This window comes from Rhodococcus sp. IEGM 1406 (assembly GCF_030056745.1).
Taxonomy (GTDB): Bacteria; Actinomycetota; Actinomycetes; order Mycobacteriales; family Mycobacteriaceae; genus Rhodococcus_F; species Rhodococcus_F erythropolis.
This window is the reverse complement of the sequence record NZ_JASHKO010000006.1, coordinates 115,653-172,527: the sequence shown is the minus strand read 5'-3', so window position 1 is coordinate 172,527 and position 56,875 is coordinate 115,653. Positions and strand designations below refer to the sequence as shown.

61 protein-coding genes, 4 tRNA genes and 1 other RNA gene (2 of these 66 only partly in view) are annotated in these 56,875 nt (G+C 61.7%); 25 read left to right on the top strand and 41 right to left on the bottom strand.

The features are described 5' to 3' along the window. A protein-coding gene (locus QM596_RS26005) for an ammonium transporter (protein WP_283310255.1) crosses the window boundary here: on the top strand, positions 1–326 show its 3' portion. It extends 988 nt beyond the left edge of the window; only the last 326 of its 1,314 coding nucleotides appear in the window; its start codon lies beyond the left edge, outside the window; it ends in the stop codon at positions 324–326. A 6-nt stretch (positions 327–332) separates the two neighbouring features. Here QM596_RS26005 and QM596_RS26000 read toward each other — a convergent pair whose 3' ends face one another. The 7 genes from QM596_RS26000 to QM596_RS25970 form a co-directional block, all read right to left on the bottom strand. Continuing rightward, complete coding sequence (locus QM596_RS26000; protein WP_020905896.1) at positions 333–704, bottom strand: carboxymuconolactone decarboxylase family protein; 372 nt, start codon at positions 702–704, stop codon at positions 333–335. A gap of 8 nt (positions 705–712) precedes the next feature. After that, positions 713–2,302 carry a long-chain-fatty-acid--CoA ligase gene (locus QM596_RS25995; RefSeq protein ID WP_283310253.1) on the bottom strand — a complete coding sequence of 530 codons (1,590 nt, stop codon included), beginning with the start codon at positions 2,300–2,302 and terminating at the stop codon, positions 713–715. Further along, positions 2,295–2,918 carry an RBBP9/YdeN family alpha/beta hydrolase gene (locus QM596_RS25990; protein WP_283310252.1) on the bottom strand — a complete coding sequence of 208 codons (624 nt, stop codon included), beginning with the start codon at positions 2,916–2,918 and terminating at the stop codon, positions 2,295–2,297. Before QM596_RS25990 ends, QM596_RS25995 begins: the two co-directional genes overlap by 8 nt. Further along, complete coding sequence (locus tag QM596_RS25985) at positions 2,918–4,279, bottom strand: MFS transporter (protein WP_021332896.1); 1,362 nt, start codon at positions 4,277–4,279, stop codon at positions 2,918–2,920. Before QM596_RS25985 ends, QM596_RS25990 begins: the two co-directional genes overlap by 1 nt. A 96-nt stretch (positions 4,280–4,375) precedes the next feature. Further along, a complete protein-coding gene (locus QM596_RS25980) occupies positions 4,376–5,428 on the bottom strand; it encodes a beta-keto acid cleavage family enzyme (protein WP_003943988.1) in 1,053 nt (350 codons plus the stop codon). 51 nt (positions 5,429–5,479) lie between these two features. Further along, positions 5,480–6,379, bottom strand: a complete 900-nt coding sequence (locus QM596_RS25975) for a TauD/TfdA dioxygenase family protein (RefSeq protein WP_021342614.1) — start codon at positions 6,377–6,379, stop codon at positions 5,480–5,482. 30 nt (positions 6,380–6,409) lie between these two features. Beyond that, on the bottom strand, positions 6,410–7,384 hold the full coding sequence (locus QM596_RS25970; protein ID WP_283310251.1) for a quinone oxidoreductase family protein: 975 nt from the start codon (positions 7,382–7,384) through the stop codon (positions 6,410–6,412). Positions 7,385–7,584: 200 nt separating this feature from the next. Here QM596_RS25970 and QM596_RS25965 point away from each other — a divergent pair, with 200 nt between their 5' ends. Beyond that, positions 7,585–8,589, top strand: a complete 1,005-nt coding sequence (locus QM596_RS25965) for an AraC family transcriptional regulator (protein WP_021342611.1) — start codon at positions 7,585–7,587, stop codon at positions 8,587–8,589. Here QM596_RS25965 and QM596_RS25960 read toward each other — a convergent pair. After that, positions 8,582–9,628, bottom strand: a complete 1,047-nt coding sequence (locus QM596_RS25960; protein ID WP_283310250.1) for a YeiH family protein — start codon at positions 9,626–9,628, stop codon at positions 8,582–8,584. The genes QM596_RS25965 and QM596_RS25960 overlap by 8 nt on opposite strands. Before the next feature lie 101 nt (positions 9,629–9,729). Here QM596_RS25960 and QM596_RS25955 point away from each other — a divergent pair, with 101 nt between their 5' ends. Beyond that, positions 9,730–10,638 (top strand): LysR family transcriptional regulator, encoded by a 909-nt coding sequence (locus QM596_RS25955; protein ID WP_020905889.1) that lies wholly within the window; start codon positions 9,730–9,732, stop codon positions 10,636–10,638. Between the two features lie 6 nt (positions 10,639–10,644). Here the strand turns inward: QM596_RS25955 and QM596_RS25950 are convergent, their stop codons facing one another. The 4 genes from QM596_RS25950 to ffs all read right to left on the bottom strand — a co-directional run bounded on the left by QM596_RS25950 (position 10,645) and on the right by ffs (position 14,132). After that, positions 10,645–11,226, bottom strand: a complete 582-nt coding sequence (locus QM596_RS25950) for an HhH-GPD-type base excision DNA repair protein (protein WP_019746526.1) — start codon at positions 11,224–11,226, stop codon at positions 10,645–10,647. Positions 11,227–11,244: 18 nt separating this feature from the next. Next, positions 11,245–12,600, bottom strand: coding sequence for a glycosyltransferase 87 family protein (locus QM596_RS25945; RefSeq protein WP_283310249.1), 1,356 nt, complete (start codon positions 12,598–12,600; stop codon positions 11,245–11,247). Between the two features lie 98 nt (positions 12,601–12,698). After that, complete coding sequence (locus tag QM596_RS25940) at positions 12,699–13,991, bottom strand: aspartate aminotransferase type Ic (protein ID WP_019746524.1); 1,293 nt, start codon at positions 13,989–13,991, stop codon at positions 12,699–12,701. Between the two features lie 41 nt (positions 13,992–14,032). Beyond that, positions 14,033–14,132: signal recognition particle sRNA small type (gene ffs, locus QM596_RS25935), an RNA gene on the bottom strand. Positions 14,133–14,268: 136 nt separating this feature from the next. Between ffs and QM596_RS25930 the strand changes: the two genes are divergently transcribed. The 3 genes from QM596_RS25930 to QM596_RS25920 all read left to right on the top strand — a co-directional run bounded on the left by QM596_RS25930 (position 14,269) and on the right by QM596_RS25920 (position 15,749). Further along, positions 14,269–14,356, top strand: a tRNA-Ser gene (locus tag QM596_RS25930). Positions 14,357–14,433: 77 nt separating this feature from the next. Next, on the top strand, positions 14,434–14,874 hold the full coding sequence (locus QM596_RS25925) for a hypothetical protein (protein ID WP_019746523.1): 441 nt from the start codon (positions 14,434–14,436) through the stop codon (positions 14,872–14,874). 56 nt (positions 14,875–14,930) lie between these two features. Then, positions 14,931–15,749 (top strand): pentapeptide repeat-containing protein, encoded by an 819-nt coding sequence (locus tag QM596_RS25920; protein ID WP_283310248.1) that lies wholly within the window; start codon positions 14,931–14,933, stop codon positions 15,747–15,749. 35 nt (positions 15,750–15,784) lie between these two features. Here QM596_RS25920 and QM596_RS25915 read toward each other — a convergent pair whose 3' ends face one another. Next, positions 15,785–16,093: a DUF6191 domain-containing protein gene (locus tag QM596_RS25915; protein ID WP_007731580.1), complete on the bottom strand. Its 309-nt coding sequence runs from the start codon at positions 16,091–16,093 to the stop codon at positions 15,785–15,787. 134 nt (positions 16,094–16,227) lie between these two features. Between QM596_RS25915 and QM596_RS25910 the strand changes: the two genes are divergently transcribed. Beyond that, positions 16,228–16,899 (top strand): response regulator transcription factor, encoded by a 672-nt coding sequence (locus QM596_RS25910; RefSeq protein ID WP_279217774.1) that lies wholly within the window; start codon positions 16,228–16,230, stop codon positions 16,897–16,899. Between the two features lie 39 nt (positions 16,900–16,938). Beyond that, positions 16,939–17,718, top strand: a complete 780-nt coding sequence (locus QM596_RS25905) for a helix-turn-helix domain-containing protein (protein WP_019746520.1) — start codon at positions 16,939–16,941, stop codon at positions 17,716–17,718. Positions 17,719–17,740: 22 nt separating this feature from the next. On the opposite strand, the gene QM596_RS25900 is transcribed toward QM596_RS25905, so the two are convergent. Together QM596_RS25900 and argE are read right to left on the bottom strand one after the other, a co-directional pair. After that, positions 17,741–19,030, bottom strand: a complete 1,290-nt coding sequence (locus tag QM596_RS25900) for an MFS transporter (protein ID WP_020905883.1) — start codon at positions 19,028–19,030, stop codon at positions 17,741–17,743. 26 nt (positions 19,031–19,056) lie between these two features. Continuing rightward, complete coding sequence (gene argE / locus QM596_RS25895; protein WP_283310247.1) at positions 19,057–20,244, bottom strand: acetylornithine deacetylase; 1,188 nt, start codon at positions 20,242–20,244, stop codon at positions 19,057–19,059. 111 nt (positions 20,245–20,355) lie between these two features. Between argE and QM596_RS25890 the strand changes: the two genes are divergently transcribed. The 5 genes from QM596_RS25890 to QM596_RS25870 all read left to right on the top strand — a co-directional run bounded on the left by QM596_RS25890 (position 20,356) and on the right by QM596_RS25870 (position 24,589). Next, positions 20,356–21,423, top strand: a complete 1,068-nt coding sequence (locus tag QM596_RS25890; protein ID WP_283310246.1) for an Lrp/AsnC family transcriptional regulator — start codon at positions 20,356–20,358, stop codon at positions 21,421–21,423. A gap of 51 nt (positions 21,424–21,474) precedes the next feature. After that, positions 21,475–22,035 (top strand): TIGR03086 family metal-binding protein, encoded by a 561-nt coding sequence (locus QM596_RS25885; RefSeq protein ID WP_020968193.1) that lies wholly within the window; start codon positions 21,475–21,477, stop codon positions 22,033–22,035. Between the two features lie 51 nt (positions 22,036–22,086). After that, the gene (locus QM596_RS25880; RefSeq protein ID WP_019746515.1) at positions 22,087–22,695 is read left to right on the top strand and encodes a TetR/AcrR family transcriptional regulator; all 609 of its coding nucleotides are present in this window, start codon (positions 22,087–22,089) and stop codon (positions 22,693–22,695) included. A gap of 1 nt (position 22,696) precedes the next feature. Further along, complete coding sequence (gene gluQRS, locus QM596_RS25875) at positions 22,697–23,593, top strand: tRNA glutamyl-Q(34) synthetase GluQRS (protein ID WP_172932478.1); 897 nt, start codon at positions 22,697–22,699, stop codon at positions 23,591–23,593. 255 nt (positions 23,594–23,848) lie between these two features. Further along, positions 23,849–24,589: an EAL domain-containing protein gene (locus QM596_RS25870; protein WP_019746513.1), complete on the top strand. Its 741-nt coding sequence runs from the start codon at positions 23,849–23,851 to the stop codon at positions 24,587–24,589. 28 nt (positions 24,590–24,617) lie between these two features. Here the strand turns inward: QM596_RS25870 and QM596_RS25865 are convergent, their stop codons facing one another. After that, a complete protein-coding gene (locus tag QM596_RS25865; protein ID WP_047888056.1) occupies positions 24,618–25,271 on the bottom strand; it encodes a DUF4190 domain-containing protein in 654 nt (217 codons plus the stop codon). Positions 25,272–25,401: 130 nt separating this feature from the next. On the opposite strand from QM596_RS25865, the gene QM596_RS29745 reads away from it, so the two are divergent. From QM596_RS29745 to QM596_RS25850, 3 genes are all read left to right on the top strand, one after another. After that, positions 25,402–26,124, top strand: a complete 723-nt coding sequence (locus QM596_RS29745; RefSeq protein WP_020968189.1) for an RDD family protein — start codon at positions 25,402–25,404, stop codon at positions 26,122–26,124. A gap of 340 nt (positions 26,125–26,464) precedes the next feature. Continuing rightward, positions 26,465–27,079 (top strand): hypothetical protein, encoded by a 615-nt coding sequence (locus QM596_RS25855; RefSeq protein ID WP_019746510.1) that lies wholly within the window; start codon positions 26,465–26,467, stop codon positions 27,077–27,079. 117 nt (positions 27,080–27,196) lie between these two features. Next, the gene (locus QM596_RS25850; protein WP_019746509.1) at positions 27,197–27,931 is read left to right on the top strand and encodes a queuosine precursor transporter; all 735 of its coding nucleotides are present in this window, start codon (positions 27,197–27,199) and stop codon (positions 27,929–27,931) included. Here QM596_RS25850 and tgt read toward each other — a convergent pair. The 6 genes from tgt to QM596_RS25820 all read right to left on the bottom strand — a co-directional run bounded on the left by tgt (position 27,922) and on the right by QM596_RS25820 (position 36,788). Further along, entirely contained in the window at positions 27,922–29,211 is a 1,290-nt protein-coding gene (gene tgt / locus QM596_RS25845; RefSeq protein WP_069146636.1) for a tRNA guanosine(34) transglycosylase Tgt, read from the bottom strand. The genes QM596_RS25850 and tgt overlap by 10 nt on opposite strands. Before the next feature lie 54 nt (positions 29,212–29,265). Beyond that, positions 29,266–29,934 (bottom strand): GOLPH3/VPS74 family protein, encoded by a 669-nt coding sequence (locus QM596_RS25840; protein ID WP_157902088.1) that lies wholly within the window; start codon positions 29,932–29,934, stop codon positions 29,266–29,268. Between the two features lie 22 nt (positions 29,935–29,956). Next, positions 29,957–31,888 (bottom strand): ABC transporter ATP-binding protein, encoded by a 1,932-nt coding sequence (locus QM596_RS25835; protein WP_080910547.1) that lies wholly within the window; start codon positions 31,886–31,888, stop codon positions 29,957–29,959. Further along, positions 31,885–33,618, bottom strand: coding sequence for an ABC transporter ATP-binding protein (locus QM596_RS25830; RefSeq protein ID WP_021332868.1), 1,734 nt, complete (start codon positions 33,616–33,618; stop codon positions 31,885–31,887). Before QM596_RS25830 ends, QM596_RS25835 begins: the two co-directional genes overlap by 4 nt. 114 nt (positions 33,619–33,732) lie before the next feature. Next, the gene (locus QM596_RS25825) at positions 33,733–36,087 is read right to left on the bottom strand and encodes an MMPL family transporter (protein ID WP_141487946.1); all 2,355 of its coding nucleotides are present in this window, start codon (positions 36,085–36,087) and stop codon (positions 33,733–33,735) included. 71 nt (positions 36,088–36,158) lie between these two features. Further along, complete coding sequence (locus QM596_RS25820) at positions 36,159–36,788, bottom strand: TetR/AcrR family transcriptional regulator (RefSeq protein WP_007731646.1); 630 nt, start codon at positions 36,786–36,788, stop codon at positions 36,159–36,161. Between the two features lie 250 nt (positions 36,789–37,038). Between QM596_RS25820 and QM596_RS25815 the strand changes: the two genes are divergently transcribed. Continuing rightward, entirely contained in the window at positions 37,039–38,148 is a 1,110-nt protein-coding gene (locus tag QM596_RS25815; protein ID WP_141487947.1) for a GGDEF domain-containing protein, read from the top strand. 12 nt (positions 38,149–38,160) lie between these two features. On the opposite strand, the gene QM596_RS25810 is transcribed toward QM596_RS25815, so the two are convergent. Further along, positions 38,161–38,616 carry an RrF2 family transcriptional regulator gene (locus tag QM596_RS25810; protein ID WP_003943908.1) on the bottom strand — a complete coding sequence of 152 codons (456 nt, stop codon included), beginning with the start codon at positions 38,614–38,616 and terminating at the stop codon, positions 38,161–38,163. Between the two features lie 128 nt (positions 38,617–38,744). Between QM596_RS25810 and QM596_RS25805 the strand changes: the two genes are divergently transcribed. Next, positions 38,745–39,686, top strand: a complete 942-nt coding sequence (locus QM596_RS25805; RefSeq protein WP_080910545.1) for a sterol desaturase family protein — start codon at positions 38,745–38,747, stop codon at positions 39,684–39,686. Here the strand turns inward: QM596_RS25805 and QM596_RS25800 are convergent. The 3 genes from QM596_RS25800 to QM596_RS25790 all read right to left on the bottom strand — a co-directional run bounded on the left by QM596_RS25800 (position 39,652) and on the right by QM596_RS25790 (position 41,148). Further along, complete coding sequence (locus QM596_RS25800; protein ID WP_029254269.1) at positions 39,652–39,990, bottom strand: DUF202 domain-containing protein; 339 nt, start codon at positions 39,988–39,990, stop codon at positions 39,652–39,654. The genes QM596_RS25805 and QM596_RS25800 overlap by 35 nt on opposite strands. Next, positions 39,991–40,341: a YidH family protein gene (locus tag QM596_RS25795; RefSeq protein WP_256064761.1), complete on the bottom strand. Its 351-nt coding sequence runs from the start codon at positions 40,339–40,341 to the stop codon at positions 39,991–39,993. A 123-nt stretch (positions 40,342–40,464) separates the two neighbouring features. Next, positions 40,465–41,148, bottom strand: coding sequence for a YceI family protein (locus QM596_RS25790; protein ID WP_019746487.1), 684 nt, complete (start codon positions 41,146–41,148; stop codon positions 40,465–40,467). Positions 41,149–41,392: 244 nt separating this feature from the next. On the opposite strand from QM596_RS25790, the gene QM596_RS25785 reads away from it, so the two are divergent. Continuing rightward, a complete protein-coding gene (locus tag QM596_RS25785) occupies positions 41,393–41,566 on the top strand; it encodes a hypothetical protein (protein WP_003943953.1) in 174 nt (57 codons plus the stop codon). 226 nt (positions 41,567–41,792) lie between these two features. On the opposite strand, the gene QM596_RS25780 is transcribed toward QM596_RS25785, so the two are convergent. The 4 genes from QM596_RS25780 to QM596_RS25765 form a co-directional block, all read right to left on the bottom strand. Next, positions 41,793–41,883 (bottom strand) — tRNA-Ser (locus QM596_RS25780). A 56-nt stretch (positions 41,884–41,939) separates the two neighbouring features. Next, positions 41,940–42,131 (bottom strand): CsbD family protein, encoded by a 192-nt coding sequence (locus QM596_RS25775; RefSeq protein ID WP_003943869.1) that lies wholly within the window; start codon positions 42,129–42,131, stop codon positions 41,940–41,942. Between the two features lie 139 nt (positions 42,132–42,270). After that, complete coding sequence (locus QM596_RS25770) at positions 42,271–42,732, bottom strand: nucleoside deaminase (RefSeq protein WP_047271540.1); 462 nt, start codon at positions 42,730–42,732, stop codon at positions 42,271–42,273. After that, positions 42,733–43,272: a tRNA adenosine deaminase-associated protein gene (locus tag QM596_RS25765; RefSeq protein ID WP_047888780.1), complete on the bottom strand. Its 540-nt coding sequence runs from the start codon at positions 43,270–43,272 to the stop codon at positions 42,733–42,735. A 48-nt stretch (positions 43,273–43,320) separates the two neighbouring features. On the opposite strand from QM596_RS25765, the gene QM596_RS25760 reads away from it, so the two are divergent. Beyond that, complete coding sequence (locus QM596_RS25760; protein WP_256064856.1) at positions 43,321–44,295, top strand: prephenate dehydrogenase; 975 nt, start codon at positions 43,321–43,323, stop codon at positions 44,293–44,295. 11 nt (positions 44,296–44,306) lie between these two features. Here QM596_RS25760 and QM596_RS25755 read toward each other — a convergent pair whose 3' ends face one another. Further along, positions 44,307–44,894: a putative glycolipid-binding domain-containing protein gene (locus tag QM596_RS25755; protein WP_019746484.1), complete on the bottom strand. Its 588-nt coding sequence runs from the start codon at positions 44,892–44,894 to the stop codon at positions 44,307–44,309. 238 nt (positions 44,895–45,132) lie between these two features. Here QM596_RS25755 and QM596_RS25750 point away from each other — a divergent pair, with 238 nt between their 5' ends. The 5 genes from QM596_RS25750 to QM596_RS25730 all read left to right on the top strand — a co-directional run bounded on the left by QM596_RS25750 (position 45,133) and on the right by QM596_RS25730 (position 49,583). Then, on the top strand, positions 45,133–46,278 hold the full coding sequence (locus tag QM596_RS25750; protein WP_153211133.1) for a DNA cytosine methyltransferase: 1,146 nt from the start codon (positions 45,133–45,135) through the stop codon (positions 46,276–46,278). Continuing rightward, the gene (locus tag QM596_RS25745) at positions 46,275–47,150 is read left to right on the top strand and encodes a hypothetical protein (protein ID WP_019746482.1); all 876 of its coding nucleotides are present in this window, start codon (positions 46,275–46,277) and stop codon (positions 47,148–47,150) included. Before QM596_RS25750 ends, QM596_RS25745 begins: the two co-directional genes overlap by 4 nt. Positions 47,151–47,160: 10 nt before the next feature. Then, complete coding sequence (locus tag QM596_RS25740; RefSeq protein ID WP_019746481.1) at positions 47,161–47,565, top strand: very short patch repair endonuclease; 405 nt, start codon at positions 47,161–47,163, stop codon at positions 47,563–47,565. A 10-nt stretch (positions 47,566–47,575) separates the two neighbouring features. Next, complete coding sequence (locus QM596_RS25735) at positions 47,576–48,265, top strand: DUF998 domain-containing protein (RefSeq protein ID WP_007731663.1); 690 nt, start codon at positions 47,576–47,578, stop codon at positions 48,263–48,265. Positions 48,266–48,344: 79 nt separating this feature from the next. Beyond that, positions 48,345–49,583, top strand: a complete 1,239-nt coding sequence (locus QM596_RS25730) for an alpha/beta hydrolase family protein (protein WP_069146644.1) — start codon at positions 48,345–48,347, stop codon at positions 49,581–49,583. A 1-nt stretch (position 49,584) separates the two neighbouring features. Here the strand turns inward: QM596_RS25730 and QM596_RS25725 are convergent, their stop codons facing one another. The 10 genes from QM596_RS25725 to QM596_RS25680 all read right to left on the bottom strand — a co-directional run. Continuing rightward, a complete protein-coding gene (locus tag QM596_RS25725; RefSeq protein WP_019746478.1) occupies positions 49,585–50,763 on the bottom strand; it encodes a cation:proton antiporter in 1,179 nt (392 codons plus the stop codon). A 34-nt stretch (positions 50,764–50,797) separates the two neighbouring features. Further along, positions 50,798–51,427: a pyridoxamine 5'-phosphate oxidase family protein gene (locus QM596_RS25720; RefSeq protein ID WP_283310238.1), complete on the bottom strand. Its 630-nt coding sequence runs from the start codon at positions 51,425–51,427 to the stop codon at positions 50,798–50,800. Continuing rightward, the gene (locus QM596_RS25715) at positions 51,424–52,239 is read right to left on the bottom strand and encodes an ABC transporter ATP-binding protein (RefSeq protein WP_283310237.1); all 816 of its coding nucleotides are present in this window, start codon (positions 52,237–52,239) and stop codon (positions 51,424–51,426) included. Before QM596_RS25715 ends, QM596_RS25720 begins: the two co-directional genes overlap by 4 nt. Further along, a complete protein-coding gene (locus QM596_RS25710) occupies positions 52,236–53,288 on the bottom strand; it encodes a FecCD family ABC transporter permease (RefSeq protein WP_283310236.1) in 1,053 nt (350 codons plus the stop codon). The genes QM596_RS25715 and QM596_RS25710 overlap by 4 nt, the downstream gene beginning before the upstream one ends. Next, positions 53,285–54,328 (bottom strand): FecCD family ABC transporter permease, encoded by a 1,044-nt coding sequence (locus QM596_RS25705; protein WP_283310235.1) that lies wholly within the window; start codon positions 54,326–54,328, stop codon positions 53,285–53,287. The genes QM596_RS25710 and QM596_RS25705 overlap by 4 nt, the downstream gene beginning before the upstream one ends. Next, positions 54,325–55,359: an iron-siderophore ABC transporter substrate-binding protein gene (locus tag QM596_RS25700; protein WP_134998571.1), complete on the bottom strand. Its 1,035-nt coding sequence runs from the start codon at positions 55,357–55,359 to the stop codon at positions 54,325–54,327. The genes QM596_RS25705 and QM596_RS25700 overlap by 4 nt, the downstream gene beginning before the upstream one ends. Positions 55,360–55,515: 156 nt before the next feature. Then, a complete protein-coding gene (locus tag QM596_RS25695) occupies positions 55,516–56,262 on the bottom strand; it encodes a helix-turn-helix transcriptional regulator (protein ID WP_283310234.1) in 747 nt (248 codons plus the stop codon). Between the two features lie 187 nt (positions 56,263–56,449). Beyond that, positions 56,450–56,522: transfer RNA gene (locus tag QM596_RS25690), tRNA-Arg, on the bottom strand. A gap of 82 nt (positions 56,523–56,604) precedes the next feature. Further along, positions 56,605–56,696 (bottom strand) — tRNA-Ser (locus QM596_RS25685). A 96-nt stretch (positions 56,697–56,792) separates the two neighbouring features. Further along, on the bottom strand, positions 56,793–56,875 hold the end of the coding sequence (locus tag QM596_RS25680; protein ID WP_113683463.1) for a dienelactone hydrolase family protein. 637 nt of this gene lie beyond the right edge of the window; only the last 83 of its 720 coding nucleotides appear in the window; the start codon falls outside the window, past its right edge — the gene reads right to left on this strand; the stop codon is at positions 56,793–56,795.

Below are 56,875 nucleotides of genomic sequence, written 5' to 3'. Positions count from 1 at the left end.
GACTCCTCGCGACGGTCGTGATGACGGGCGGTCCGGAAGGTTTGTTCTTCGGCGGTGGATTCGCGCAGCTGGGCAAGCAGTTCGTCGGTGTCGTCGTGGTCGCGCTCTATGCCTTCGGTGTGACCTACGGTCTCGGAAAGCTCATCGACAAGACCTTCGGCTTCCGTATTTCGCGTGAAGACGAGGCCCGCGGAATCGACGTTGCCCTGCACGCGGAGTCCGCCTACGAGCACGGAGTCCTCGGCCACGGCCCGATCGGCGGACAGAACCCGAGCCCGTTCCTCCAGCGTCAGCGTGAGGAACGGGAGAACCGCGAACGGGACTGACCGCCATCACCGGTTCGCGATTTCCTCCATCAGGATCGGAACGCCGACATTGCAGGAGTGAATCCCGACGACGGTGGTCAGTTTCAGCACCTCGAGAATCTCCTTCGGGGTCACTCCCATGTCGAGCGCGGCGCGAATATGGCGTCGTACGCCGGGCGCGTACATGTGCGTGCTCGCCGCATCGACGGCTATGCACAGCAACTGGATCACCTGAGGTGACAGCACCCCACTGTTCCAGGGCTGCATTGCTGTCTTCATGTACAGCTCGGTCCACTCGGGATCCAGCTCCGAAAGTCCGTCCCACAACGGATTCCAGCCACCCGAATCCTTCATAGCCTGGGTCACGGGAAAAGCTTCACTTGCTCGAACGTCAGTCATCGATCTCCTCAGACAATCGAAAATGCTTGATTCAGTTCACGTTTGAGAATCTTTCCGGTTGCCGTCATCGGTAGCGACGGCACGAACTCGATGCGGCGCGGATATTTGTAGGCGGCCATCTGTTCCCGCGACCATTCCACGAGATCCGATTCGGAGATCTCTTCACTCGGCTCTCGGATCACGAACGCGACAACTTCTTCGCCGAGGCTCGTGTCCGGCACCCCGACGACGGCGACGAGTGAGACGGCTGGGTGGGTGAGCAGAACCTCTTCGATTTCGCGCGGGTAGACGTTGAATCCTCCCCGCACGATCATGTCCTTCGCGCGGTCGACGATGTAGTAATTTCCGTCGGTATCGACCCGTGCCAGATCCCCGGTGCGAAACCATCCGTCGCACATTACTTCCGCCGTCGCCTCGGGTCGGTTGAAATAGCCCTTCATGACGTTGTGCCCGCGAATGGCCAACTCTCCCACTTCATCGGGGCCGGTGATCGTACGCCAAGAGTCATCGACAAGCCGCGCTTCGACGCCCCAGATCGGCACGCCGATCGAACCGGGCCGGGGGTCGCTCTCCGGGTCACTGAACAAGGCCAACGGAGAGGTCTCGGACAACCCGTACCCTTCGAGGATCTGAACACCGAAGCGTTCCCTGAACTGTGTCAAGATTTCGACGGGAAGCGCTGCACCACCGGAGATCGCGCACCGCATGTTCTGTGCAACGGTCTCGACATCTACCCCGGATTTCACTACCTCCTCCAGCACGCCGAGCAGTCCCCAATACATGGTCGGGACGCCCGCGAAGACCGAGATCTTTTCGCGTCCCATGATCTCGAGTGCCGCGGTCGCATCGAAGCGCGGCATCAACACCAAAGTGGCACCGACGCAGATTCCCGCATTCATGGTCACTGTCTGGCCGAACGAGTGGAACAACGGCAAAGTCAGGAGATAACGCTCATGCATGGACGGAGCGCTCTCGAACAACCGGTTGGTCGACAGTGCATTCAAGACCATGTTGCAGTGAGTGAGTTCGGCGCCCTTGGGCTTTCCGGTCGTGCCGCTGGTGTAGAGAATGACCGCGGTGTCCGTCGGTTCACGAACAACCGCGGCTGCAGGCGTTTCCGTGCCGGACACGGATGCCAGTGCTTCGCCTAGAGTCTCGACTCCGAGGATCGACGACGGTGCACCCGGCTCGGCGCTGATCACGATCAGGGCCGAACAGGTCTCGCTCTGCTCGAACCCGGCGATGGCGTACTCGGCGATCGGTAATTCGGGACTTCCCTCGAAACAGAAGTACAGCTTCGCTTCCGAATCAGCCAGGTGATAGGCAATTTCGCGCCCCTTGAGCAGGATGTTCAGAGGAACGACGACGCCACCGGCCTTGAGAATGCCGTAGTAGACGATCGGGAACTCGAGAACGTTCGGGCAGGACAACGCCACCTTGTCACCTGGCTCGACACCCCGCGAGACGAGCAGATGGGCGATGCGATTCGCGTACGCGTCGAACTGCGCATACGTCAGCCTCGCTTCCCCGAGAACCAGCGCATCCCGTTCCGGGTACCGCCGGGCCGAATCTTCCAGCAGAGCAGCAAGATCAAGCATGACTGTGTTCCTCCTGCGCATCGGAATCCGTGGTACGAGACGAGGCGGCGTGCGACACCGACTCGAGCAGTTCCCGCACCAATGATTCCGCCCGCGGCCAATACCCGTATCCGGACGCCGGATTGAGATGTCCGACCTCACCCAGATCCAGCAACCGACTCCCCCATCCTTCAGCCAAACCCACAACTCGGCGATACCCGGCGAGCGGATCGTTCCGACTCGCCGCGACCGTGCTCGGAAACGGCAGACGCTGACGCGGTATCGGTAGCCACCCGTTCCGATCGAGCTCCTCGAGAGACGGATAGGACTCGGGTAGAGGAAGTTCGAGATCCGCCGGCGTGACCAGAAGTGCGCCGGCAACATCTCGATGATGCACCCTCGCCCAGTGGGCAACTGTCATAACTCCGGCGCTGTGCGCGACCAGGACCACCGGGCTGGAAACACTTGTCAACACCTCGTCCAATACCGCAACCCTGGCATCGCGACTGAGCTTGTCGGTCTCGAGGGGAGGAACCGTCAGAACGTTGTCGAGCCTGCGCGCGAGGTGAGTCTGCCAATGATCCTCGACATGATCGCGCAGACCGGGAACTATTACTACCGTGGGTGATTCATCCATCAGGAACTCCGAACTTCTGCTACTTCAGTGGCGCCGGGAATCTCGGGCCGATTCTGCAACGTCGCCAGCCGCCTCATCCCGGCGGGATAGGCACGCTTGCCGGCTACCAACGCGAGGGCCGCGACGACATAGACGAAGGGCGAAAGCTGTAGAGCGCCGAGAAGACCCAGGTGATCGGCGAGGATGCCGACCACGAAGGGACCGAGCGCCAGCCCAAGAAGGTTGTTGGCAACGGTGAGCGTTCCCATGGCCGACGCTCGAATCGAGTGATGGGTAAGGTTCGCGACCATAGCTGCCGTCGGCCCCGACGAACCGGCGGAGAAGAATGCACCGATACCGAGCAATACGAGTTGCGCTGTCCCCGTATCCAACCGGAGCCCGATACTCAGCGTCACCAACGAGATGGCGCAGTAGACGATGGCGGTGGTCCATTTCCGCGCCGAATCGTCGCGGCTGAATCTATCTGTGATGAACCCGCACACCACCATCCCACTTCCGACCAGGAGGACGAACACGGAAGCCGTGACGCCGGCCTTGTCCGGGGCCAAATCGTAGTAGCGATTGAAGAAGCTCGGCAACCACGCCAGAAGTACAGCGGCGGTGAACATCTGGAGACCACCACCGATGTAGGCGAACAACACGGCGGGATTGGTGAACAGCGAGGACACCGGCGCACGAAAACCGTCGTGTCTCACCGCTTCCCCGGCGGCATCCGGCGCGGCCTCGACGGCGTAAGCGGTGAGCTTCTTCTCGGTGACGAGGGCACGGAACAGCGCAACCAGAATCAGACCGAAGATCGCCATGGCGGCAAAAGACCACCGCCAACTGAACTGGACTGCGATGAACCCACCGATTGCCACACCGATGACCGAACCGAACGATCCACCGGCCATGAAGGCACCGGCAAGAGCTGCGTGCACGCGGGGCGCAAACACACTGAGGACCACGGCGATACCCACGCTGCCGTACGCCGCTTCACCGACACCGACCAAGAATCGGGCGCCCAACATCTGTTCGTAGGTCTGAGCGATTGCGCACAGCAACGTCGCGACACTCCACAACACCGCCATCAAGATCAAGCTCTTGACGCGGCCCCAGCGGTCCGCGAGCAGCGACAACGGGAACGTCAACAGCCCGACCATCAATGCCACCACGCTGCTCAGGGAGGCGAGGTGCGAATCGGAGAGATCCCAGTCCGCTTTCAGGATCGGGAAGACTGCACTGAGCACCTGCCTCGACATGTAGTCCGAGAGCAGAAGACCGAAAGCCAGGGCGAAAACGATCCACGGGTATAACTTTCGTCGTCCGCCGATTCCGAGCGCGGTGTCCACACGTGGCGTGGCGGGAGCTTGCAGTCCCATGACTCTCCTAGAAGTACTCGAGGTAGACGGGGGGATTCGGGGGTACGAACCGTCGCGGTTCGTACCCCCGGAACTGTTGTACGAGAGGGTGCGAACTCAGGCGTGCTGCGTGAATCCCAGCTGGCCGATCCGGCGGTTGGGCGCGTAACCCAGCTTCGCCAACGTCTCGTCGGTGTCGGCATACGTCTCACCGATCCGGTAGATGTCCCGAGCTTCCTTCGCGGTAGCCACCTCGCGGCCCAATTCGCCTGCAATGCGCACCAACTGCTCGATCTGCTGCACCGACGTCATCTTCTCGCCCTTGCGGCCCCAGATGGTGTCCTCGTTGCCGCAACGAGCGTGCAAGCCCATCGCGATGGCCATCGTGTTCACCGGCAGGACGCTACGCATCAGCGTTTCCAGCGTCAGGCACGCACCGTCGGGAACACGCTGGACGAAGTTCATCATGTTGTACGGGTTGGGGCCGTCGAAGCCGCCGCCGATTGCGACCCACGTGAGGTTGACCGGACCCGTGTAGATGCCGCGTCGGATCAACCGCTCCACCGTTTCGAGCTGCGGAATACTGGACAACTGGAAATGCGGCTGGATTCCGGCGGCCTGCAACCGGCGCAGGTGCTCTGCCACCCACTCCGGACCGGCGGGCACGGTCATTTCCCGATACGTATCGGCCAATTCCGGACGTTGCATCGACGTACCCGCGATGTCGTCGTCGGTCATCAGTTCCATGATGTTCATCTGGCTGGTGTTGATCGCGATCGTCACCTGGTCGGGTGCCGGCTCCAATTCCGCCAGCATGTGACGCACGTCGTCGGACAACCACTTCGCATCGGCGCCTTCCCCCTCCGGGGCAAACGAAATCGAGCCGCCGACCTGCAGAATCATCTCGGGAACGGCCTCACGCAAGCGGCCGAGAAGCTCGTTGAACTTCGACAGTCGCTTCGAGCCCTTGCCGTCGAGTTCACGCACGTGGATGTGGAGAACGGTGGCACCGGCGTTGAAGCAGTCGACGGCTTGCTGGACGTGCTCGTCCATCGACAACGGGAGGTCTTCTGCAAAATCGTCCGGCTCCCACTCCGGTCCGTAGGGAGCAACGGTGATGACAAGCTTGTCCTGGGTTTCGGGGAACAGTGAATCGTCGTGGAAATGCATAGTGTGACTCCGATCGAGTGAATGAATTTTCTTCGGGGCTGGGAAGAGAGATCAGAACGGTGCGTCGCCGATGATTCCGGCGCGCTCCATCTTTCGAACCGCGGGCCAGTAGTCCTGCACCGCGTAATGCTGTGTCGACCGGTTGTCCCAGATCGCGACGCTGTTCTCGGTCCAGCGCCACCGAACCTGATACTCGGGAATCTGGGCCTGACTGGCCAGGTAGGTGAGCAGGTTTCCGGCACCGGGGGCGTAATCGATTCCGTAGCGGACGTTCTCGGGCGTGTGATAGTTCACGAGGTGTGTGGCGAACGAATTGACGAAGAGAATCTTCTCGCCGGTCTCCGGATGTGTTCGTACCACGGGATGTTCGGCGTCGGGAAAGCGTTCCTTCAGCTGGTGCCGCTGATCGATCGGCATCCGAGCGCCGAAGGTCGACTCGATACTGTGCCTGGCACGCAGATCCTTGATCTGCTCCTTGACCCGCGCCGGCAGATTCTCGTAGGCGAGTGCCATGTTCACCCAAATCGTGTCGCCGCCGACCGGAGGTGTTTCCACACAACGCAATACACATCCCATGGGCGGGTTCACGCGCCAGGTGGCGTCGCAGTGATACGCATTCTCGAAATGCTCCGGTGGGCTGTCCAGGTCTTTGTAGATGCGGACCAGGCCCGGGTGGTCAGGGTCGCTGCCCAGGGCCGGATGATCCTCGAGCTCACCGAATCGCTGGGCAAGCTCTACGTGCTCGGCTTTGGAGAAGTTCTGGTCGCGAAAGAACAGAACCTTGTGTTCGAGCAGCAATCCCTTGATCTGGGCAAAGAGTGCAGCATCTCGCGCGACCTCGCCGAGATCCACCCCGGACAACTCTGCCCCGATCGAACAGGTCAATTTCTCGACGTGGATCGTGCTGGTCGACGAGGGAAGGTTTTCTGTCAACGTTGCGGTGTTGGTCATGACAATTCCTCTGGGAAGTGCTGTTTCGGTTCAGACGGAGAAGACGGAGGAACCGATACTGCGACCGGACTCCATGTCGTGGTGCGCACGCACCGCATCTTCGAGGGGGTATCGCTGGTTGATCTCGATCTTGATTCGCCCGGATTCGACGTATGAGAACAGTTCGCCCGCCAATTCGGCACGTTCCTCGGGATCCGCGATGTAATCGGCAAGTGCCGGACGTGTGAGGAAGAGAGATCCCTTGACGGCCAACTGCATTGCCTGAATCGGCGGAGTCGGCCCGGACGCCGTTCCGAAGCACACCAGCAGCCCGCGCCTGGCAAGGCAATCGAGAGAGATGTCGAACGTGGATTGCCCGATACTGTCGTAGACAACCGGCACGCCGACGCCCCCGGTGATCTCCTTGACACGCGCTACGACGTCCTCGCGGGTGTAGATGACGACTTCATCGCACCCGTGAGCTCGGGCAACGCTCGCCTTCTCGTCGCTCGACACCGTTCCGATCACTTTGATTCCCAACAGTTTTGCCCACTGGGTGAAGATCAGTCCAACCCCGCCCGCCGCAGCATGCAGCAACACGGTGTCTCCCGCTTTCAACGGGTAGATGCGACGCAAAAGGTAGGCGGCGGTCAGTCCTCGCATGGTCATGGCGGCCGCGGTGTCGAAGGCGATGCCGTCGGGTAGCGCGATCAGGTCGGACGACGCCATGATCCGCTCGGTGGCGTACGCACCCAGCGGACTGCCGGTGTAGGTCACACGGTCCCCCACTGCAAAATCGACTACTCCCTCGCCGATCTCTTCGACCACACCGGCGCCCTCAACGCCCATCCCGGCAGGCAATTGCGCAGGATAGAGGCCACTTCGAAAGTAGGTGTCGGCGAAGTTCAACCCCACCGCTTCATGACGAACCCGAACCTCTCCGGCACCCGGTCGTCCTACCTCGATCTCTTCCCAACGCATGACGGACGGTGTGCCGATCTCATGGAACCGAATGGCGTTTGCCATCAATGCTCTCCAATTCTGTGGGCGGGCTCGACTCGATTACGGTCGAGCTGTATTCGTACGCAACAACTTCCAGAAGTCGGTGCTCGACTTCGCGGTCGTGCCGAACTGATGTGAACAAAACTATGTGAGATCCGGCTCACATGCTTAACTTGACGAGACACACAACACAACATTTCGGGACATCGAGTAAAGGGGGCCCTATGAAGCCACTCGCCCGCTACGCGTCACTGAACCGATACGTCGACCTGTGCCGAACAGTGGACGTGGACGCTGTGGCCCTCATGAGAAGTGTCGGCCTGAGCCCGGCAAGCCTGGCGAACCCCGACCAATGGGTACCGGCCGCCTCCATCGCATCGCTCCTGGAGCGATCGGCAGCGGAGTCCGGACACGAAGACTTCGGGCTTCTACTCGCCGGCCTGCGTCGACTGTCCAATCTCGGTCCCCTCAGCTTGGTCATCAGGGAAGAACCAGACGTCAGGAGCGCGCTCGACGTATTGATGCGATACGAGCACACGTACAACGAGTCATTGCGCATCCGATTGAACGAGGTCAACGGACTCGCCACCCTGCGAATCTCGCTCGAGGTCGGCGAACCGGTCGACACCAGACAGAGCGTCGAACTCGCAGTCGGCGCGACGCTGCAGATCCTGCGAAGTTTCCTGGGTTCTCGATGGCATCCGGTCAGCGTGGGATTCACGCACAATGCCCCGAAAGATACGAGCACGCATCGACGAATCCTCGGCGACACCGTGGAATTCGATCACGAATTCACCGGAATCGTTTTCTTCGCCGCCGACCTGGATGCGGCAAACCAACTGTCCGACGAGTTGCTCCGGCCGTACGCTCGCCAGTTCCTCGACTCACTTCCCGCATCGGAAACCTCCGACACCCTCAGCCGCACCAAGGAATTGATCGAAGTTCTGCTTCCGACCGGCCGCTGCTCTGTCGAGCAGGTGGCACGAAGCCTCGGGTTCGACCGGCGGACACTGCACCGTCATCTCGCCGAATCCGGAGATACGTTCACGGCCGTTCTCAATTCGGTCCGAAGCACCCTCGCGGAACGATTTGTCGCCAACCCTCGCTATTCATTGACCGAAGTGGCGGTGCACCTGGGGTTTTCGACGCAGGGTAGTTTCTCGCGCTGGTTTCGCACTCAGTTCTCGACGAGCCCGAGCGCATGGCGGACTCAACGCTCGATCAGCTGACCAGCACGACTCCGACGTAGGCGATCGTCGCCACCCACACGGTGGAAATCGCGGCCAGAACGAATGGTCGGGCGCCCACTCCACGAATGACGCTCAGCCGCACCCCCAGCCCGAGAGCGAACATCGCAGCAGCCAACAGCGCCGTCTGCACGGTCTTCGCCAATCCGAGAAGCTCATTCGGCAACATTCCGGTGGAGCGCAAACCCATGCAGCCGATGAATGCCACGACGAACAACGGAATCAGCGGGGGCCGCTTGGTGGCGGTGTTGGCGACCATCGTGCGTTGCCGAATGCTCAGAAACGCCATGACCGGCGCCAACATCAATACGCGCGCAAGTTTCACCACGGTCGCGACACCCAACGCGGTAGCGCCGAGAGCGCTGCCGGCAGCCACTACTTGTGCCACTTCGTGGATCGACCCACCGGCCCACATGCCCGCCTCGATCTCGTTCATACCGAAAGCATCGGCCAGCAAGGGGATCGTCGGAATCATCAGAGTTCCGAAGATCACCACCAGCGCAACAGCGGTCAGCAACTCTTCCTCTCGCGCATTCACCACACCGTCCGCAGCAGCCACAGCCGCTGCGCCACAGATCGAGAAGCCGCAGGCAATCAGAATCCTCTGCGACCAACTCAATCCCAGAAGCTTTCCGGCATACATGGTCCCGGCGATACCGAGGAACACTATCGCCACCACAACGGCGATCACTCCCCAACCCAAACCGACGATGTCGGAGAACATCAATTGCAGCCCGAGCAGAGCGATACCCACCCGAAGTAGCCGTTTCGCCGAGAATGCCAGGCCAGGTTGGAATTTCGCCGGCAAAGAGACGGTATTCGCCAACACCGCACCCGCCACTATCGCAATCAGCAACGGACTCACGGCGGAGGTGAACTGACCGGCAACCAGCGCGACCGTGGCCCCCAAGGCGCACAACGCAACTCCGGGCACCAATGCAGCGACACTCGACCACCGTCGTACTTCTGACGAAGGGGCGACTGCGGGTTTCTCGGCCACGGACTTCACATCACGGTTCACTCATCCAGCGTCCTTGAGCCACCATCGCTCCGGTAGGGCGATTTCTACCATCACGACATATCAGATCGATATGGAATAGATGCTGGGTATAGCCTGTCTGCATGACCAGAAGGTGGCCCGACCTCACCACACTCGAGCTACTCGTCGGCATCGATGATCACGGAAGCCTCAGTGCTGCAAGCCGTCTGGCTCACATCGCACAACCGAATGCCAGCCGCGCCGTCAAAGCCCTCGAGCGGCAGCTCGGGATGCCACTCATACACCGAAGGTCGACGGGGGCGACTTTGACTCCGCAGGGGACCGTCATCGTCCACTGGGCGCGCCGCGTCCTCGCCAACTCGAGGCAGCTTCTCGACGTCGCCGAAGGGATGCGGACCGAACGATCCGCGGAATTGACCGTGTGTGCCAGCATGACCGTCGCCGAACATCTGATCCCGGCCTGGCTCGGCGTCTTTCGATCACTGCATCCTGGTGTCACCGTCCACCTTCAGGTCTACAACTCGACACGCGTACTCGAAGCCGTCGAAGTAGGAATGTGTGACCTAGGATTCGTCGAGTCACCGACCGTTCCGAAGAGCCTGCCCAGCGTCACCGTCGCGCGTGACTCGCTGGTCGTGGTCGTTCATCCGGATCATCCATGGGCGCGTCGACGAAAGCCGCTGACCGTCGCCGAACTGGCAGCGACACCGCTGCTGGTGCGTGAGCCCGGATCGGGAACCAGAACGACTCTCGACCTGGCGTTACACGAATACGAGCGCGGTGCACCGTTGTTGGAACTGGGTAGTTCGGCCGCGATTCGAACCAGCGTGCTCGGTGGCGTCGGCCCGGCGGTACTGAGCACGCTGGCCGTCGAGGACCAGGTGAAGCAGGGAGAACTTCGGGTCGTAGCCGTCGAAGGCTTGGAACTCGACCGATCCCTGCGTGCAGTGTGGCGCCCGCCGCGTCAGCTCGAGGGCCCCGCAGGCGACCTGATGAAAGTAGTGCGTGCCAGCGGGTCCCGGAAATCCTGAAAGCGGCTACTTCTTGTCGGCCTTCGCTGCCGCCTTTGCGGCCTTCTTGAACTCGCGGACCTCGAGCAAAGACTGTTCGTCGACCACGTCTGCAATCGAGCGCCTCGACCCCTCGAGCCCGTAGTCGCCGGCCGCTTGGCGCCAACCTTTCGGCTCGACGCCGATCTGTTTTCCGAGCAACGCCAGGAAGATCCGGGCTTTCTGATCCCCGTAACCGGGTAGGGCTTTGAGCCGCTTCAGCACTTCCTTGCCGTCGGGATTTCCCGAAGTCCAGATCGCCGCGGTGTCGCCGTCGTAGTTCTCGACGATGAACTGGCACATGAGCTGGATACGCTCGCCCATCGACTTGGGGAATCGGTGCACAGCCGGAGGCTCGGCACAGATGGCGATGAACTCGTCGGTGTCCATGTCGGCGATACGCCTGACGTCGATACCGCTGAGCCGATCCGCCAGCTTCTTCGGACCGAGGAAGGCCGTTTCCATCGGAACCTGTTGATCGAGAAGCATTCCGATCAACAACGCCAACGGGTCCTCGGCCAGGAGGGCATCAGCTTCGGGGTCACCGACAAGGTTCAGTTGAAGTGCCATGAGTCCGATACTGCCACGTCAGGCGGCAGTTGTGACCGGCGCCGACGCATCCGGAGCCGGAATCTTCCACTTCTTCCAGCCGAACAGAACCAACGTCGAGACCGCGGCAAGCGTGAAGACCCAGAGGTAGACGCCGACGGTCGGAATCCGCAGATACTCGGGTGGCACGAACATGAACAGGCCCATTCCGACAAAGCGATCCGTACCCGGAATGACCGACGGGTCCCACCAAGTGTGAGACCAGTTCAAGACTGGGAGCAGGAAAACGAACGGCGCCACCCACGCCCAGCGCTTCTTCGACACCATCGCGTAGTGCGCGGCGAGGACGACCAGCGGGACGAACCACACCCAGTGATGACCCCACGAGAACGGCGAGACAGTGGTCGCAGTCAACCCCGTCATGGTGAGGCCGAGCAATTTCTGGCCGTGCCGGTGAGCAATCCACGCGGCACCGAGTCCGAGGCATACCGCCAGCGCACTGAAGACGAGGACCAGGACCCGCGACGGCGTCGGAGTGTGAGTGAGCTGAGCAATCAGACCGGACACGGACTGGTTGCTCGGAGCATCCGTCGGTCCGACGCGTTCGCTGTCGACAAGAGTGCCGGTCCAGTACTTGTACGCATCGTTGTAGATCACGACGAAACCAATCGCGACGGTCGCCGCGAACGTCACGACGGCCGTCACCAACGCACGCCATTGACGAGTGATGAAGAGGTACGCCCAGAAGAAGGCCGGAGTGAGCTTCACACCGGCGGCGATGCCTGCCCCGATTCCTCGGAGCCGACTCTTCTCGTCCCGACCGAGGTCCCACACGATCAAGAGCAGCAGGAAGATGTTGATCTGCCCGAGCCAGAGCGTCGTACGTATCGGTTCCATGAACAGAAAGATCGTGGTGGCCAACGCACTGACGGCGTAAGCCTTCACGTCGAGCCGATAACCGAGGTACTTCCAGCACAACACGATCACTGCGAACAACGCAGCGATGTTCAAACCCGTCCACACGACAATCGCCTGTTTGAACGAGAGCACCGCCCACACCGTGAACAGCAAAGCCGCAAACGGGGTGTACGTGAACATCATCCCTTCCAGGACTGGCCCGTCGTACAACGGAAGGCCCTGAACCACAACGCTGCCGCCGTGGCGGTAGACGTCGAGATCGAGGAAATTTTCGAAGATCCCCCAGTACCGCGTATTCATCGGCACGGCGAAAAGAACCATCAGCACGGACGCGACTGCCAGAACACCGAGCACAGAGAATCCGAGAACACCGACACGGAGACTGCGTCGCGTTATGTCAGCTTCGATGACCGACTCTGATTTCGCGGTGTGCGCCTCGAAAGAGGGTCCATCCGAAGCGTTGATCGCGCCCGTCACTACAACCTCCGGGATTTACACCCTATGTCGGGAATTGATGCTCCGAACGGTACAAGACGAGACCGAAAAGTACCGACCGGGCACGCCGCTTAGAGAACTCAGATCTCGGAGAGACGCGATTCGGTGGCTGCGAGCAGGACACACGTCGCCACGCCGTCCATGGCAACTTCGAGTTCAGCCGTGGACGGGAAGCTCGGGGCCAACCGGATGTTCCGGTCGTCCGGATCCGTGCTGTACGGGAAAGCCGATCCGGCAGCGGTGAGCGCGATACCCGCGTTCTTCGCCAGTTCGATGACGCGCTTGGCCGTGCCGTCGACCACGTCGAGGCTGATGAAGTATCCGCCCTTCGGCTCGGTCCAGGACGCGACCTTCGAAGCACCGAGACGATCCTCGAGGATCCGCAGTACGAGCTCGAACTTGGGTGCGAGGAACGCGCGATGCTTCTCCATGTGCGCACGAACGCCGTCGGCATTGCCGAAGAAACGCAGGTGGCGAAGCTGATTGACCTTGTCAGGTCCGATGCTCTTCTTACCCAGGAACTTCTGGTACCAGGCAAGGTTTTCCGCCGAGCTACCGAAGAAGCTCACACCAGCGCCGGCGAAAGTGATCTTGGACGTCGACGCGAACACGAGAGGACGGTTGGGGTGTCCGGCCTCCGCTGCCATCGAGAGAATGTCGTAGGAAGGTGCGGTCTCGCCGACGAGAGGATGCACGGCATATGCGTTGTCCCAGTACAGGCGGAAGTCCGGCGCGGCCGTCGGCATCGACGCGAGCGTCCGGACAATTTCTTCGGAGTACACGGCGCCGGTGGGGTTCGCGTAAACCGGAACCGCCCACATGCCCTTGATCTGCGGATCTGACGCAACAAGTTCGGCGATCTTGACGACATCCGGGCCGTCGTGGTTCATCGGCACCGCAATCATCTCGATGCCGAGGGACTCGGTGATCGCGAAGTGGCGGTCGTAGCCCGGTGCGGGGCAGAGAAACTTGATCTTCTCTTCCTGTGCCCACGGCCGGGCCGAATCCGGAGTGCCGTGCAGCAGTGAGAACACGACGTTGTCGTGCATGATCTCGAGGCTCGCGTTGTTGCCGGCGAGAAGGTTCGCAACGGGGATACCCAGCAGCTCACCGAAGATGGCGCGCAGTTCCGGCAGACCGGTGAGTCCGCCGTAGTTGCGGCAGTCGGTGCCGCTGCCGTCACGGAAGTCACCGTCGCCGGGCAGCGTCAGCAGCTCTGCGGAAAGGTCGAGTTGTTCCGGGGAAGGCTTACCGCGGGTCAGATCGAGTGCGAGCTTCTGCGCCTGGAGCTGCGTGTACTTCGCGCTCTGGCTCTCATGCTCGGAGGTGAGTTCTTCATGGCTCATCAACCCGATCTGGGTTTGGATAGGCATCCGGAGCGGCCTTTCACCGACGAGGCGGGGTCGGGTATGTGAAAAAATAGAGGACCCCGCGCACCCGGCAGAGCCCGTTGACCCTTGCTGCCTTCCGGCCCTGGGGGAGTTCACAGGATGCGCGCCGCGCGGGATCCAATGAACAGTGTAGACGGCTTTCGTCGGCCGCTGCACACCACCTACCGGGGTGGAGATGCAAACCCTGAGATCCACCGGTTCTTCGCAGGTCAGGTACCCGTTTAACGCTTCACGCCTGCAATTGGGTATGCTGCTCCACGGAGGATTCGCCTAGTGGCCTATGGCGCTCGCCTGGAACGCGGGTTGGGTTAACGCCCTCAGGGGTTCAAATCCCCTATCCTCCGCCAGGGAAGTCCCCGACCAGTCTTGGTCGGGGACTTTTTCTTTGCCACGAAGCATCGCCGAGCAGCGATACTGTCGACGAATGCGTCCCTCGACAACTGGCCGGGTCATCGCAGCAGGTACCGGCCTGATACTGAGTGCACTTGTCGACGCCCCCGTGAAAAAGTGGATGTCTCACCGCCGAACACCTGCCTACGCCGCCGGCCTCGTGGTCGCCGCGGCCGTTTATCCCGTGGCTCGGCAGGGACAAGCTCGGCAGGGACGCCTGGTCGACGTCTCCATTCCCGTTCGCGAATGGAGTGCAGTGTCCGCAACATTTGTGGTCTTCGTCGGCGCACTGGTTCTGCAGCCGAGTACCGCACGGCGACTGGTTGCAGCGAGCTGGGCCGTCCACCCGATTTTCGACCTACTTCACGAGCGTGGTCCGGAATCACGTCTGCCGGATTGGTACCCCGCAATTTGCGCGGGATACGACCTCGGAGTCGCTGGACTTCTTGCTGCCGAACCACGCAATTTCGTTTGACAGACTCACGAACTCGAAGCCAGACTTTCCGTCCAACCCAACAATCGGGAGTACGCGTGATTGCCGGCCAGACCAATCTGCTCGCGGATTGCAGCAGTTGCTTCGGCCTGTGCTGCGTCGCACTCCCCTTTTCCAAGTCCTCCGACTTCGCGACCAACAAGAATGCCGGCGACCCCTGCAAGAACCTGCAGCAGGATTTCCGCTGCGGCATTCACACCGGATTGCGAAAGAAGGGCTTCACCGGTTGCACCGTGTACGACTGTTTCGGTGCGGGACAGAAGGTTTCACAGCAGACCTACGACGGCATCAGCTGGCATGATGCCCCGGAGACCGCGTCAGACATGTTCGAAACGTTCCCTGTCGTACGCCAGTTGCACGAACTGCTCTGGTATCTCGCCGAAGCCCGCTCGCTGAAGCAAACCCACTCGATACGAAAGGAACTCGACGCTGCACTCGCAGAGACGGAAAGCCTGACCAACGGCACGCCTTCGCAGATTCAAGCCGTCGACGTCTCAGCACACCGAGCGACAGTCAACACACTGCTCTTGCAGACGAGTAACCTTGTGCGCTCGCCGATCTCAGGCAAGAAGGGTCGCAAACTCGACCACCGCGGCGCAGACCTCATCGGCGCCAGATTTCGTGGTTCCGATCTACGTGGAGCCAACTTTCGCGGGAGTTACCTGATCGGTGCAGACCTCCGCGACTGCGAACTCGATCGAGCTGATCTGATCGGTGCAGACTTGCGCGGCACCGACATTCGCGGCGCAAAACTCCGCGGCAGTATCTTTCTCACTCAGTTCCAGATCAACGCGGCGGTTGGCGATTCGGCTACCACACTCCCCGATTCACTGACCCGCCCCAGCCACTGGGCCTGAGCCCGACTGTCAACTCCGTCGACTGTTGGCGACTGTCAACTCCGTCGACGGAGAACGACCTTGTTAGCTTCCGGATCGACGGACACCCACGGCGGGTCACCGTCGGTTCCGTCCTCACGATGCATCAACGCGCTCTGCCGCTGTTCGAATTCATGATGCTTGGACCCCTGAAACAGGGCAGCAACCTCTTCGAAGCCCGCAGCCGAGACCGGACGAGTCGTGCGCCCCCTGGTCCACGGCAGGGCCCGGCCACCGGTGAGCCGGTTCCAGAGAGTCTCGGCGAACGCGAACAGGACCAGCAGCACGAGCAAGCCTGGCAGCGTCAACGCGAACAGAGTGCCCATGAAAGAAGTCTAGCGACGAACGCCCCCAGGTTCCCTCAACTTTTGATCAGCCACCTTGTTGTGGCCATGCGGTGGATGATCTGCCAGAATGCAAGCTGTTACGACTAGTAACACCTTCGGGGGGAGGATTTCACGTGAGCTTGATACTTGCAGCTACCGACCGTTCGGAGCTTGCCCAGACACTCGGGACAGAATTAGTACATTTCGGTCATCAAACACAACTCGTCCGCACCGGGCGGCGCCTACTCGACGACCTGGACACCGACAGTTTCGATATCGCCGTGATCGATCTCTTGTTGCCGGACATCGACGGCTACGAGATTGCACGACAGATCCGCTTGCGCAGTTCGATGCCGATCATGATGTTGGTGGATACCCACGAGGACATCGACGAAGCACCACATGGCGCTGTCTCGGACTTCGTACTGAACCCGATCGATTCTCACGCGCTCGATCTTCGGGTCACCGCGATCCTTCGTGAAACCGCGCATCCCGCCGCCGGAAAACACCAACGTCACGGTGACCTTCTCCTCGATCGACGTGCGATGACGGCGACGATGGGCGGAAAGCTGCTCGTCCTCAGCCGGACCGAATGGCGGGTACTCCTGGAACTGTCGACCGAGCCTGGGCGCGTGTACTCGCGTGATCATCTGATCCGAAACGTCTGGGGTTCCGACCACGAAAAGACACGTGTGGTCGACGCGACCATTCTCAGCTTGCGGTCCAAACTCGAATCCAATCCCGCGAAACCGAAGTACATCAAAACCATCCGGGGGTTCGGATATCGCTTCGGCCCGGTCGAATGAACTCGCCTTCGTGTCGGTGGCGCTCGATAGACTCTTGTCATGGGTTGGTACACACCACAATCGGTCGCCCCGGATCTCTCCGACATCCTGGTGTGTGGCTGGACGGCGTGCGCAGAAGGTGAACACCTGCTCGTGCCCGATGCTTGCATGGACGTGCTGTGGATACGTGGCGTCGGCATACGCGTCTGTGGCCCCGAAACCGCTGCATGGTCATTCACTCTTCCGCCCGGAACACGCTCCGTGGGTGTTCGATTCCGCCCTGGATCGGCATCGCCAATGTTGCGAACCTCGGCGTCCGAGCTTCGAGATTCTCGCGCTGACCTCAGCGCTGTAACCGACGCACGCACGGAACGAATACTGTTGAACCGCTTGGAAAATTCCGAAGACCACGAACAAGTCTCGATCCTCGAAAGCGCTGTCCGGAGTTGGGCAAGTTCGAGTTTCCGTCACGATCCGGTGATCAACCACGTCCGCACCGCACTGTCCGAACATTCGTGGAATGTCAGCACTCTCGCCGACGCGGCGGCACTGACTTCGCGCCAACTCCAGCGTCGATGCAACGACGCCTTCGGATACGGCCCTGCAACGCTGCGCTCGATCCTGCGCCTCCAGCGTTTCATGGCGCTCGCTCGCAGTCGACCCGCACTGGGCCTCGCTGAATCCGCAGCCCACTGCGGATTCAGCGATCAGGCCCACTTGACGCGTGAATGCCGCCGAATCTCTTCGCTGACCCCGGCAGCTCTACTGCGAACCCAAGCCCCCGACTGGCACGGGTCGGAAACCGTTGTCGCGCTGGCAGAGGGAGACGCGGTCGCATGATCGCTACCGCGCTCCCCCGCCGTCACTTCTGACTGAAAAGCGTCCTGGCAGACCACAGCCCGCCGAGGGAGAGCACTGCGACCGTCATGTAGTAGTAGCTCGGAGCGTCGAGCGAGCCTGTTGTACTGATCAACCAGGTCAAGACCAACGGCGCGATTCCGCCGAGCAAGGTCACGCCGAGGTTGTACGACAAAGACATCCCGGTAGCCCGGATCTCCGCCGGGAACAGCGAACTCATCAAGGCAGGCAAGGGGCCGAAGGCAAACGCCATGATGACGCCCAGGGCCGAAACAACCAGGACGAGCGTCAGAGTCGAGGGGTGATCGACCATCAGTTTGAAGAGCGGCCAGGCCAGGACGATTGCCGCAACGGCGGCCCAGGTCATAACTCTCGCAGGTCCGACCCGGTCTGCAAGATGACCGATCAACGGCACGGTGATCAAGGTGACCAGTCCGGCGACGATTCCGCCGAGGTAGCCGGCAGAGGCGGATACTCCGAGGTTCTTCACGGCAAACGTCGGCATGTACAAGATGAGGTAGATCGAGATCGTCGCGACGCCGACTACTGCGGCGCCGGTCAGCACCCGGCCGAGATGCCTGGTCAGCGTCGTCTTCAGCGGGGCCTTTTCCGGGACGCTCGTCTTGAAATCGTCCGTTTCATCGAGCTTGGCGCGGATGTAGAGACCGACCGGCCCGACGATGATGCCGAAGAAGAACGGAACGCGCCAGCCCCACGAGTAAAGCGCTTCATGCGAGAGATGGGTATTGAGCACGTATCCGAACAACGATGCCAGGAAAACCGAAGCACCCTGGCTGGCAACCTGCCAGGAAGAGTAGAACGCCTTCTTGTGCGGTGCAGTTTCCACGAGGAAGGTTGTAGCAGTACCAAATTCACCGCCAGCGGAGAATCCTTGAATGAGTCGCGAAACCAGGATGACGACGCCGGCCCACGGCCCGATCATCGAGGTCGTCGGCGCCACGGCCATGATGAGCGTGCCGATCATCATCAGCATCATCGTCAACGTCAAGGCGTTCTTGCGCCCGCGACGGTCGGCATAGCTTCCGAGAACCATCCCGCCAAGCGGCCGGATGACGTATGAGATCGCGAACGTCGCGAACGTCAGTATCAAGCCGAGAGTGTTGTCGCCGCCGGGAAAGAAGTTATGGGCGATGACCACTGCAAATGATGCGTAGACGATGACGTCGAACCATTCGAGCGCAGCGCCGAGCGAACTGCTGATCACCGCCTTGCGAGCAGCGGCCAGGCGTTCCGGGGTGACTGCTCCGGAGGTTGGCGTAGTTGCCGTGGACATGGTTTTCCTTAGGGGGTGAGGGTGGGTCAGGCGCGGGCGTGAGCGATGACGTTCCGAACGAACTGCTCGCACTGTGCCAATTGGTCAAGTGTCACGTACTCGTCAGGTGCATGCGCCTGAGTGATGCTTCCCGGCCCACACACAACAGTGGGGACACCGATACTCGCGAACATCCCGGCCTCGGTGGCGTACGCGACCTTTTCGTCCGAGGGTCGACCACCCCATTGTTCGACCAGTGCGGCCGCCGAAGCATTCGCATCCGTCTCCAGGGGAGGAACCGAGGCCGACACGTGCATCGTCACGGAGGCTGACGGGTTTTCTTCCTGCATCAGGTTTTCGATCCGATTCGCCTCGGCGGCAAAGCGTTCGAGCAAATCTGCGGCGCCAGCTGAGCTGATGCTCCTGAATTCGAAAGTGATGGAGCAATCCTCGGGGACAGTGTTCACTGCGATCCCACCGGATACGAGATTGACCGAGCACGTCGTCCAGGCCACGTCGAATGCGTCGTCGTACGGGCCGGACGCACGGAGCTCGTCGGCCGCGCTTCTGACGAATCGAATCAACTCCGCGCCGTATTCGATCGCGTTGACTCCTTGCGGAGTAAGCGACGAGTGCGCCGAAACACCATGCAGATCAACACGTATGACGTTCATCGACTTGTGTGCGCGAATGACCCGCATCTCCGACGGCTCTCCGACGACGCACACATCAGGGCGCAGGTTCCGGGAAACAACCTCCTCGACCAACCCGGCCGCACCGATGCAGCCGACTTCCTCGTCGTAGGAGAATGCAAAGTGAATCGGCTTCGCCAGCGGCCGAGCAACGATGTCGGGGATCGCCGCGACAACGATCCCGATGAACGACTTCATGTCGCACGTGCCGCGTCCGTACAGACTTCCGTCGCGAATTTCGGGAGTGAAAGGGTGGCTGCTCCAGTCTTGATCGTCGACCGGCACTACATCTGTATGGCCGGAAAACATCACTCCACCGGCAGTGCTTCCGTCAGGAGGCGTGAATGTTGCCAACAGGTTCAGCTTGGAACCCTCGTCGTCGGAAACGAGTATCGACTCGACCCCGTGGCGACGTAGTTCCGCGGCGATGAGATCGATCAACGGTCGATTGCTCACGGCACTCGTTGTATCGATTCCGATGAGGCGCTGCACCCAGTCGAGACTTCTCTCGGTTGGAACAGCGGACAACGTGGTGGACGACATCTGGGTTCTCCTTTCACAGCACGAACGTGGTGGGCACTTGCCACCGCGTTCTGCCCTTCGAGCATGAATGAAGTGATCCCAGACACAATGAAGATGCACGATACTTGCAACATGATCAAAGAAACGCAGGATTCCGCCGTGCTCGACGACGTCGACCTCGCCCTGATCAATTGCCTGCAACTCGACCCGCGAGCGTCGTGGCGCACGGTTGGTGACGCGCTCAAAGTTGATCCGGTTACCGTCGCGCGCCGCTGGCAACGGCTACAGGACTCCGGCACCGCCTGGGTCTCCGCGAGGGCAACCGGCCACGGCCGTCCGGAATCGTGTCTGGCTTTCGTGGAAGTCGACTGTACGACTTCGAACGCCTTGGCGATTGCGGAACGTCTTGCCCGCTGGCCGCAGGTTCTGAGCGTCGAACACACAAGCGGCCCAGGCGACTTGACCCTTCTCGTCGAGGTCAGAGACATGGCTTTCCTGTCGCGTTTCCTGCTTCGCTCACTCGCGTCGGTGCCCGGGATCGTCAGTTCGCGTGCGCACCTCGTCACCGAGGTCTTCGCGATCGGAGACGACTGGAAATTGCAAGTACTCGATGCCACGCAGCGGGCGGTGATGACAGACCGGCCTGTGCGCTACAAATATGCTCCGACGGATCAGCGCCATCACGGGAAGACTTTCGACGCGGTCGACCGCCAATTGATATTGAAGCTGGGCGAGGACGGTCGATCCTCGATTGCAGAGCTCACGGTCGGTACCGGCCTGAGCGAAAGTACGGTCAGGCGGCGACTTGCCGAACTGACGTCGCGCAACCAAATCGTGTTCCGCTGCGACGTGTCTCTACCGCTGTCCGGCTGGCCCCTCGTGACCTGGGTGTGGGGATATGTCGAACCCACGGACCGGTCGACGATTCGTGCTCTGGTGGAGCGAGTGCCTGGAACACGAGTGTGCATGCGGATATCCGGTGGACGCGCCAACACACTGCTCGCGATCGCCGCACACTCCCTTCGCGAAACTCCCATTACCGAAGTACAACTCGCACAAGAGGCACCGGGCCTGGTGGTGCTGAACAGGTCAGTGGTGCTGCGATCGATGAAGAGGGTGGGCCGACTTCTCGATGACGAAGGCAAGAGCGCCGGGGTCGTACCGATGGACATCTGGGCGGAAGCCCCGGAGATCGAGTGAATGTCCGAAATAATCAATCATGACGCGCCGCGGTGGAGAAGGATTGCTGTCATGACTTCAACAGAGATCTCCCCCGCCCAGCGTTATCGGGATCTGGCCGCCGGATTCACGGCGCGGATCGACGCCGTACCCGCCGACCGCTGGGACAACGATTCCCCCTGCGAGGGCTGGACCGCCCGCGACGTGGTGAGACACGTGCTCGACAGCGAACGCGACATGGTCAAGGTAGTCGGCCTGGAATTGGCACCCGGTCCGTCGGTCGACGACGACCCGTCGGCAGCCTGGGCGGCCGTCCGAGATTCGATGCAGGCCATTCTGGACGATCCGGCAAAGTCCACCCTCGAATACGACGGGCACTTCGGCCGGACCAACCTCGGGGCCACGGTCGAGGGGTTCTTGTGTTTCGATCTGGTCATCCACGGTTGGGATCTCGCAGCCGCGACCGGCACCGATACGACGATGCGTGACACGGACGTGGAGTGGGTGTCGGAGATCGCCGCGGGCCTCGGCGAGTCGATCCGCATGAGCGGTGTGTGCGGCCCGGAAATACAGGTTCCGGACAACGCTGACAAAGCGACGAAACTCCTTGCCTTCCTCGGCAGGAAGGCGTGAAAAAGTACCCCTGACGTGGGCATTACTTCCATACACATGTAATGTCGCGGTATGCCGGAACGCCGAAAATCCTCCACGAGTCCAGACCTGCTTGCGGCGGCATTGTTCGATGTCGCCGCGGAATCCGGACTGGAAAATGCCAGCGTTCGCGAGGTCGCAAAACGGGCGGGTGTCTCGATCGGCGCAGTGCAACATCATTTCTCGACCAAGGACGAGATGTTCGCATTCGCACTGCGAACACTCGTCGATCGATTGTTGACCAGACTGGCCGAATCGTCCGCCGACGCGGACCCGCATACCGCCCTGTTCCAGGCGCTCTCGCAACTCCTGCCCCTCGACGAGCAACGCACGCGTGAGGCGCATGTGCTCGCCGCGTTTGCCGTGCGCGCCGCAACCAGTGAGTCACTCTCCGAAATCCGCCGGACAACCCTGTTCACAATCCGCACCGGCATCTCGACAGTTCTGATCGGGATCGGAACTCCGGAAGCGGAAACCAGAGCGGCACTTCTACTTTCAACCGTCAATGGATTGGCCCTCGACGCACTCGGAAGCCCCGCCATGTATCCGCCGCAGTACCTCGATCACGCTTTGGAAACCCAGATCCGCCTCACCCTGCACGACGCCGAGAACCCGCTCGCCTCCGTCGGGCTCGCCAGCTGACGTGGCCGGAGCAGGACGCTTCGCGCCGAGCCCGTCCGGCGATCTCCATCTGGGAAACCTCCGTACCGCCCTCTTGGCCTGGCTGTTCGCCCGCACCAGCGGGCGCGACTTCCTCATTCGCGTCGAGGATCTCGACCGTGTCCGACCCGGCTCGATGGAACGACAACTCGACGATCTGCGCAGGCTCGGCCTCACATGGGACGGCCCAGTCGTCTTACAATCGCACCGTCTTCCCTTGTACCACAACGCTATCGAACTATTACGCGAGCGCCACCTGACCTATCCCTGCTTCTGCACACGCAAGGAGATCCTGCAGGCACCGTCCGCTCCCCATGCTCCAGACGGCGCCTACCCCGGCACGTGCCGGAACCTGTCGAAGGCCGAACGCGCCGAGAAATCGGCAAGCGGCCGATCCCCCGCGCTGAGGCTACGGGCCGACATCGATTCGTTCACCGTGCACGACGAACTGTTCGGCGAGGTGACGGGGCAAGTCGACGACGTCGTCTTGCTCCGCGGAGACGGCGTACCCGCCTACAACCTCGCCGTTGTCGTCGACGACGGTGCGCAGAACATCGATCAAGTGGTCCGCGGCGACGACCTCCTGACCTCGGCGCCGCGTCAGGCGCACCTTGCTCAACTGCTCGACATCGAACCGCCGTCGTACGCCCACGTTCCTCTCGCGTTGAACAGTGAAGGCAAACGACTCGCGAAGCGCGACGGCGCAGTGACTCTGGCCGATCAACTCGAGGCCGGACGCAGTGCCGAACAGGTCCTGACAATGATCGCGTCGAGCATCGGTCTCGCTGAACCCGGCGAAGTTGTCACACCACCCCAATTGGCGGATCGATTCGACTCTCGCAAGATCCCCCGAACCCCGTGGATTTTCCCGGCGAAGTAAGTGAAGTTTCAATCGACACCTCGTCGGGACAAAAGCTCGATTGTCCGATATGACAAAGCCGTCCGCAATAGCTATTCGTTGGCAATTCTCGATTAGTGAAGTACGGTCAAGACTGGCGAAGGAAATTCAGGGCGAGTAGTCCCTGCAAAACTACGCCCGGGATCTGAACCTGGGATCCGACCGCAGTACCCACTTGCAGCATCCACGCTGACACGCACGTGCGGCACGGGCGACTCAGGACGAAAAGGAATACGCATGGTCCGCGAGCTTCGCGAGGCACTCGACGACCATCAATTCGAGGTGTTGTATCAACCCCAGGTCAATCTGAACTCGTCAGCAATTATCAGCTATGAAGCACTTCTGCGGTGGCGCCATCCGCTTCGAGGGTTGATCGAACCCCAAGATTTCATGCGCTCCGCCGAATCCTCTGGGCTCATCATTCCCATCGGGCTGCAGGCTCTGGACATGATCTGTGCCCAAACAGCGTCGTGGCCTGAGCACATGATGGTCGCGGTCAACTTTTCACCTCGCCAACTCGCTACCCCGCACGCCGCTCACGAGATCCTCGGAGCGCTGGACAGTTCAGAAACCCCACTGAGCAGAATCATCGTGGAAGTCACCGAACTCGGCGTCGTGGGTCGGCATGCCGCCGAGACCCTTCACGTCTTGCATAACGAGGGAATTCGAATCGCGCTGGATGATTTCGGGGCGGGCTTCGCGTCTTTCTCCGCGTTGTCGGAATTGCCGCTCGACATTCTCAAGATCGACCAATCCTTGACCTGGGCCGTCAGCGCAGCGGGTCGTGCTGGAGACCGCGCCTTCATGGTCATGGAGTCAATCGCCGACATCGCGCGGAAGCTCGGGCTTGATTCGATAGCCGAGGGCGTCGAAACCGCGGAACACGCAGCCAACGTCTTGCAGGCCGGCTGCGACATGGGCCAGGGCTATTACTTCGGGAAGCCGCTTCCTGCGTCGTCCATAGTCACTCCCGTGTGAGCGCCAGCCACTTCAGTACGACGCCACTTCAGTACGACGACGATGCGCTCGCGATGAGTGCGACCACGAGAATCACAGCAAAAATGGCCAAGAAGGTTGCTCCGACCGCAATTCCGGCTATCGCAAGCCCGCGTCCCTCTTGACCTGTCTGCTTGATCTGATTGAGCGCGACAATTCCCAAAATGATTCCGATGATTCCGCCGAGACTGTAGAAGCAACCGCCTGCAAGCGATACCACCAACGACGCAATTGCGAGACCATTGGTGCCGACTGGCTGCATCGGCGGGATGTATCCACCAGCGAATTGGTTCGGTTGACCGTACGCATTCGGCGGTTGACCGTATTGGGGCTGTCCGTATTGAGCTTGTCCGTATTGTCCGGGTTGCTGATATTGATTCGGATGATATTGATTCGGCGGTCCGAAATTCTGCGGCGGCAGGTATGGATTGGGTTCACCAATTCCACCCGGCTGAGGCGTATTACCGGTTGGGTTGTACGACGGCGGCGGATAACCCGGGTACTGCTCGTTGGGAGTGGTATATCCGGGAACTTCAGGTGAAGACTGCGTTTCGGACGGGGACACGCCGTACCCCTCGGGCGGCAGGCTCGGAAATTCTCCGTATCCAGGTTTTGCCTGGTAATCGCTCGAAGAATCGTCGTTGTTGCCCCCAGAACTCGTCATACAACGCAGCCTAAACCACAGGTGACCTCCGAATCCAAGTGAGCAGATGTCATCCACATCGCTCTTTGATCCCAGTAGGGTCATATCCACTGTCACACTCGAGCGCGATATTTACGACTGAGGGGAACACATGACAACCGGCGGGTACGACCCCAACCAGAATCCAGAAGGAGGGAAGCAATTCCCACCCCAGGATCCATATGGCCAGCAGGGAACACCTCCTCCCGGAAGTTACCCACCTCCCGCAGGCCCCCCGCAGGGCGGTAGCTACCCGCCTCCTCCACAGGGCGGGAACTTCCCGCCCCCTCAAGGTGGCAACTACCCGCCGCCCGGTGGATACCCGCCGCCTCCGCAGGGCGGCAACTTCCCGCCGCCTCCGCAGTTCAACGACCAAGGTGCGTACGGCGGAGGAAATCGACTGCCCTCGGGTGCTCAGCCGGGTGATCTGTGGATTCGACTCGGCGCCCGCATCATCGACGGAATCATCGTCGGCATCATCGCCGCGATTCTGGCTCTCTTGGTCAGTGACTCCGACAGCTTGATTCTGATCTCGGGACTGTTCTCGGGAATTCTGACCTTCGCTTACTTCATCGCAATGGAAGTAACGCAGGGTCGGACTTTGGGAAAGATGATTCTGGGCCTTTCAGTGCACGGTCCGGGCGGCGCACCTCGCCCCTCCGTCCAGCAGTCTGCGATTCGCAACGCCTTCACGTTGCTCTCGATCATTCCGATCATCGGCGGAATCCTCGCGCTGGTCGCCTACATCGTCATCGCGGTCACCATCAACAACAGCCCCACCAAGCAGGGCAAGCATGACGAGCTCGCTGGTGGGACTCAGGTAGTCAAGGGTTAGGTAGACATATATGACAACCGGTGGGCAAGACCCCAACCAGAACCCAGAAGACGGGAAGCAATTCCCACCCCAGGATCCGTACGGCCAGCAGGGAACACCCCCTCCGGGGAGTTATCCTCCACCGGCCGGTCCTCCGCAGGGTGGAAGTTATCCCCCGCCCGGCGGCTACCCGCCGCCCCCACAGGGCAACTTCCCTCCACCCCCGCAGGGGGGAAGCTATCCCCCTCCCGGCGGAAACTACCCGCCTCCCGGTGGGTACCCGCCGCCTCCCGGTGGTGGCAACTTCCCGCCTCCGCCCCCGAATGACTACGGCGCAGGCTTCGGCGCCCCCCAGCTTTCTGTGGGTGCGGCAATTTCCTACGGCTGGAACAAGTTCAAAGACAACGCACTGGTCTGGATCGGGATCTCGATCATCGCTTTTCTGATCGCCGGACTCATCCAGGGTGCTTTCAACGGCTTCGACTACACCAATACCGAATTCAGCGCGCTGTCGATCGTGGGTGGATTGGTCACCGCAATCGTCGGCTACATCATCCAAGCCGCATTCCTTCGTGGAGCGTTGAGCGAATTGGACGGAATCAAGCCGGCTTTCGGCACCTTCTTCCAATTCACGAACATCGGTGCAGTTGTTCTCGGCGGTTTCCTTGTCGCCGTCGCCACCTATGTCGGTTTGGTTCTGTGCATCATTCCCGGCATCATCGCGGCGTTCCTGCTCTACTACACGCTGACCTTCATCGTGGACAAGAATCAGGATGCGATTTCGGGCATCAAATCGAGCTACGCGTTGACCTCGTCGAACGTCGGAACGTTGATCCTGCTGGCGCTCGCTCTGATCGGTATCAACATCATCGGCGCACTGCTGTGCGGAATCGGTCTTCTCGTGACGGCGCCCGTCGCGCTGATCGCCAGTACCTACGCATACCGCGTGCTGACCGGCGGCCATGTAGCTGCCTGATCAGTTCGTTTGCATCACCGAAGGCCCTGCGGCTCCACGTGAAACCGCAGGGCCTTCGGTGTGTTCTGCGCAACTGGACGGTCGCCAACTCGCATCCGAGCGCCTTGTGGTGCTTGGATGACGGACGTGACAGCTCAGGATCAGCAAGACGAATCGACCCACGAAACCAAATTTGCGCACGTCAGCCGGGGTTATTACCCGACAATCGTCGCGCTCTTCACCGCAACGCTGCTGATCTCGAACGTGGCGGCGACAAAGGGGGTCGCCTTCTTTGCGGATTCCGACTTCTCGCTCGGTCCCTTGCAGATTCTGCCCATAATCACCGATGGTGGATTCTTCTTGTTCCCGCTTGCCTACGTCCTCGGTGACGTACTCAGCGAGGTGTACGGCTTCAAAGCGACCCGACGCGCGATCTACCTGGGCTTCGGCGCACTGATTCTTGCCGCCGCGTGCTTCTGGATCGCTGTGCAACTCCCGTCGGCAGAGTTCTACGAGAACCAGGCCGCCCTCGAAACCGTGGTCGGCGTCATTCCCCGGCTGCTGGTCGCAGGATTGGCCGCCTACCTCGTCGGCCAGCTGCTGAACTCCCTGGTCCTGGTCATGATGAAAAAGCGCATGCAGGAGAAGCACCTGTGGGCGCGGCTGATCGGCTCGACCGTCGTCGGCGAATTCGCCGACACCCTCATCTTCTGTTCCATCGCAGCCGGTGTCATCGGCATCAGTACGTGGGAAGACTTCATCAACTACGTGCTGGTTGGCTTCCTGTGGAAGACGCTTGTCGAGGTTCTGGTCATGCCGATCACCTACCGCGTCATCGCCTACGTGAAGAAGCGCGAACCGACCTACGTCTGAGGTGCAGGCGTCTTCGCCGCATAGAACTTTCCGAGCATGTCCGCTTTGAAGTCGTGGAAGTATCCGCCTTCGATGCTGGCTCGGATGTCGTCGACCAACTTCACGGTGAATCGCTCGTTGTGGATGGTGCACAGCGTCGACGCGAGCATTTCCTTCGCCTTGAACAGGTGATGGATGTACGCGCGGGTGTAATTGGCGCAGGTGTAGCAGTCGCACTCGTCGTCGATAGGCGTGAAGTCACGACGGAATCGGCTGGTATTGATGTTGAACCGGCCGGAGCGGACGTAGATCGCGGCATTGCGAGCAACACGCGACGGATTGACGCAGTCGAAAGTGTCCGCTCCGTTCTCGATTGCGACGAAGAAGTCGTCCGGTTCACTGATGCCGAGCATATGACGCGGCTTGTTCTCGGGTAGTTCCTCGTTACACCAACGCACGATCGTTCCGAGGTTCTGCTTCTCGAGGGCGCCGCCGATGCCGTAACCGTCGAAGCCGTATCCGTTCTCGCCTTCGATCGACTCGAGTCCGCGGCAGGCTTGACGACGCAGATCTTCGTACTGCGCGCCTTGGATCACGCCGAAGAGAGCCTGATAGGGCTTGTCGGCGCGTTCGGCCGTGAGCTTCTCGTGCTCGTTGATGCAGCGGATCGCCCAGGCCTGCGTGCGCTCGACCGATCGCTCCTGATAGCCGCGGGTGTTGAGCAACGTGGTGAGCTCGTCGAACGCGAACATGATGTCTGCGCCCAGTTGATGCTGAATCTGCATCGACACCTCGGGGGTGAAGCGATGCTTGCTGCCGTCGAGGTGCGATTTGAACGTCACGCCCTCGTCGTCGACCGTCGCGAGACGCTCTTTGCCCTTTGCGATGACGTCGTCGGACTGCACGCCGACGGCTTCCATCGCGAGCACCTTCTTGAACCCGACGCCAAGGGACATCACCTGGAAGCCACCGCTGTCGGTGAAGGTAGGGCCGTCCCAGTTCATGAACTTGCCCAACCCGCCCGCCTCGTCGACGATGTCGGGTCCCGGCTGCAGGTACAGGTGGTACGCATTAGCGAGCAACGACTGCGCACCGAGTTCCTTCATGGACTCGGGCAGCACGGCCTTGACCGTGGCCTTGGTTCCGACGGCCACGAACGACGGAGTCGCGATATCGCCGTGTGGTGTGTGGATCGTGCCGGTTCGTCCGAGTCGGTCCTCGAGCCTGGTCCCCATGGTGAAAATCGACTCGGGACGCTTGTCGACGGCGGGCACGGGCGGTGTCGGAACTGCAGAAGTCACGGGCTCAATCCTGTCACAGCTGCAGAAAGGGCCACGTCGTGCAGTATCGCTCCGTCACGATCCCGAGGATGTCGACACGGCAATTGTTGCGGTGAGCGCCGCAGTGGTGGCTGCCTGCGTCGCCGCGATCGACTGCCGCACTGCCTCGCTCGCCCAGTTTCCTTGCGACAGCACTTTCGCTCGCGCTTTCGCCGCCTTGAACTGATCGGCCGGAACGACCACCTTGAGCATGTTCGCGCCTGCCAAGATCGACACCAATGCACCTTCGGTTGGGGTGGGTTGGCGGACCCCCAGCAGAATCTCACGAAGCACGAAGCGTAGTTGATCCTCGTACCGCGGATTGGTCGCCGGCCATCTAACGTTCGGAAAGAACCCGAGCACTTGATGTTCCACGGCCGTCACAATTCCGCGGGCTCCCATACCCGCATAGAGCGCCTTCCTTGCGCCCTTCGCAAGTCGGTTCACCACCGCAGTCGGCCGGGCCGGTGGCTTCTCGGCCAGCCGTGCCAATGCAGCGTTGAGAGTGGGATCCGCGAGTGGCCGATTGTCGATGACGACTGTCCGCGCCCGCCATCCGGCGCCGTCGAGGCGGACGCGGTCGGCAAGCACAAGCTCGACCAACAAGGCGCCTCCGAGCGCAACATCGACGTAGGACGACGAACGCAGCAGCTTTCCGCTGACGTCGTCGGTGGCGAGCAACAGCAGATCCTCGGCAATCAGCATGCTCACCACCGTAGTAGTGCGATTAGATCTCCGCTCCCACGAATTGGCTGTTGTACAGACGGAAGTACGCGCCGCGGGATTCGAGCAGATCCTCATGGCTCCCCTGCTCCACGATCCGGCCTTCCTCCATCACCACGATCAGGTTCGCATCACGAATTGTCGAAAGACGGTGCGCGATGACAAAGCTGGTGCGGTCGTTGCGCAGAACCGCGGTGGCGCTCTGGACCAGCAGTTCGGTGCGTGTGTCCACCGAACTGGTCGCCTCGTCGAGGATCAGGATGGACGGCTGCGAGATGAAGGCGCGGGCGATAGTGATGAGCTGCTTCTCACCGGCACTGACGTTGCTGCCTTCCTCGTCGATGACCGTGTCGTAACCCTCAGGCAGAGAGTGCACGAACTTGTCGACGTAGCTCATCTCGGCCGCACGACGAATCTCCTCGTCGGTGGCACCAGGCTTGCCGTAGGCGATGTTCTCGCGGATGGTTCCACCGAACAGCCACGCGTCCTGCAGAACCATGCCGATCCGTGAGCGCAGATCGTCTCGCGTCATGTCGGCGATGTCGATGCCGTCCAAAGTGATTCGGCCCGAATTGAGTTCGTAGAACCGCAGGATGAGGTTGACGAGGGTGGTCTTGCCGGCGCCGGTGGGTCCGACGATCGCAACCATCTGGCCCGGCTCGGCAGTCAGGGACAGGTCCTCGATCAGCGGCTGTTCCGGCTTGTAACTGAAGGTGACGTTCTCGAACTTGACGCGACCCTTGTCGACCGTGGGCGACTTCGCACTCTTCGGGTCCTCCGACTGCTCCTCTTGGTCGAGCAGCGCGAAGACCCGCTCGGCCGAAGCGACGCCGGACTGCAGCAGATTGGTCATCGACGCGATCTGCGTGAGCGGCTGGGTGAACTGCCGCGAGTACTGGATGAACGCTTGCACGTCGCCGAGGGTCATCGTTCCGGATGCGACGCGCATGCCACCCACCACTGCGATGGCGACGTAGTTGAGGTTGCCGAGGAACATCACGGCCGGCATGACCAGACCGGAGATGAACTGCGCCTTGAAACTCGACTCGTACAGATCCTCGTTCTGCTTGCGGAAGCGCTCCTCGACCTCCTGCTGGCGACCGAACACCTTGACCAACTCGTGGCCGCTGAATGCTTCCTCGACCTGCGCGTTGATTCCGCCGGTGCTCTTCCACTGCGCCACGAAGTGCTTCTGTGAACGCTTCGCGATGAACGCCGTCACCATGATCGACAGCGGAACAGTTGCCACCGCGATCAAGGCGAGCAGCGGTGAGATCCACAGCATCATCACCAGAATGCCCAGGACGGTCATCACCGACATGACCAACTGGCTGAGCGTCTGCTGCAAGCTCTGCGCGACGTTGTCGATGTCATTGGTCACGCGTGAGAGAACATCACCGCGGGCATGGGTATCGAAGTACCGCAAGGGAAGTCGGTGAATCTTCTGCTCGACGTCCTCACGCAGACGACGAACGGTTCGCTGGACCACGATGTTGAGCAGATACGCCTGCAGCCAACTGAACAGCGACGCGCAGACGAACAGCAGCAGCACGATCATCAAGACCTTGCCGACGGCGTCGAAATCGATTCCGGTTCCGGGCACAACGGCCATGCCGGACACCATGTCGGCGAGTTGACCCTGCCCCGAAGCGCGCAATCCTTCGACAGCCTGTTCCTTTGTCGTCCCCGGCTGGAGTTGCTTACTGACGATGCCGTCGAAGATCAGATTGGTGGCGTTTCCCAGGATCTTCGGCGCGATCGAGGAAAGTACGACGCTTGCCGTCACCAAAGCGAAGATCAGGATGACGATCGGCTTGTCCGGGCTCAAGCGACCGAGGAGACGCTTGAGCGAAGGGCCGAAGTTCATGGCCTTCTTGGTGGGATCGCCGCCGCCGGGCGGGCCGATGGGAGGCGAGGAAGTCGGTCGATTACTCATGATGCGTCCTGTACGGCTAGCTGAGAGGCGACGATTTCGCCGTAGGTGGGACAACTGACCACGAGTTCGTCGTGCGTGCCGATCCCCACGATGGCGCCGTCGTCGAGCACGATGATCTGATCGGCCTCGACGATAGTGGAGATACGCTGCGCGACAACGACTATGCAGGCGTCTTGCGTGACCGGCCGGAGCGCCGCACGCAGCCGTGCGTCGGTAGTGAGGTCGAGTGCCGAGAAGGAATCGTCGAACAGATAGATCTGCGGCTTACGCACCAACGCTCTCGCGATGGCGAGTCTCTGACGCTGACCGCCCGATACCGTCGTACCGCCTTGTGCCACCGGTGTGTCCAGGCCTTCTGGCATGGCGCGGACGAAGTCGGCAGCTTGGGCGATCTCGAGGCACTCCCACAGCCATTCGTCGGTAGCTTCGGGGTTTCCGTAGCGGAGATTGGTGGCGACAGTGCCGGAGAACAGATACGGCTTCTGCGGGACCAGACCGATCACCGAGCAGAGCAGCTCCGTGTCGATGTCGCGGACGTCGACGCCGCCCACCGATACCGATCCGGAGGTGGAGTCGATCAAACGTGGAATCAGGTTGAGCAGAGTGGTCTTTCCCGAACCGGTGCCGCCGATGATCGCCGTCGTCTTGCCTGGTTCGGCGCGGAAGGTGATGTCGCGCAACACTGGCTCCTCGGCTCCGGGGAACTGGAACTGAGCCCCACGAAGCTCGACGACGCCCGGGTCCTTCAACTCCAGGACCGGATTCTCGGGCGGAATCACCGAGGAATCGGTGTCGAGTACCTCGGAGATACGTTCGGCGCACACCGACGCACGCGGCAGCATCACCGCCATGAAGGTGGCCATCATGACGGCCATCAGGATCTGCATGATGTAGCTGAGCATCGCGGTGAGCGAGCCGATCTGCATCGAGCCCTCGTTGATCTGATGGCCACCGAACCAGATGACCGCGACGCTGGTGACATTGCTGATCAGCATCACGAGCGGGAACATCAGTGCCATGAGGCGGCCGACGCCGAGTGCAGTCTCCGTCAGTTCGCGGTTGGCGTCGCCGAAACGCTCTACCTCGTACGGTTCCCGTACAAACGCTCGGACGACGCGGATGCCCGTGATCTGTTCGCGAAGAACACGGTTGACGGCGTCGAGGCGGCCCTGCATGACCCGGAATCCGGGGACCATCCGGGCAATCAGGAAACCCATCGAGACTACGAGGAGCGGGACGCTGATCCCGAGGATCCAGGAAAGATTCAGGTCCTGTCGTAGAGCCATGATGATGCCGCCGATACACATGATCGGAGCCATGACGAGGATGGTGCAACTCATCACGACCATCATCTGTACTTGCTGGACGTCGTTGGTATTGCGGGTGATCAGCGAAGGCGCACCGAAGTGGCCGACTTCCCTGGCCGAGAACGTCCCGACCTGATGCAGCACCGACGCTCGGAGGTCGCGCCCGACGCCCATGGCGACTCGCGCTCCGAAGAAGACGGCACCCACCGAGCACAGGATCTGCGTCAGCGTGACCATCAGCATCATCCCGCCGGTGGAGAGGATGTAGCCGGTGTCGCCTTTGGTCACGCCGTTGTCGATGATGTCGGCGTTGAGACTCGGAAGGTAAAGGGCCGCCATAGTCGAAATAAACTGCAGGACGACAACGCCCGTGAGTTCACCCCGGTACGGCGTCAGATAAGTGCGCAGCAGCCTGATCAGCATAGTGAGCGAAGGTTACCAATCCTGGCCGACATGTGCCGCTGGATATTTCGATACGCAAAAACAGCTGTGCGCCTTTATTAACCGCGGGGGGTTAATAAAGGCGCACAGCAGAGATCAAGCAGATGCGGACTGCAGTTCCGCTTCCTTCTCGTCACGGAGGGCCTTGCTGAGCTTCTCACCCTCGATGTCGACGTTCGGCAGAATCTTGTCCAGCCACTTCGGCAGCCACCACGCCTTGTCGCCGAGCAGTGCCATGACGGACGGGATGATCACCATGCGCACGATGAAGGCGTCGAAGAACACCGCCGCGGCGAGCGCGAATCCGATCGACTTGATGAACGAGTTCGGTTCCGCGATGAAGGCACCGAACACGGAGATCATGATGACCGCGGCCGCACTGACCACGCGGGCACCGTGGTTGAAGCCGATGGTCACGGCCTCCTTCGCGCTCGCACCGTGGACGTACTCCTCACGCATACGCGTCACGAGGAACACCTGGTAGTCCATCGCCAACCCGAACACCACGCCGATCAGGAAGATCGGCATGAAACTCACGAGCGGTTGCGGGTTCGAGATGATGCCCAACCAACCGTGCTGGAAGATCGCCACCGTCGCACCGAATGTCGCGAGCACGCTGAGCAGGAAGCCGAGCGTCGCGGTCAGCGGAACCAGGATCGAACGGAACACCAAGAGCAACAGAATGAATGCAAGGCCGACCACTACGGCAAGGTAGGGCACCAATGCATCCTTCAGCGTGTCCGAGACGTCGCCTTCGAGTGCGGTCTGACCAGTGATGCCGTAGCTGACGCCGATCGAATCGTTGAGTCCGCCTTCTGCTCCGCGGAGGCTGCCCACCAGGTCCATCGTGGCCGGATCGGTCGGTCCGCTCTTCGGAGTGATCAGTACCTGCGCGGTGTCGCCGGCTTCGTTGACCCTCACGACCTGTGCGTTCTGGACGTCACCGAAGCTCGAGATGGTCGAGACGACCTCCGCAAAGGCCTCCCCGGCGGGGACGCTGGCATCTTTGGCGTCGACAACCGCGATCAGCGGTCCGTTGCGGCCGTCACCGAAGCCCTCGTCGATCAGGTCGTACGCCTGACGCGCACTGGTCGCCGGGTCACCGGTGGCCTCCGACGGCAATGCCAGGCTCAATCCCGTTGCGGGCAGAGCCAATGCGCCCAGAAGAACTACTCCACCGATCAGCGGCACGAGCGGACGACGAACGACGGCGGTGATGAAGCGCAGAGCCAGCTTCGGCTTGCCTGAATCATTGTTTTCGGACTCCTCCGCACGCTTGCTGAGGAAGGGAATCTTGCCGGCAAAAGCCTTGCGTCCGAACATACCCAGGATCGCGGGCAGCAAGGTCAATGCGATCAGAACCGCGATCAGCACGGTGAAGGCCGCTGCCGCACCCATGTCCGAGAGGAACGGGATGCCGACGACACGCAAGGCAACGAGCGCGATGATGACTGTCAAACCGGCGAATACCACTGCGGAACCGGCAGTTCCGACGGCGCGACCTGCTGCTTCGGCACGGTTGTCGGTGAGGGTGAGCTCATGCCTGAACCTGGACATGATGAACAGCGAGTAGTCGATCGCCACGGCCAGACCGATCATGATCGCCAGCGTCGGAGTCATCGAACTGAGATCCATGAATCCGGTGGCAACCGTGATTCCAAGGCTGCCGATAGCGATACCGATGATCGCGGTCAGGAGCGGAAGCCCCGCGGCCACAAGCGAACCGAACGTGATGGCCAGAACGACAGCGGCAACGGCGATACCGATCAGCTCGGTGACACCACCGGGCATCTCCGCTTCCTGAGCAGCAGAACCACTGACCTGGACGTTGAGTCCCTCGGCCCGACCGACATCGGCTGCGGAGTTGATCGAATCACGCAACGCCTGATCGAGATCGGCGAAGTCACCGCTGAACGGAACCTCGACGTACCCGACCGTGCCGTCGGCACTGAGCGGCGACAACGCGCGCGCGTCGTCCACGGCCTGCGTCTCGGAAGTTCCAGCCGCAGCAGCCTTTTCCTTGAACATCGCAACCATGGAGTCGTTGCCGGTAACCGGATTGACCAACGCCTTCGCGGCCTGTTCCGGAGTGGCAGTCGCCGGGTCCACCTTGGCGGAGTCGGCGACCTTGTCGATGCCACGAATACTCGCGAGCATGTCGTCCATGGCCTTGACGTTCGCCGGATCGGCCAGCGTCGTGCCCGCCGGAGCTTGCACTACGTATCGCGCGCTCAGCGAATCCATCGGGTTGGGCGCGTCGGGAAAACGCTCCGCCATCAGGTCTTGCGCCTGCTGTGCCGGGGTTCCCGGAATGGAGAACGAATCCTTGGTGGGGCCGGACAGAGTGGCTGCCCCGACGCCCATCAGGACCAGGATTATCAGCCAAACGCTGAGGACCGCGCCTTTTCGCCGGTAGGCGAACTTGCCGATCCGATAAAGATAGGTGGCCACGACGGGCTCCTTGCTGTTTCGGTGCGTGTACGTGGACAGGTATTACGTGTGGGGCTCAGAGACGGGACATCTCAGGGACGCGACATCTCAGGGGCGGGCGGCGGCGCGGGCAATCCGGCACGAATCTGCCGAAAAGCGTCGTGAACCAACTCCTCCGGACTGGAAGCCTCCGACTTTCCGCCAGTCCAGACGTCGATCACCGATTTAGCGGCTCCGCCCACCGCTCCCAGGAGGAGCGTCGGGTACAGGTCCTTCTCGGCGTCGGTACCGGTGCGTTCCGCCAATGCCTGAACGACTGCACGGTTGATCCGCTGATGCATGTCTGCGGCATCCCGGTAGAGCGCGGGACTCGAATCCGACAGCAGCCAGATACTTGCCTTCTCACTCCCACTCGGACCTGAGTCGTTCACGATTTCGACCACAAGTTCTTCGAGGACGTCGAGAATTGGTTCGTCCGCGGGCCGCGACGCAAGCGCCTCGATCCACAGGTTCACCGATTCCTCGAAACTGGCGAGCACTGCCTCCTCCTTGCTGGAGAAGTAGTTGTGGAACGTCCTCGTCGACACTCCGGCCTCGGAGGCGATCGCGTCAGCGGTGACGCATTCGATCCCCAGCGCACGAGCGAGCCGTGCTGCCGCGCCACTGAGTGCGGCACGGGTTGCTGCCTTCTTGCGGTCGCGAAGGCCTTGTTCGATGATCACTCCAACACGGTACCCAACTTGCAGAGCTCTGCAACTTTGCAGAGGTCTGCAATATTGTGCGATCGAACACACAGCGCGGAAACTCGAGGCGTACCTCACACTCACGCACGGCAAATGCCTGAACAGCGCGACAGAGAGAGTTGTGAGCAGCTCCACGGCGTGACGCCCACTGCCAAGTTGACGCGTGAATCAACATGGCCTGACATACTTTGCGGTGAATTAACCGCAATGTGCTCGGCGAAGGAATCTGATGGACCCGCTCCTGCATACCTGGCCGGTTTCGTCCACGGTAATGCTGTGGGGATCGAAGTCCGGACGAGGCTCCGTACTACGTCTCGTCCGTCTGACCATCGGATTCTGCTCACTCAATTTCTCGATCGTGGCGTTCCTGTTTCTCCTCAGCGGAGAGGGCCCGGACGGACCGTTTGCGCGCAGTTGGCTCGTCGGCATTGCGACCGTCAACCTGATCCCCACGATTCTCTGGTTTGTCGGCCGAATCAGAGGTTCACGCATGCTCAAGCTCTACGGTCTGTGGGCGGATCTCGGAACGGCCTCGATTCTCATCACCTTCACCAGCCATAACGCCGCCCTTTTCGGCGCGGCACTCTTTGTGGCCACCGGCGCCTACTTCACCTATTTTCTCGACCGCCGCTGGCTGGCATTCCACCTCGCCTTTGCCACGACGTTTGTCATCGCCCTGACCGTGCTCGGCCTGACGAACGGCGACTACTCGGCAACCAGCGTGATTGCACGCACCGACGTCGTACTGTGTGCCGTGATCTTCATTCCGGCCACCATTCAATTCACCTGGCGGCAATTACTCTCGCGCGCAACGGGATCCAAGGTGGATGCACTCACCGGACTCCTGAACCGGCGAGGGCTGTGGGACATGTCGGAGCGTATCTGGTCGGTCGCGTCGGCAAATCGTGCCGACATTGCTGTTGCCGTCGTCGACATCGACAAGTTCAAGGCTGTGAACGACACCTTCGGTCACGAAGTCGGTGACGCCGTCATCATCCGGACAGGAACGCGCCTGCAGGAGCATGTGAACGGTTTCGGCTACGCCGCGCGCACCGGCGGCGAGGAGTTCACCGTTGTGATGATCGGCACCCCGTACGGACTTCGCAAAAGAATCGCGACACTGCCCAAAGCCGTCGTGAACGCTTCCGACGACCCCTTGGCCACGGTCAGCGTCGGAGCAGCGACGCTACCTTTCATCCCGCATCAGGAAGAGTTCGACTACAACGAGTTCTCCCGAGCAATCGTTGCGGCCGATCATCTGATGTACGACGCAAAATCCGCGGGAGGCAACACTGCGAACACTGCTCCTATGACTGTTCCACGTCGACGGGCACCCTGAAACCGGGCTGTATCAGCGCCGATTCCACGCCTCGGGATCTGCCGTCAGTTCGTGAATGAACTCGGGCAACTCTCCACCTGCAACATCGGTGAGTGTGACATTTTCGAGCACAGCACGGAGGTTGACGCGCACTGCAATCCACACCTCCTTGAGGGGCGTCGCCGGCCCCCCGTAGTCGACGTCTTCCGGTCGCTGACCCCGAATCGAAGCAAGCGGTCCTTCGACGGCTCGTATGACGTCTGCAATCGTGATCTCGTCCGCGGACCGAGCGAGCCAGTATCCCCCGTCCGGGCCTCGACGGCTGTTGACCAAGCCGCCGCGCCGCAGGTCCGAGAGCACCGCTTCCAGGAACTTGTGGGGTATGACCTGGGATTTGGCGAGAAACTCGGCCTTGGCCGGGTCAGGACCTACTGCCGCGAGCTCGACCAGAGTCCGCACGGCGTAGTCCACCTTCGCGGTGATATGCACCGGCAATTCCTACCATCGTTCTATGAATAGTCGCAACAAACCTGCGAGTTCTTCGCCGCAAAGGGTTCCGTGACGTTACATTTTGATGCATGATGTAACGATCGAAGCTAGAGAACAGGACAAATCGCGTGTGGGAAACCCTTCTCGAATCATGGAAGTCACTTCTCGAACCGCTCCATGATCCAGTCACGCTCGCAATCCCCGCGTTTGTCATCTTCCTGGCAATCGAATGGTTCGCGGCCCGCGCTCTCGAGGATCATCCCGACGACGCCGACGGACGCGCACGACCCGCGGAAGGCGGCTACCGAAGCGTCGACGCCAGAACCAGCGTTCTGCTCGGACTCGTGTCGATCGCAACGAGCACCTTCTGGAAAGTGCTGGCGCTGATCGGCTATTCCGCAATCTGGGTGTACCTCGCTCCGTGGCACCTCTCGCCGACGGCCTGGTACACCTGGGTGATCCTGCTGCTCGGAATCGACGTCCTCTATTACGCGTATCACCGCATCGCGCACCGAGTTCGAGTCATCTGGGCCACACACCAGGCTCACCATTCGAGTGAGTACTTCAACTTCAGCACCGCACTGCGGCAGAAGTGGAACAACAGCGGTGAGATCATCATGTGGTTGCCGTTGCCGTTCCTCGGGATTCCGCCGTGGATGGTGTTCGTCGGCTTCTCCGTCAGCCTCGTCTACCAGTTCTTCGTCCACACCGAACGTGTCGGAAAACTCTGGCGGCCCATCGAATTCATCTTCAACACGCCGTCGCACCATCGCGTCCACCACGGGTCCGACGCCGAGTACCTCGACCGCAACTACGCCGGAATCCTCATCATCTGGGACCGGATGTTCGGAACATTCGCAGCCGAAACCCACCGGCCCACCTACGGACTCACGACGCCGGTCGGAACGTACAACATCTGGAAGCTCCAAACACGCGAATACGCTGCCATCGCTCGCGACTGGAAAGCGTCGAAGTCGTGGCGCCAGCGCGCAGGCTACGTGTTCGGCCCACCCGGCTGGGCACCCAAAGCCGAGGTTACTTCAACAGAATCCACAGCCCCGTCGCACTGAGCAGGAGCAGGGCGACCGCGAGAGCTGCACCCATACCCAAAGCTGGCGTTGCCTTTTCGGCTGAGAACTGGGCCAACCGCCTGGGCCGCGACCGACGTTCGTAGACCGTCACCGCCACGACAAGCACGGCAGCGAGGGACGGGCCGATCAGTGCTAGCGAACCGAACGGCGGCAACCATCTCAAACAGGCGGCAGACAAGCCGAGGATCGACAGACTCGTCCGTACGAACGAGAGCGATGTGCGCTCGGACTGCAAGCCCTTGTCCGGAGGCTTGACACCTTCCGACGGTTCCAGCGCGGTCAATCAGTTCACGACCTCGACCACCAGGACGGTCGCGCAGATCACCAGCAAGATGCCGACCACCGGCGCCATCAGCGGTACCGGCAACGAGCGCTCAGCACGCAGTGCTCGCTCGGCGCTGATCCAGTGAACAAAAGAAGTGATGGCGATCAGAGCGCCGCCGACGAGTAACAACGCTGCCAAGCCGGCACGAACCGTCGGGTTGAGAATGTCGCCGCCGAACGCTTCGAGTCCGACGCCCGACGCGACAAAGGCCGTCGCCGTGCGGATCCAGGCCAGATACGTCCGCTCATTGGCGAGAGTGAACCGTGGATCGGGGTCTTCACCCGTTCGGAACGGTCTCCACCGGGGCATCACCTGTTCATTCCGTCCGGGCAGAAATCGCACACTGCCTTCGGAACGGACAACAAGAAAGGAAGGTCATGTCCTTAATCTTCCCTGCCCGCCCCGAAGCAGTGCGAATCGGGTAGACGTAATTCAGCTCGCGGCGAGTGAGACGAGGAAGTCCACCGATCCACTGGCGTCGACGGTGACAAAACCGAGGGACGGGGGTTCAACTCCGAAATCGGTCCAGGTGACCGGAATCGAGCCCGATGCGATCAGCGAATCACCCGAATGCAGCACGGTCATGTCGACCGACACCGGCTTGGACTGACCTTTGAGTGTCAAGGTGCCAGACACCGTGACCGTCGCCGTTGTTCCGTCCGTCGGCACAGCAGCCAAGTCCACCGGCGAGTCGATCGTGAACGTCGCCGTCGGATACGTGCTGGTATCCATCACATTGCCCGTGAACTGGCCGTCGCGCCGATCCGAGTCGGTCTTGATGCTTGCCACCTGCACCGTCACTTCGCCTGAAGTGAGCTTTTCACCCTCGACAACCGCGTTTCCGCTCACCTCGCCGGTGGTTCCGACGACGGTCACACTCGATCCGTTCAGAATCTCGTGCACGGTGTATCCCGCTGCCGTCTGGTTGTCCCCCTGCCCGGCGACGACGGTCCACTGCCCGTCGATCGATCCGGACGCCGCTTCTGCGCCCTGAGTGGATACCACGGCCGCCGGCGCATCGTCTTCAGCGATGAATTTCCCGTACGCCCACGGCCCCACAAGCAGGGCGAGTACGACCACAACTACTGCTCCGCCGATCCACCAGATCTTTTTCATGGGTTCGACGATAGTTGCAGCTTCAACGATTGTCAGGACTTACGACCTGGGAGAACCCTGTGAAAGCGCTCCACGAACACCGAAAGCGGGCACACCCACAGCCATTAGTAATCATTTGGTAAAGTGGTTTTTGCATTCCGGCCCCAGCCTGGAGTGCCTGGGCCGTGCGCATCGAATCATGCATCGATCCCGATGCGCACGGTCTGCCCGAAACACGAATCACACCGATCGGGGGGGGCTCGCAATGGCGGACCTGACGCTCCTGACCGACGACGAGTTACGCGAGCGTCGGATCGCCCTCAGTCGATCCCTCACTACCGCAGCAGATTTGATCCCTACCCCGCCACCCTCGTTCTTCGAGAAGCTGAAGCAGGACATCGATGCCGCCGCTGCAGAGTGGATCGCTCGCCGCTCCTGAACTTCGTCAACCTGTGAATGTCCACCGGAGGACGGCCCCTCCCCCATAAGACTTAGTGCGGCTTCCGATCTCCTCCGAAGTCCAGCGCTGTCCTCGTCCGAATGGCGGACTGGCCGGTCGTCCGATGGTCCAGTCGGAGCGTGTCCGTCCTGACGGTCGTCAGCGCTCGCACGCCAGGTTTACCATACAAAAAAGCTCCCCACCTGCGTGAACAGGTGGGGAGCTTTGGCGGTGGCGGAGGGATTTGAACCCTCGGACGGGGGTTACCCGTCACACGCTTTCGAGGCGTGCTCCTTAGGCCGCTCGGACACGCCACCGTTGGTGACTTTACCGGATGGAGTGCCCGTGGCCGAAATCGCCAGGTGGAGCGGTATTACGTGAGCTTGTCCTTGATGCTGGATGCGGCGTCCTTGACCTTCTCGCCGGCATCCTTGACGGCCGATTTCACCTGGTCGCCTTTACCTTCGTTTTCGAGGTCCCGGTCACCGGTAGCGCTGCCAGCAGCTTCCTTGGCCTTGCCCCCGAGGTCTTCGGCCTTGTTCTGAGCCTTGTCTGCGATTCCCATGAGTACTCCTCTGTGAACGCGAACGAATCACCTTCCGGCGATTCGCCGATACCCTGACGGCATCTGATCTCCACCATGCCCGTGATTACCGGTTCCGGCTACCCGAGTGTGCGATCACTCTCGATGGGGAATACCTATTTCAGGCCCGCTGCTCGCGGAAGAAATCTTCCAAAAGCCCAGCGCATTCGTCCTCGAGGACCCCGCCGCGCACCTGCGGCCGATAGGTCAATCTTTTATCTCGAACTACGTCCCATAATGATCCGACGGCTCCGGTTTTCGGCTCCCACGCCCCGAAAACGACCCGAGAAACCCGGGCGAGGACCAGAGCGCCCGCACACATCGTGCAGGGCTCGAGGGTGACGGCCAGCGTCGCACCTTCCAGGCGCCAGCCGTCGCCGTAGATTTTTGCGGCAGCACGCAACGCGAGGATTTCGGCGTGCGCGGTCGGATCGGACGACGCTTCCCTTGCATTGGAGGCCCGAGCAACTTCGACGCCGTCTGCGTCGAACACCACTGCCCCGACCGGGACGTCTGCGTCGGAGGCGGAACGTGCGGCCACGATGGCCGCACGGATCATGCGCTGATCGTCAGCGAGAGTCATCTAGCGCGGGAGCTTGTCGAGCGCTACGCCGAACTCGGATGCGAACCCGAGTCGCTGCGCGATCATCCCCAACTGCTCGTCCGGATAAAGATCGGTCTCGGCCGCGATGACGGCGAGCACGGGTTCCGGCAGGCCCAGATCGGCCAGCACGGACAGATCGCCCTCTTCCCAGGGTTCGACGTCGTCGAGGTCGTCCGGATCGATGTCGGGGATCTCGATGTGCAAGGCGTCGAGGACGTCAGCTGCGATGTCGTAGTCGATGGCGGCGGTCGCGTCGGAAATCAGCAACTGCGTGCCGGACGGCGCCGGACGCAACACGATGAAGAACTCGTCGTCGACGTCGAGAAGACCGAAGACGGCACCCGAACTTCGCAGCTCACGCAGCTGCGTTTCGGCGGCCGAGAGCGAGGTCAACGCGTCGGGCGTCAATGCCTTGACCGTCCAACGCCCCTCTTCACGGACCACCGCGACACCGAAGCCTTCAAGCTCCTCCGACTGGTTCGAAGAGGCGCTCTTGTTACCCGCGCGCTGTGCACCCATGGCGCAACGGTAGCCCGCCTGGTGCCAGTGAGTGAAGTCCGAGCATCGATGTGCCAACCTGAACTCGTGTCTGCGATCGATTCCGCCCCACCAGTCTGCGTTCTCGGCCTCGGATTGATCGGCGGTTCGCTACTTCGCGCCGCCGTCCGATCCGGCCGTCAGGCGTGGGGTTACAACCGTTCCAGCGAGTCCGCCGACGCGGCCCGAGCCGACGGTTTCGATGCCGACACCGATCTGGTTTCAGTGCTGCAGAGAGCGAACGAGAGCGGTGCGATCATTGTGATCGCCGTGCCGATGCCTGCCGTCGACGCCACCTTGGAGGCAATCGCCGCGCATGCGCCGAACAATCCCATCACGGACGTCGTCAGCGTCAAGGGCGAAGTGAAGGCCGCGGTCGAACGAGCGGGCTTGAGCGCCAAGTTCGTGGGCGGTCATCCGATGGCGGGGACGTCAGCTTCGGGTTGGGCGGTCGGGGATGCCGATCTGTTCGTCGACGCGGTGTGGGTCGTTGCCACCGACAACGGCGTCGACGCAGACGTGTGGTCGCAGGTCGCCGACCTTGCACTCGACTGCGGCTCGGTGGTCGTGCCGGCCGAATCTCTCGAGCACGATCGAGCTGTTGCACGTATCTCGCACCTGCCCCACCTACTGGCGGAAACACTCGCGATCACCGGAGCTGCCGGCGGCGAACTGGCCCTTGGGCTGGCCGCCGGGTCATTTCGCGACGGCACCCGCGTAGCCGGGAGCGCTCCTGGCCTGGTGCGGGCGATGTGCGAGGGCAACCGTGACGCCCTGCTGGTCGCGCTGGACGAAGCGCTCGACCTTTTGCAGGGTGCACGCACCGATCTGCTCGACAACGGCTCCACGGCACGATTGGTGGACGCAGGGTTCGCTGCGCGCGGCGCTTACGAGTCGCACGAGCGTTGGGACATCGAAGACCTTCGGGTCGGAGAACCCGACTGGATCGAGCGGATGCGGGACGCCGGTCGACGCGGTGGTGTCATCCGGCGATCCGAAACCTAGAGGTACGAAACCTAGATTCGAGTTGCCAGACCCGGGTAGTCGAGGACAAAGCCTTCGGTATCGACGGCCAGCGTCGAGCTGGACACCGGGGACAGCACACTGATTCCGTCGGTGCCGCTGCTGTAGGTGATGGTCGCACCCTCGACGCGCAGGTCGAGAAGGTTGACGTAGACGACCGGGACCTCGGCGTCTTCGATGTCGTTCTGCAAGCCGACGCGGCGGATGGGCAGCGTGTTGAAGAACGGGCTGAGGATCACGTCGACATCGAGTGCGCCATCGAACGCAGAGCGCTGGTGACTGGCGCCGTTCTCGACCATCCAGGTGCCTTCTTCGTCCCGGCTGATCGACATCTGACGCTCACCGGCGGCCAGGGCGGTCCGCACCGACAGCCTGCGGGTGATGCCGGCCTCGTCGGTGACCAGGTCGTATGACGCGCTGAATGCAGGGTGCTCACTGCAGGCTCCACCGATGATCCGGCCGGAAGCCTTGATGCGATTTCCGTTCAGCTGCACACGAACAGACTCCATACGAGGAGCGTTGTGGGCCTGCCAGGTCAATACCGCGGGCCAGGACGCGTCACCGGAAGGTTGGATGCTCACCCGACCACGGTAATGGACGAACGGGCGCGGAGCACCGCTGGTTCGGGTTATTGCTTCGATCAGGGACCTTTTAGGGACTTCGATCGGCCCCGAAGATCTCGATGTAAGCCGTTTCACAACGCTTCTTCCGCCAGGAGCACCCCGCAGACCGAATAGTTGGCAAACGGTGTCGGAGTTCTCGAGTACCGTGCTTCTAGGTCGGTTCGTGAGGAAGGGTGCTGTGACGTCGTCGCGGAGCATGGTGGGTTTGTTTGCCGGTATCGGCGGGCTCGAGTTGGGGCTCTCGGAACATGGGTGGAACACCGAACTGCTGTGTGAAATCGATCCGGGCGCCCAGGCAGTTCTCCGTTCGCGTTTCGCCGACGTGCCGTTGCACGGCGACGTCACCAAACTGCGTGCGCTGCCCAGCGACATCGAATTGGTGGCCGCCGGTTTCCCCTGCCAGGACCTCTCTCAGGCCGGCAAAACGGCGGGCATCACCGGCGCACGCTCAGGCCTGGTGGACGAGGTGTTCCGTCTGGTCAAGCGCAAGAAAGGCCCGCGCTGGCTGTTGATCGAGAACGTTCCGTTCATGCTGCAACTCGGCAAGGGCGCTGCCATGCGGCACATCACCGACGCTCTCGAAGACCTCGGATACACCTGGGCATACCGGGTGGTCGACGCCCGCGCCTTCGGACTCCCCCAGCGCCGTCAGCGCGTCATCATGCTTGCCTCGCGCACGGACGATCCTCGCGAAATCCTGTTCGGCCAGGACGCCGGCGAGCGCCTGGGAGGTGATCCCGCGGACTACCCCTGCGGCTTTTACTGGACCGAAGGCACCCGCGGACTCGGATGGGCCGTCAATGCGGTGCCGACGCTCAAGGGCGGCTCGTCCGTCGGCATCCCCAGCCAGCCGGCGGTCCGGTTGCCGTCCGGTGAGATCGTCACTCCCGGCCTCGTCGACGCCGAACGCCTGCAGGGTTTCGATCCCGACTGGACGCTTCCGTCCGTCGAGGTTCCCGGCCTACGCCACAGCCACCGATGGAAGCTCGTCGGCAATGCCGTGAGCGTGCGGATGGCGTCGTGGGTCGGTGGCCGGCTGAACGATCCCATCGCATACGACGCCGCGGGCGAGACGCCACTCGAACCGGGCGACGCGTGGCCGAGTGCGGCATGGGGCCGTAACCGCCAAGCCTTCCGCGTCCACACCTCGACCTGGCCGGTCCAGTACGACTACGAGGATCTGAGTGGCTTCCTCGAGGACACGCGGTTGCTGTCGGCGCGGGCCACAGCCGGCTTCCTCAAGCGCGCACGCATGGGCAATCTTCGGTTCATCCCCGGTTTCATCGAGGACGTCGAAAGCCATCTCGAGCGGATGGGCGGATACCCCGAGGCCGCGGCATGACGGAATCACTGTTCCCCGAACCTGAAACGCTATTCCCCGAACCGCTGTTTTCCGAGCCGGAACACGAACCACTGTGGAGCGCACTGCAACTCGCGGGCGACAAGCCTCCGGCCGACGCCGATCGCGGCGAGAAGAAGAACTACGCCCAGCGACTCTCCAATCAACTGGCACAGACGGTGGCCGACGCTCTGCGTCCGCTGTATCCCAACATCACCCCGACAGCGTCCGGCGAAGGCCAGGAGGCAACCGTTGATGTCGCCAAGGGCCGAAAGCGCTTGGACGTCAAGGCCCTCGACCCCACTCTCGGCCTGATCCTCTGCGTCTCCATCAAGACGTACAACTTCCAGGACTACAGTCCCCGCAGCGGAAAACTTGGACGGTGGACCAAGAACATCGTCCGCAACGACCACGAATTGCGTGGCGAGGCAATGGTTCTGCATCAGCGTCAGCCGTACAGCGTGTTGGTCGCCGTCATGTTCGAGCCGTACGCCACGTGCGACGACGGCGACCCGACCAAGACCAGCGACACCGGCAAATCCTCTTTTGCACACCACGTCACGACGCTCTCGAAGCGCTCGGGCCGGGGCAAGCGCGCGGTGGTCGGCGTTCCAGGAAAGGCCTGGGTGGATCTCGGCGCCGAGGACACCCGCTACGACCTCTTCGAGAAGGTCTACATCGGACTCTACGAACCCGATGGCGCGGTTCGGTTCTTCGACGTCGACGAGCCGCCGCCGCGCAACGGCCGGCCCACCGAAGCTCAGACGCTCTCGTTCACCGACTTCGTGACCGTCGTGCACGGTGAAGTGGAGCGTCGCAACAGGTTTGCGCCCACCTGGTCCGATCCCGAAGACAGCGACGATTCCGACGGCTGAGGGAACCACGGTGCCTGCGACGGATCCTGCCACCAGCGCTCGGATGAGCGCTCAGCGTCGGCGCGACACCAAACCTGAAATTGCACTTCGACGCGAGCTTCATCGGCGCGGACTCCGGTACTTCGTGGACCGGGCGCCTGTCAAAGGTGTTCGCCGACGCGCTGATCTGGTGTTTCCGCGCCGCAAAGTCGCGGTGTTCGTGGACGGATGCTTCTGGCACAGCTGCCCGCAGCATGCGACGTTTCCCAAGAACAACGCGCAGTGGTGGACGGACAAGTTGGCCGCCAACGTGGTTCGAGACCGCGACACCGATGCACGTCTGGCAGAGCAGGGTTGGACCGTCATCCGCATCTGGGAGCACGAAGATCCGCTGGTAGCAGCCGAACGCGTCCAGAAAGCCCTGCTCGGTCCGTAAGCTCGATTTCGTGAAGGAACGCAACGTTGCACGGTGGGGTTTGGTGGCTGCGCTGGCTCTGGGCGGAATCGTCTACTCGTCGTGGATTCTCGAATTTTTCCTCGACACCGGCCTCGACCCGGTGACATCGTTCCTCAGCGAACTCGATGCCGAGAACCAGAAATACCGTGACGTCTTCGGCAATGCCGACGTCCTGTCCGCGATCTTGATGTTGATCTCCGGAGCGCTGGGTCTGCTGATCACGCCCAGGCGCAGGCTCTACGTCACGGGCTGGATTGCACTTGCAGTGTTCGGCATCGCCACAATCGCCGACGCGTCGTTCCCTCTCGAATGCTCGGGCGAGGGCTGCCCGTCGAGCGCACCCGACGGCCTACTTCCGCAGCTTCACCACGTTCACGCATTGACGAGCAGCGTGGCGGTGTTCGCGATCTTCACCGCGATGATCGCATTCACCGTGGGAGCGTTCAGGTATCGCGAACACCCTTCTTTGCGGACGACGGGTCTGACCATTTTGATCCTGACTTCCCTTGCGACGGTGTGGATGTTGACGACCAACAGCATCGAAGTCTCCGGCGGCGGTAATCTCGGACTGGGTATCGCTCAACGCGCACAGGTGTTGGGGATGTCGTTGTGGTTGTGCACCCTGGCATTTGCGATGTCGAGGCCGCCATCCACCGGGCTCCCGGCGTCGCCACGCTGACAGGTTTTCCGGCAACCGATTCGGGCGATCCTGGAACTACAACTGAAAATGGCTGCCCCGAACTAGCGAAGGTGTGCCCATGTCTCTCGCGTCGTCGTTCTTCGCCCATCCACACCAGGCGTTCACTGCCGGTTTCTACCGCAACGAGTCCTTCGACTTCGAGCTAAGAGTCGTTCTCGGGCAAGCCACCTACGGCGCGGCAGATACCGGCGAAGTGCTCTCGGCCATCGCTCATGTCGGCGAGAAAGACCTCGAGGGCTGGTACGAGGCCTGGTTCGACCTCGGCACACGAGTATTCGGGCAGGCCGATGAGGCAGCCGCGGCCGGGCATTCGCGAAGCGCGTCCAACGCGTACCTGCGGGCGGCGTCGTACTTCGGTGTGGCGATCAACGCCGTAGACGGTCTCAGCGACGATTCGGTTCTGGTCCCCACTTTCAAACGTCACCGACAAGCGTGGGACCGCTTCGTCGACACCACCGCCCAGCCCGTCGAACGCGTCCGGATCCCTTACGAGGACACCTACTTGCCCGGGTACTTCTTCCGGCCGCCCGGCGACGTGCGACGGCCGACGTTGATCATGGTGAACGGTAGCGACGGCCCGATCAGCGGACTGTGGGGCAGCGGCGGCGCCGGAGCGCTCGAGCGGGGCTACAACGTGTTGATGTTCGACGGACCCGGTCAGCAGTCGATGCTCTTCGAGCGCAACATCCCGTTCCGTCACGACTGGGAAGCCGTCATCACGCCCGTCGTCGACTATCTCGTGGACCGGCCGGACGTCGATGCGTCGAAGCTGGCGATGTACGGGATCAGTCAGGGCGGTTACTGGGTGCCGCAGTCGTTGGCGTTCGAGCATCGGATCGCGGCAGCGATCGCCGATCCGGGGGTCGTGGACGTGGCCGCGTCGTGGCTCGCCCATATCCCCAAGAACATGCAGAAGCTGCTCGACGAGGGGAAGGCGGAGGCCTTCGACCGCGACATGGCGATGGGGATGAAGTTCTCCAAGGACACCGCCCGGATCTGGCGCTTCCGAGCGCGTCCGTACCTCGCCGACGGCTACTACAACACTCTCGCCGAGGTTCGGAAGTACCACCTCGAACACGTCGCCGGCTCGATCTCCACTCCCCTGCTCATCACCGATCCGGAAGGCGAGCAGTTCTGGCCCGGTCAATCCAAGCGGCTTGCCGCCCTATCCGGCGGACCGACGACGGTGGTTCCCTTTACCGCTGCCGAGGGCGCGAACTTCCACTGCCAGCCCATGGCGAGGCGTCTGACGGATCAGCGAATGTTCGACTGGCTCGACGAGCAGTTGGATCTCTGAATCAGGACACTTTCTCCTTTTTCGTCAAGAGAGTGGCGAGCATCGGCAGCAGTAGAACGGTGATCGCACCGGCCGCGACAAGAATCGACGCGTTGTCCGAGGACATCTGATGCGCGTCGACGGCAGCGCCCGTGACCGCCACGATCATGGGCAGACCGGTAGCCCCGTACAACGCGACTTGCGCACTTTCGCGCGTGGTGAAGGGCGGCTCGACCTTCTCGAACTTGGTCACGAAGAACACCGGCACGCCGCGGACGACAACGATCAGGATCAGAAACGCAATCAGTATGCCGGGACTGGCGGCGACCGCCGAGACGTCGATTGCCATGCCTGAAGTGATGAAGAAGATCGGGATGAGGAACCCGAAGGCGATCCCGTCGAGCTTGATCTCGAGGCGCTCGTCGCCCTCTGGCATCAGTCGCCGCAGGATGAAGCCGGCGGCAAACGCGCCGAGAATGACGTCGAGTGAGAACACGGCCGACAGCACTCCGAGGCTGACCAACAACAGAACGGTGAGGCGGACCGTCGTCTGCGCCGTGGTGTCCGCTCCTGCCCGCACCAGCCGATGTGTCCACGAGCCTTCGTGAATCAGCTTGCCGGGCAGCACCGCCACGACGATGGCGATCAAGGCGAAGACGGCAAGAACGATCAGCGACAGGACGGCACCACGGGCACTCAGCAGCACCGCCATCGCGACGACCGGCCCGAGTTCGCCGACGGCCCCGTGATTGAGGACCGTCTTGCCCAAGCGTGTGTCGAGGAGTTTGTTGTCCTTGAGGATCGGCAACAGCGTGCCCAGTGCGGTCGACGTCATTGCGATGGCAACAGCGGCTTCCGCGGAGATCACGTTCCTCATGCCAAGCAGCGCGACCACCGTGAACGCCAACGCGAGGCAGAACAGCCACGTGTAGAGCGCTCGACGTCCGCCGCGCCCACTGAGTTCCTGTCGATCGATCTCGTAGCCGGCGAGCAGGAACAGCATGCCGAGGCCGAGTTCGCGGAGGATTCCGATCGCTTCGCTGTCAGCGGCGATGTTGAGGGCGAACGGCCCGACCACGGCGCCCGCGACCAGTAGCAACACCACTTCGGGAACCAGTCGACGCGGGATCAAGCCCGCGACTATCGGCGCGATGGCCGCGATCAGCGCAATCCAGAACAGCGACGAGGCAATTGAAGGCACGGATCATTATCGGACATAGGTGACGGATCTGCGCTCAGTACAGGTACTTGCGGTACGCCTCCTGCCGAGCCGGCTCCAGATCCTCGACGCGCAGGCTGTGCTGCTCGGCCATCATGTCGCGCAGACTCGGTACGTCATCGGATGCGTGCCACGTCGACGGATCCCACAGCTTCGCCCGCAGAATCGCTCTCGCACAATGCAGATACGCCTCGTCGATCTTCACGATCACCGCAAGCTGCGCCGGCTTGCCGTTCATCGCCATCGAGTCCAACAGATCAGGATCGGTGGACAGAGTCGCCGTGCCGTTGACGCGCACGATCTCGTCGTGCCCGGGCGCGAGAAAGAGGATCCCCACGTGAGGATTTTCGATCATGTTCCGGTACGAGTCAGCGCGCCGGTTGCCCGGACGATCCGGGAGCACGAGCGTCTTCTCGTCAGGAAACAGAACCTGACTGACCAAGTCTCCGCGCGGCGAGCAGTCGCAATTTCCAGCCGCATCGGATGTCGCAAGCACAAAAAACCGTGCTTGCTCGATGAATTCACGGATCAACGGAGTCGTGTAAGCGGTCTGCTTCTCCATGATCGTCGGATGGGGCTGTCCGAGAATCGCATTGAGTTGTTCCACGGATTCGATCCGCCCGCCCGGGGCGTTCGACGCCGTCACGTCAACACGTCGTCGAGAACGTGGTGGCGCCCGAGCGGCAACACCAACGGCTTACCCGAGATGGGGTCGGGGATGATTCGGCTATCGAGACCGAAAACGGTGCGGACGTTGTCGCTCGTGAGCACCTCGGCAGGATCACCCTCCGCGTAGACCCGGCGATCGGCCATGGCGACGAGGTAGTCGGCGTAGCGGGCGGCGAGATTGAGATCGTGCAGAACCATGACAATCGTTGTACCCCGAGTCCGGTTCAGGTCGGTGAGCAGGTCCAAGACCTCAATCTGGTGGCTCACGTCCAAGAAGGTGGTCGGCTCGTCGAGAAGAAGCAGATCGGTTTGTTGGGCGAGCGCCATCGCAATCCACACACGTTGGCGCTGACCACCGGAAAGCTCGTCCACCGATCGTTCGGCCAATTCGGTTGTGTCCGTTGCCGCAAGCGCCTCGGCGACGGCGGCGTCATCCTCGCGACTCCACCTCGACAGCACCCGCTGATGTGGATGTCGGCCTCGGCCGACGAGATCGGCGACAACAATGCCTTCCGGTGCGATCGGTGACTGCGGCAACAGGCCGAGCGTGCGAGCGAGCTTCTTCGCGGGCAGGCGATGAATATCCTTGCCGTCCAGGAGAACATGACCGCTTCGGGGACTGAGTAGCCGCGACATCGACCGCAGCAGCGTCGATTTGCCGCACGCGTTGGCGCCCACGATGGTCGTGATCTTTCCCGGCGGCACCGCGAGGTCGAGCGATTCGACGACGGTCCGTCCTCCGTAACCGAGTTCGAGGTTTTCGGCAGTCAGAGTATGGGATTCGGTCACAGCGAACCTCCCGTTCGGTTGGAGCGAATGATGAGGTAGACGAGATACGGCGCTCCCAGCGCGCCAGTCACCACGCCAACGGGGTAGCGGGTGCCGAAGGCGTACTGTCCGCAGAAATCGGCAACTAGCACCAGCAGCGCTCCGACCAGCGCCGACGGAATCAAAAGTGATGTTCCCGGACCGACGATGGGGGCGGCGATGGGCCCTGACAGAAATGCGACGAAGGCGATGGGCCCCGCAGCGGCAGTGGCAAAGGCGATGAGTCCGACGGCCGCAATGATCGACAGAATGCGCGTTCGTTCCACTCTGACGCCGAGCGCTTGTGCTGCGTCGTCACCGAGCTGGATGGTCGAAAGGTTGCGCGATTGGCTCAGCAGCACCGGTCCGAGGACAACCAGCGCCAGGACCACGGGAACCGTCGAACCCCAGTTGGCACCGTTGAGACTGCCGGTGAGCCAACGCATCGTCTCCTGCAGATCCCACGCGGCGGCGGTACTGAGCAGGTAGGCGGTGACGCTGTCGAGCATCGCGGCGATGCCGATACCGATCAGGATCAGCCGAGTGCCCGCTACACCGTCTCGGAAGGACAGAACGTAGATCAAGACTGCGACGCCCAGACCGACAGCGATGGCGAAGATCGAGACCTGCGAGCCGCCGAGCGAAAGCGAGATGATCGCGAAAGCCGCTGCAGCGCTTGCGCCCGAGCTGATCCCGATGATGTCGGGGCTCGCGAGCGGGTTGCGCAGCATCGTCTGGAACGTGATGCCGCCCAAGCCGAAACAGATTCCGGCGACCACAGCGAGGACAGCGCGAGGCAACCGGAGGCGGCCGACGGTGAACGAGGCACCAGGCACGTTCTCCCCCAGCACGACCCGAAGCACATCTGACGGCGGGTAGAAGGTTTTTCCCACCATCAGAGTGACCGCGAAGGATGCGACGGCGAGGACCGTCAGCACGGCAATCACGATGCGGCGGCGTCTACCTCGTCGGATACGGCTTGCTCCGACTGCGTCGACCTCAACTTCGGGAGTAACGAATGTAGTGGTCACAGCTCACGTATTTTCTGACGGCGGACGATGTAAATGAAGAAGGGCGCTCCGATGAGCGCGGTGATGATGCCGACGTCGATTTCGCTCGGCCGGGCGACAATTCGTCCGAGAATGTCGGCGGCGACGAGAAGGCCGGCACCTGTCAGCGCAGAAAACGGTAGTAGCCAACGGTTGTCGATCCCGATCAGCAACCGGCACAGATGCGGGACAACCAAACCGACGAAGCCGATCGGTCCGGCAATGGCAGTGGCTGCACCGCAGAGCAACACTGCACCGAGCGCTGCCACTGCACGAACCACCGCGACGCGTTCGCCGAGACCTGACGCAACCTCGTCGCCGAGCGCAAGAGAGTTGAGACTGCGCGCTGACAGCAGACAGATCACGAAGCCGACAATGAGGAAAGGCAGACCCTGCCGGATCACCTCGAAACTCGCGCCACCGACGCCGCCGATCTGCCACGAACGAATGTTGCCCGCAATATCGTTTCGCGGCAGCATGATCGCAGTGATGAACGAAGCAAACGCAGCCGATGTTGCGGCCCCGGCAAGAGCCAACTTGAGTGGCGTGGCTCCACCTCGCCCGAGTGACCCGACTACGTGGACGAACAATGCCGCCCCGGCTGCACCGAGTACGGCCACCCAGATCATGCTGGTCTGGGTCCACAATCCGAACCACGCCATTCCGATCACCACGGCGAGCGAAGCGCCCATGTTGACGCCCAGGATTCCGGGATCCGCCAAAGGGTTTCGGGTAATCCCCTGCATCACCGCGCCGGCAAGACCGAGCGCAGCACCCACGATGATCGCGAGCACCGTCCGCGGAATGCGCTTGGCAATCGCACCCTGACCGATGTTGTCGGTGGAACCGCCAAGTGCGGCAACGATGTCGGACCAATCGACCTCACGAGAGCCGATGACGATCGAGGCGCACATGAGCACGGCGAGGACCACGAGAAGGGCGATCAGCCACAGCGAATTGCCGAACGTCGGGCGCCGCGTATCGCTGGCGCCCGACGCCGAATCCTGCGAGGTTACAGTCACTCCGACTTTCCAGCAGCCCCGGCGAGCAGATCGACATAGTCGCCGAGTACCCACGAAATGGCGAGCGGAGTCGGGTTGGCCGCCGTTCCCATCGGCCCGGTTCCGTTGAGGAACACGATCGAATTGTTGGCTACAGCAGGCATCTGCGAGAGCAGCGGGTCAGCCTTGAGTGCGTCGACAAGTGCCTGGTCACCGTAGGTGACGATCAGTTCGACGTCGTCGAAGACGTCCACACGCTCGGCACTGACCTTCTTCGAGAACTCACCACCCGTCGAGGCGTCGGCAACGCTCTTCGGCGTCGAAAGTCCGAGGTCCTCGAAGAACGCGGCGCGTGTGTCGTTCGCAGTGTAGAAGCTGACCTGACTCAGGTCGGCAGTGTCGACGTGCGTCAGGAACATTGTTGCTTTGCCGGCAAGCTGCGGATGTGAGGCAACCTCGTCGGTGATCTCCTGCTCGATGGTGGAGATCAGTTCCTGCCCTTCGGATTCCATGCCGAGGCCCATGCTGTTGAACTTGATGACGTCACGCCACGACGTCGCCCACGGCCCCTCGGGATACGCCACCACCGGAGCGATCTCACTGAGAGTGTCGTAGTCCTCCTGCGTCAATCCGGAGTACGCGGCAAGAATGACGTCAGGGTTCGTATCGGAGACGGCTTCGAAGTCGATGCCGTCGGTCTCGTCGAAGAGCACCGGCGGCTTCGCGCCGAGGTCGTCGAGCTTTTCCTCGACCCACGGCAGCATTCCGTTGCCGTTGTCGTCGCCGAACGTCGCCGCTGCCATTCCGACGGGAACCACGCCGAGAGCAAGGGGCACTTCGTGATTGGCCCAGGCAACGGTGGCAACTCGCTCCGGCTTGGCGTCGATCGTCGTAGTTCCGAAAGCGTGCTCGATCGTGACGGGAAAGGAGCTGGATCCGCTTCCGGCGCTGCCGCCGTCGGCGGTCTCCGAGGAGTCGGAACTGCAAGCTGTCATGCCGAGGGCGACTGCGACCGCTGCTGCGGCCACCGCCAAGAAGCGTTTTGAACGCATGAAAACAGAACTCTCTCGAGAAGGGGTACGGCCCTCAACCCGGCTCAATCGGGCACTTAGGTGAGGTTTGCCTAAACCGTATACGGGAGGGCAATGTGGCGCAATCGCGTGTTTGGGACACCCCCTGTAGCGATCGAGACAAGGTGTGATGGCCGATCAGCTAGCCCGGAACATCCCTGGTGTGGCCCCGGTGGTGCGCCGGAATGCCGCACCGAACGCACTGGTCGAGTGGTAGCCCACGCGCTCGGCAACCTCTTGCAGATCCAAGCCGTGTGCAAGAAGCGTCACCGCCCGTTGGGCGCGCACCGCTGACACCCACTGCCCGAAACTCATCCCGGTCTCCGACCGAAATACCCGGGTGATGGTTCGCGGGCTGACGCCGAGGAGCCTTGCCCAGTCGGACAGCGTTCGCATGTCACTCGGATCGTCACCGATCGCGTCGACGATGGGTTGCAGAAGCGCCGAGTCCGGCACCAGAACCAGCAACTCGTTGGGTGACGGCGCCAGTACGTCGATCACCATCTGCTCTGTGAGCGAGCGCGAAGAGGTTCCGAGTGAATCGTCTGCCAGTCGCTCGAGGAGGTTCCGCAGCAGCGGAGTTACCTCGATCGCCACCGGCACGTCGGACAGAGACGGAACCGATGCGATGTCGAGCTGAGCGGCCCGATACCAGGTTCCGGCGGGCATCCACAGACCGACGGTCGGGGTGATCGTCCACGTGCGCGATCCCACCGTGGCGCTCGACGCTCCTCGCTCGTTCCACAACAATTCGTGGGTCGGGTGCGAGTGCGCCTCCCACCGGGTCTCGCGGGAGACAAGTTCGTCCATGCCCGCGATGACAAAGGGCACCTCGACCGCCCCGGCCGAGTAGACCGGGAGCGTCCGACTGTCGACGGTCTCCAACGGGTTCTCCTCGGTTTGCGCGGCTGCTCCGGAGAAAGCATAGGTCGCGGGGATCGGTTGTTGGTTCCTACGATCGCGAGGGTCACCGACCGAAATTCGCCGAGGTGACGTCACACACATTCAAAAATTGCGAATGCACCACAACAAAAAGAAGGTCACAGACCGGAGTCTGTGACCTTCTTTCTTGTGCGCCCGAAGGGATTCGAACCCCTAACCTCTTGATCCGTAGTCAAGTGCTCTATCCGTTGAGCTACGGGCGCATGTTCTGTTGTCTTGCTGGTCTTGCGTGTCTTACCGTCGTACTTTCTATCATTTCTAACCCGCCGGTCAAAATCACCGGCTTGGCGGAGGCGAGAGGATTTGAACCTCCGGTCCCTCGTAAAAGGGACAACTCATTAGCAGTGAGTCCCATTCGGCCGCTCTGGCACGCCTCCCTGGGGGTTCCGATCCTTTCGGACCGCCGGATCGAAAGATTACACACCCTTCGCCACCAAAGGCAAAACGCGTGGTCAGCGCCCTGATTTGTCGGCTTACCGCAGGTGGCTGTCGAACCAGTCGAAGATCCGGGTCTGAGCTTCGACGATCGAGGCCGAGCCAGGGTCGTCGAGGTCGG

Coding starts and splice junctions, on each gene's coding strand:
- QM596_RS25975 (WP_021342614.1), bottom strand. CDS start 6,379: ATGACCAACACCGCAACGTTGACAGAAAACCTTCCCTCGTCGACCAGC.
- QM596_RS25785 (WP_003943953.1), top strand. CDS start 41,393: ATGGCGGACCTGACGCTCCTGACCGACGACGAGTTACGCGAGCGTCGG.
- QM596_RS25700 (WP_134998571.1), bottom strand. CDS start 55,359: ATGCGTTCAAAACGCTTCTTGGCGGTGGCCGCAGCAGCGGTCGCAGTC.
- QM596_RS25830 (WP_021332868.1), bottom strand. CDS start 33,618: ATGCTGATCAGGCTGCTGCGCACTTATCTGACGCCGTACCGGGGTGAA.
- QM596_RS25980 (WP_003943988.1), bottom strand. CDS start 5,428: ATGCATTTCCACGACGATTCACTGTTCCCCGAAACCCAGGACAAGCTT.
- QM596_RS25940 (WP_019746524.1), bottom strand. CDS start 13,991: ATGCCTATCCAAACCCAGATCGGGTTGATGAGCCATGAAGAACTCACC.
- QM596_RS25750 (WP_153211133.1), top strand. CDS start 45,133: ATGGTGGGTTTGTTTGCCGGTATCGGCGGGCTCGAGTTGGGGCTCTCG.
- QM596_RS25990 (WP_283310252.1), bottom strand. CDS start 2,918: ATGGATGAATCACCCACGGTAGTAATAGTTCCCGGTCTGCGCGATCAT.
- QM596_RS25950 (WP_019746526.1), bottom strand. CDS start 11,226: ATGGCACTTCAACTGAACCTTGTCGGTGACCCCGAAGCTGATGCCCTC.
- QM596_RS25840 (WP_157902088.1), bottom strand. CDS start 29,934: ATGCTGATTGCCGAGGATCTGCTGTTGCTCGCCACCGACGACGTCAGC.
- QM596_RS25795 (WP_256064761.1), bottom strand. CDS start 40,341: ATGCCCCGGTGGAGACCGTTCCGAACGGGTGAAGACCCCGATCCACGG.
- QM596_RS25765 (WP_047888780.1), bottom strand. CDS start 43,272: ATGGGTGCACAGCGCGCGGGTAACAAGAGCGCCTCTTCGAACCAGTCG.
- QM596_RS25870 (WP_019746513.1), top strand. CDS start 23,849: ATGGTCCGCGAGCTTCGCGAGGCACTCGACGACCATCAATTCGAGGTG.
- QM596_RS25885 (WP_020968193.1), top strand. CDS start 21,475: ATGACTTCAACAGAGATCTCCCCCGCCCAGCGTTATCGGGATCTGGCC.
- QM596_RS25890 (WP_283310246.1), top strand. CDS start 20,356: ATGATCAAAGAAACGCAGGATTCCGCCGTGCTCGACGACGTCGACCTC.
- QM596_RS25985 (WP_021332896.1), bottom strand. CDS start 4,279: ATGGGACTGCAAGCTCCCGCCACGCCACGTGTGGACACCGCGCTCGGA.
- QM596_RS29745 (WP_020968189.1), top strand. CDS start 25,402: ATGACAACCGGCGGGTACGACCCCAACCAGAATCCAGAAGGAGGGAAG.
- QM596_RS25900 (WP_020905883.1), bottom strand. CDS start 19,030: ATGTCCACGGCAACTACGCCAACCTCCGGAGCAGTCACCCCGGAACGC.
- argE (WP_283310247.1), bottom strand. CDS start 20,244: ATGTCGTCCACCACGTTGTCCGCTGTTCCAACCGAGAGAAGTCTCGAC.
- QM596_RS25815 (WP_141487947.1), top strand. CDS start 37,039: ATGGACCCGCTCCTGCATACCTGGCCGGTTTCGTCCACGGTAATGCTG.
- QM596_RS25760 (WP_256064856.1), top strand. CDS start 43,321: ATGTGCCAACCTGAACTCGTGTCTGCGATCGATTCCGCCCCACCAGTC.
- QM596_RS26000 (WP_020905896.1), bottom strand. CDS start 704: ATGACTGACGTTCGAGCAAGTGAAGCTTTTCCCGTGACCCAGGCTATG.
- QM596_RS25775 (WP_003943869.1), bottom strand. CDS start 42,131: ATGGGAATCGCAGACAAGGCTCAGAACAAGGCCGAAGACCTCGGGGGC.
- QM596_RS25915 (WP_007731580.1), bottom strand. CDS start 16,093: ATGGGCACTCTGTTCGCGTTGACGCTGCCAGGCTTGCTCGTGCTGCTG.
- QM596_RS25880 (WP_019746515.1), top strand. CDS start 22,087: ATGCCGGAACGCCGAAAATCCTCCACGAGTCCAGACCTGCTTGCGGCG.
- QM596_RS25745 (WP_019746482.1), top strand. CDS start 46,275: ATGACGGAATCACTGTTCCCCGAACCTGAAACGCTATTCCCCGAACCG.
- QM596_RS25790 (WP_019746487.1), bottom strand. CDS start 41,148: ATGAAAAAGATCTGGTGGATCGGCGGAGCAGTAGTTGTGGTCGTACTC.
- QM596_RS25925 (WP_019746523.1), top strand. CDS start 14,434: ATGCGTCCCTCGACAACTGGCCGGGTCATCGCAGCAGGTACCGGCCTG.
- QM596_RS25850 (WP_019746509.1), top strand. CDS start 27,197: ATGACGGACGTGACAGCTCAGGATCAGCAAGACGAATCGACCCACGAA.
- QM596_RS25970 (WP_283310251.1), bottom strand. CDS start 7,384: ATGGCAAACGCCATTCGGTTCCATGAGATCGGCACACCGTCCGTCATG.
- QM596_RS25965 (WP_021342611.1), top strand. CDS start 7,585: ATGAAGCCACTCGCCCGCTACGCGTCACTGAACCGATACGTCGACCTG.
- QM596_RS25865 (WP_047888056.1), bottom strand. CDS start 25,271: ATGACGAGTTCTGGGGGCAACAACGACGATTCTTCGAGCGATTACCAG.
- QM596_RS25770 (WP_047271540.1), bottom strand. CDS start 42,732: ATGACTCTCGCTGACGATCAGCGCATGATCCGTGCGGCCATCGTGGCC.
- QM596_RS25955 (WP_020905889.1), top strand. CDS start 9,730: ATGACCAGAAGGTGGCCCGACCTCACCACACTCGAGCTACTCGTCGGC.
- QM596_RS25730 (WP_069146644.1), top strand. CDS start 48,345: ATGTCTCTCGCGTCGTCGTTCTTCGCCCATCCACACCAGGCGTTCACT.
- QM596_RS25835 (WP_080910547.1), bottom strand. CDS start 31,888: ATGAGTAATCGACCGACTTCCTCGCCTCCCATCGGCCCGCCCGGCGGC.
- QM596_RS25905 (WP_019746520.1), top strand. CDS start 16,939: ATGGGTTGGTACACACCACAATCGGTCGCCCCGGATCTCTCCGACATC.
- QM596_RS25995 (WP_283310253.1), bottom strand. CDS start 2,302: ATGCTTGATCTTGCTGCTCTGCTGGAAGATTCGGCCCGGCGGTACCCG.